Origin of the sequence: Paraburkholderia sp. BL18I3N2 (genome assembly GCF_003001875.1) — a bacterium.
Classification (GTDB): domain Bacteria; phylum Pseudomonadota; class Gammaproteobacteria; order Burkholderiales; family Burkholderiaceae; genus Paraburkholderia; species Paraburkholderia phytofirmans.
Map to the genome: position 1 here is coordinate 1 of NZ_PVNC01000023.1, position 57,671 is coordinate 57,671.

The 57,671-nt window shown below is 57.7% G+C and carries 49 protein-coding genes and 4 pseudogenes (1 of these 53 running past the window's edge); 27 read left to right on the plus strand and 26 right to left on the minus strand.

The features are described from left to right. Window positions 1–227 precede the first annotated feature (227 nt). A complete protein-coding gene (locus tag B0G75_RS34735; RefSeq protein WP_146142569.1) occupies window positions 228–998 on the plus strand; it encodes a hypothetical protein in 771 nt (256 codons plus the stop codon). A 218-nt stretch (window positions 999–1,216) separates the two neighbouring features. On the opposite strand, the gene B0G75_RS34740 is transcribed toward B0G75_RS34735, so the two are convergent. The 4 genes from B0G75_RS34740 to B0G75_RS34760 form a co-directional block, all read right to left on the minus strand. Next, window positions 1,217–2,191 carry a hypothetical protein gene (locus tag B0G75_RS34740; RefSeq protein WP_146142570.1) on the minus strand — a complete coding sequence of 325 codons (975 nt, stop codon included), beginning with the start codon at window positions 2,189–2,191 and terminating at the stop codon, window positions 1,217–1,219. 438 nt (window positions 2,192–2,629) lie between these two features. Continuing rightward, entirely contained in the window at window positions 2,630–4,381 is a 1,752-nt protein-coding gene (locus B0G75_RS34745; RefSeq protein ID WP_146142571.1) for a hypothetical protein, read from the minus strand. Next, window positions 4,378–4,857, minus strand: coding sequence for a hypothetical protein (locus B0G75_RS34755; protein WP_106314350.1), 480 nt, complete (start codon window positions 4,855–4,857; stop codon window positions 4,378–4,380). Before B0G75_RS34755 ends, B0G75_RS34745 begins: the two co-directional genes overlap by 4 nt. Next, a complete protein-coding gene (locus B0G75_RS34760) occupies window positions 4,854–6,026 on the minus strand; it encodes a dsDNA nuclease domain-containing protein (RefSeq protein WP_106314351.1) in 1,173 nt (390 codons plus the stop codon). The genes B0G75_RS34755 and B0G75_RS34760 overlap by 4 nt, the downstream gene beginning before the upstream one ends. A 207-nt stretch (window positions 6,027–6,233) precedes the next feature. On the opposite strand from B0G75_RS34760, the pseudogene B0G75_RS41620 reads away from it, so the two are divergent. Beyond that, a pseudogene (locus B0G75_RS41620) lies at window positions 6,234–6,320 on the plus strand (ABC transporter ATP-binding protein); the annotation flags it as partial. Window positions 6,321–6,651: 331 nt separating this feature from the next. Then, window positions 6,652–7,887 (plus strand): annotated as a pseudogene (locus B0G75_RS34770) (tyrosine-type recombinase/integrase). 654 nt (window positions 7,888–8,541) lie between these two features. Here B0G75_RS34770 and B0G75_RS34775 read toward each other — a convergent pair. The 4 genes from B0G75_RS34775 to B0G75_RS34790 all read right to left on the minus strand — a co-directional run bounded on the left by B0G75_RS34775 (window position 8,542) and on the right by B0G75_RS34790 (window position 11,705). Then, the gene (locus B0G75_RS34775; RefSeq protein ID WP_258194840.1) at window positions 8,542–8,955 is read right to left on the minus strand and encodes a VOC family protein; all 414 of its coding nucleotides are present in this window, start codon (window positions 8,953–8,955) and stop codon (window positions 8,542–8,544) included. A gap of 109 nt (window positions 8,956–9,064) precedes the next feature. Continuing rightward, window positions 9,065–9,889, minus strand: a complete 825-nt coding sequence (locus B0G75_RS34780) for a TetR/AcrR family transcriptional regulator (protein ID WP_106314353.1) — start codon at window positions 9,887–9,889, stop codon at window positions 9,065–9,067. Window positions 9,890–9,977: 88 nt separating this feature from the next. Next, on the minus strand, window positions 9,978–10,889 hold the full coding sequence (locus tag B0G75_RS34785; protein ID WP_106314354.1) for an SMP-30/gluconolactonase/LRE family protein: 912 nt from the start codon (window positions 10,887–10,889) through the stop codon (window positions 9,978–9,980). Window positions 10,890–10,940: 51 nt separating this feature from the next. Then, the gene (locus tag B0G75_RS34790; RefSeq protein WP_006047399.1) at window positions 10,941–11,705 is read right to left on the minus strand and encodes an enoyl-CoA hydratase/isomerase family protein; all 765 of its coding nucleotides are present in this window, start codon (window positions 11,703–11,705) and stop codon (window positions 10,941–10,943) included. A gap of 363 nt (window positions 11,706–12,068) precedes the next feature. On the opposite strand from B0G75_RS34790, the gene B0G75_RS34795 reads away from it, so the two are divergent. The 8 genes from B0G75_RS34795 (at window position 12,069) to B0G75_RS34830 (ending at window position 21,292) form a co-directional block, all read left to right on the plus strand. Then, on the plus strand, window positions 12,069–13,406 hold the full coding sequence (locus B0G75_RS34795; protein ID WP_106314355.1) for an MFS transporter: 1,338 nt from the start codon (window positions 12,069–12,071) through the stop codon (window positions 13,404–13,406). After that, on the plus strand, window positions 13,403–15,844 hold the full coding sequence (locus B0G75_RS34800) for a xanthine dehydrogenase family protein molybdopterin-binding subunit (protein WP_258194842.1): 2,442 nt from the start codon (window positions 13,403–13,405) through the stop codon (window positions 15,842–15,844). Before B0G75_RS34795 ends, B0G75_RS34800 begins: the two co-directional genes overlap by 4 nt. After that, complete coding sequence (locus B0G75_RS34805) at window positions 15,841–16,701, plus strand: xanthine dehydrogenase family protein subunit M (protein WP_106314356.1); 861 nt, start codon at window positions 15,841–15,843, stop codon at window positions 16,699–16,701. Before B0G75_RS34800 ends, B0G75_RS34805 begins: the two co-directional genes overlap by 4 nt. Further along, a complete protein-coding gene (locus tag B0G75_RS34810) occupies window positions 16,698–17,189 on the plus strand; it encodes a (2Fe-2S)-binding protein (protein ID WP_106314357.1) in 492 nt (163 codons plus the stop codon). The genes B0G75_RS34805 and B0G75_RS34810 overlap by 4 nt, the downstream gene beginning before the upstream one ends. Before the next feature lie 162 nt (window positions 17,190–17,351). Continuing rightward, the gene (locus B0G75_RS34815; protein WP_106314358.1) at window positions 17,352–17,666 is read left to right on the plus strand and encodes an EthD family reductase; all 315 of its coding nucleotides are present in this window, start codon (window positions 17,352–17,354) and stop codon (window positions 17,664–17,666) included. 127 nt (window positions 17,667–17,793) lie between these two features. Beyond that, window positions 17,794–18,675 (plus strand): NAD(P)-dependent oxidoreductase, encoded by an 882-nt coding sequence (locus B0G75_RS34820; RefSeq protein WP_106314359.1) that lies wholly within the window; start codon window positions 17,794–17,796, stop codon window positions 18,673–18,675. 489 nt (window positions 18,676–19,164) lie between these two features. Continuing rightward, window positions 19,165–19,761 carry a TetR/AcrR family transcriptional regulator gene (locus tag B0G75_RS34825; protein ID WP_106314360.1) on the plus strand — a complete coding sequence of 199 codons (597 nt, stop codon included), beginning with the start codon at window positions 19,165–19,167 and terminating at the stop codon, window positions 19,759–19,761. Between the two features lie 49 nt (window positions 19,762–19,810). Then, complete coding sequence (locus B0G75_RS34830) at window positions 19,811–21,292, plus strand: MFS transporter (protein ID WP_106314361.1); 1,482 nt, start codon at window positions 19,811–19,813, stop codon at window positions 21,290–21,292. A gap of 113 nt (window positions 21,293–21,405) precedes the next feature. Here B0G75_RS34830 and B0G75_RS34835 read toward each other — a convergent pair whose 3' ends face one another. Beyond that, window positions 21,406–21,816 (minus strand): RidA family protein, encoded by a 411-nt coding sequence (locus B0G75_RS34835; RefSeq protein ID WP_258194843.1) that lies wholly within the window; start codon window positions 21,814–21,816, stop codon window positions 21,406–21,408. Window positions 21,817–22,193: 377 nt separating this feature from the next. On the opposite strand from B0G75_RS34835, the pseudogene B0G75_RS34840 reads away from it, so the two are divergent. Then, window positions 22,194–22,810: pseudogene (locus tag B0G75_RS34840) on the plus strand (tyrosine-type recombinase/integrase). 115 nt (window positions 22,811–22,925) lie between these two features. Here B0G75_RS34840 and B0G75_RS34845 read toward each other — a convergent pair. From B0G75_RS34845 to B0G75_RS34855, 3 genes are read right to left on the minus strand one after another with little or no spacing between them, the layout of a single operon-like run. Next, complete coding sequence (locus tag B0G75_RS34845; RefSeq protein WP_106314363.1) at window positions 22,926–23,357, minus strand: YeeE/YedE family protein; 432 nt, start codon at window positions 23,355–23,357, stop codon at window positions 22,926–22,928. Window position 23,358: 1 nt separating this feature from the next. Beyond that, entirely contained in the window at window positions 23,359–23,793 is a 435-nt protein-coding gene (locus B0G75_RS34850; RefSeq protein ID WP_106314364.1) for a YeeE/YedE family protein, read from the minus strand. Continuing rightward, window positions 23,790–24,125 carry a helix-turn-helix transcriptional regulator gene (locus B0G75_RS34855; protein WP_106314365.1) on the minus strand — a complete coding sequence of 112 codons (336 nt, stop codon included), beginning with the start codon at window positions 24,123–24,125 and terminating at the stop codon, window positions 23,790–23,792. The genes B0G75_RS34850 and B0G75_RS34855 overlap by 4 nt, the downstream gene beginning before the upstream one ends. Before the next feature lie 88 nt (window positions 24,126–24,213). On the opposite strand from B0G75_RS34855, the gene B0G75_RS34860 reads away from it, so the two are divergent. Next, a complete protein-coding gene (locus tag B0G75_RS34860) occupies window positions 24,214–25,074 on the plus strand; it encodes an MBL fold metallo-hydrolase (protein WP_106314366.1) in 861 nt (286 codons plus the stop codon). 245 nt (window positions 25,075–25,319) lie between these two features. Here B0G75_RS34860 and B0G75_RS34865 read toward each other — a convergent pair whose 3' ends face one another. Then, window positions 25,320–25,670 (minus strand): BON domain-containing protein, encoded by a 351-nt coding sequence (locus B0G75_RS34865; protein WP_106314413.1) that lies wholly within the window; start codon window positions 25,668–25,670, stop codon window positions 25,320–25,322. A gap of 291 nt (window positions 25,671–25,961) precedes the next feature. Beyond that, a complete protein-coding gene (locus B0G75_RS34870; RefSeq protein WP_106314367.1) occupies window positions 25,962–26,873 on the minus strand; it encodes a LysR family transcriptional regulator in 912 nt (303 codons plus the stop codon). A 165-nt stretch (window positions 26,874–27,038) separates the two neighbouring features. Here B0G75_RS34870 and B0G75_RS34875 point away from each other — a divergent pair, with 165 nt between their 5' ends. Genes B0G75_RS34875 through B0G75_RS34885 form a run of 3 tightly spaced genes read left to right on the plus strand, consistent with a single transcriptional unit; the run spans window position 27,039 to window position 32,921 of the window. After that, window positions 27,039–30,485 (plus strand): molybdopterin-dependent oxidoreductase, encoded by a 3,447-nt coding sequence (locus B0G75_RS34875; protein WP_106314414.1) that lies wholly within the window; start codon window positions 27,039–27,041, stop codon window positions 30,483–30,485. 24 nt (window positions 30,486–30,509) lie between these two features. Beyond that, window positions 30,510–31,445 (plus strand): ornithine cyclodeaminase family protein, encoded by a 936-nt coding sequence (locus B0G75_RS34880; RefSeq protein ID WP_106314368.1) that lies wholly within the window; start codon window positions 30,510–30,512, stop codon window positions 31,443–31,445. A gap of 24 nt (window positions 31,446–31,469) precedes the next feature. Then, entirely contained in the window at window positions 31,470–32,921 is a 1,452-nt protein-coding gene (locus B0G75_RS34885) for a short-chain fatty acid transporter (RefSeq protein ID WP_106314369.1), read from the plus strand. A 509-nt stretch (window positions 32,922–33,430) separates the two neighbouring features. Here B0G75_RS34885 and B0G75_RS34890 read toward each other — a convergent pair. Continuing rightward, entirely contained in the window at window positions 33,431–34,447 is a 1,017-nt protein-coding gene (locus B0G75_RS34890) for a serine protease (protein WP_146142572.1), read from the minus strand. Between the two features lie 827 nt (window positions 34,448–35,274). On the opposite strand from B0G75_RS34890, the gene B0G75_RS34900 reads away from it, so the two are divergent. Further along, window positions 35,275–36,714 carry an MDR family MFS transporter gene (locus tag B0G75_RS34900; RefSeq protein WP_106314371.1) on the plus strand — a complete coding sequence of 480 codons (1,440 nt, stop codon included), beginning with the start codon at window positions 35,275–35,277 and terminating at the stop codon, window positions 36,712–36,714. A 77-nt stretch (window positions 36,715–36,791) separates the two neighbouring features. After that, window positions 36,792–37,262 (plus strand): cupin domain-containing protein, encoded by a 471-nt coding sequence (locus tag B0G75_RS34905; RefSeq protein WP_106314372.1) that lies wholly within the window; start codon window positions 36,792–36,794, stop codon window positions 37,260–37,262. Here the strand turns inward: B0G75_RS34905 and B0G75_RS34910 are convergent. Both B0G75_RS34910 and B0G75_RS34915 read right to left on the minus strand, forming a co-directional pair. Continuing rightward, window positions 37,225–37,980 carry a glutathione S-transferase family protein gene (locus tag B0G75_RS34910; protein ID WP_308705944.1) on the minus strand — a complete coding sequence of 252 codons (756 nt, stop codon included), beginning with the start codon at window positions 37,978–37,980 and terminating at the stop codon, window positions 37,225–37,227. The two genes, B0G75_RS34905 and B0G75_RS34910, sit on opposite strands and share 38 nt — an antisense overlap. A 98-nt stretch (window positions 37,981–38,078) precedes the next feature. Then, window positions 38,079–38,828 (minus strand): SDR family NAD(P)-dependent oxidoreductase, encoded by a 750-nt coding sequence (locus B0G75_RS34915; RefSeq protein ID WP_106314373.1) that lies wholly within the window; start codon window positions 38,826–38,828, stop codon window positions 38,079–38,081. 136 nt (window positions 38,829–38,964) lie between these two features. On the opposite strand from B0G75_RS34915, the gene B0G75_RS34920 reads away from it, so the two are divergent. Further along, window positions 38,965–39,300, plus strand: a complete 336-nt coding sequence (locus B0G75_RS34920) for a helix-turn-helix domain-containing protein (protein ID WP_106314374.1) — start codon at window positions 38,965–38,967, stop codon at window positions 39,298–39,300. A 64-nt stretch (window positions 39,301–39,364) separates the two neighbouring features. On the opposite strand, the gene B0G75_RS42090 is transcribed toward B0G75_RS34920, so the two are convergent. Next, the gene (locus B0G75_RS42090) at window positions 39,365–40,099 is read right to left on the minus strand and encodes a DUF3331 domain-containing protein (protein WP_374956940.1); all 735 of its coding nucleotides are present in this window, start codon (window positions 40,097–40,099) and stop codon (window positions 39,365–39,367) included. A gap of 277 nt (window positions 40,100–40,376) precedes the next feature. On the opposite strand from B0G75_RS42090, the gene B0G75_RS34930 reads away from it, so the two are divergent. Next, window positions 40,377–41,333, plus strand: coding sequence for a helix-turn-helix transcriptional regulator (locus B0G75_RS34930; protein ID WP_181309416.1), 957 nt, complete (start codon window positions 40,377–40,379; stop codon window positions 41,331–41,333). Window positions 41,334–41,381: 48 nt separating this feature from the next. Here B0G75_RS34930 and B0G75_RS34935 read toward each other — a convergent pair whose 3' ends face one another. Next, window positions 41,382–42,209, minus strand: coding sequence for an alpha/beta fold hydrolase (locus B0G75_RS34935; protein WP_258194851.1), 828 nt, complete (start codon window positions 42,207–42,209; stop codon window positions 41,382–41,384). Between the two features lie 687 nt (window positions 42,210–42,896). On the opposite strand from B0G75_RS34935, the gene B0G75_RS34940 reads away from it, so the two are divergent. After that, window positions 42,897–43,409 (plus strand): DinB family protein, encoded by a 513-nt coding sequence (locus B0G75_RS34940; RefSeq protein WP_106314378.1) that lies wholly within the window; start codon window positions 42,897–42,899, stop codon window positions 43,407–43,409. Between the two features lie 123 nt (window positions 43,410–43,532). Here B0G75_RS34940 and B0G75_RS34945 read toward each other — a convergent pair whose 3' ends face one another. Then, a complete protein-coding gene (locus B0G75_RS34945; protein ID WP_106314379.1) occupies window positions 43,533–44,435 on the minus strand; it encodes an AraC family transcriptional regulator in 903 nt (300 codons plus the stop codon). Window positions 44,436–45,654: 1,219 nt separating this feature from the next. On the opposite strand from B0G75_RS34945, the gene B0G75_RS42095 reads away from it, so the two are divergent. The 4 genes from B0G75_RS42095 (at window position 45,655) to B0G75_RS42100 (ending at window position 49,445) form a co-directional block, all read left to right on the plus strand. Continuing rightward, window positions 45,655–46,074 (plus strand): helix-turn-helix domain-containing protein, encoded by a 420-nt coding sequence (locus B0G75_RS42095; RefSeq protein WP_374956941.1) that lies wholly within the window; start codon window positions 45,655–45,657, stop codon window positions 46,072–46,074. Window positions 46,075–46,348: 274 nt separating this feature from the next. Beyond that, on the plus strand, window positions 46,349–47,965 hold the full coding sequence (locus B0G75_RS34955; RefSeq protein WP_106314381.1) for an FAD-dependent oxidoreductase: 1,617 nt from the start codon (window positions 46,349–46,351) through the stop codon (window positions 47,963–47,965). A gap of 277 nt (window positions 47,966–48,242) precedes the next feature. Then, window positions 48,243–48,899, plus strand: coding sequence for an isochorismatase family protein (locus B0G75_RS34960; RefSeq protein WP_106314415.1), 657 nt, complete (start codon window positions 48,243–48,245; stop codon window positions 48,897–48,899). Window positions 48,900–49,214: 315 nt separating this feature from the next. Beyond that, entirely contained in the window at window positions 49,215–49,445 is a 231-nt protein-coding gene (locus tag B0G75_RS42100; protein WP_106314383.1) for a YcaO-like family protein, read from the plus strand. Here the strand turns inward: B0G75_RS42100 and B0G75_RS34975 are convergent. Both B0G75_RS34975 and B0G75_RS34980 read right to left on the minus strand, forming a co-directional pair. Next, window positions 49,431–49,730 (minus strand): annotated as a pseudogene (locus B0G75_RS34975) (hypothetical protein); the annotation flags it as partial. The gene B0G75_RS42100 and the pseudogene B0G75_RS34975 overlap by 15 nt on opposite strands. A 222-nt stretch (window positions 49,731–49,952) precedes the next feature. Further along, entirely contained in the window at window positions 49,953–50,759 is an 807-nt protein-coding gene (locus B0G75_RS34980; RefSeq protein ID WP_106314384.1) for a phytanoyl-CoA dioxygenase family protein, read from the minus strand. A gap of 32 nt (window positions 50,760–50,791) precedes the next feature. Between B0G75_RS34980 and B0G75_RS34985 the strand changes: the two genes are divergently transcribed. Beyond that, window positions 50,792–51,772 (plus strand): LysR family transcriptional regulator, encoded by a 981-nt coding sequence (locus B0G75_RS34985; protein WP_258194845.1) that lies wholly within the window; start codon window positions 50,792–50,794, stop codon window positions 51,770–51,772. A 467-nt stretch (window positions 51,773–52,239) separates the two neighbouring features. Then, window positions 52,240–53,007 (plus strand): hypothetical protein, encoded by a 768-nt coding sequence (locus tag B0G75_RS34990; RefSeq protein WP_106314386.1) that lies wholly within the window; start codon window positions 52,240–52,242, stop codon window positions 53,005–53,007. A 699-nt stretch (window positions 53,008–53,706) separates the two neighbouring features. On the opposite strand, the gene B0G75_RS34995 is transcribed toward B0G75_RS34990, so the two are convergent. The 4 genes from B0G75_RS34995 to B0G75_RS35005 form a co-directional block, all read right to left on the minus strand. Next, window positions 53,707–55,218 (minus strand): transglycosylase SLT domain-containing protein, encoded by a 1,512-nt coding sequence (locus tag B0G75_RS34995; RefSeq protein WP_106314387.1) that lies wholly within the window; start codon window positions 55,216–55,218, stop codon window positions 53,707–53,709. Window positions 55,219–55,935: 717 nt separating this feature from the next. Beyond that, complete coding sequence (locus B0G75_RS35000; RefSeq protein WP_106314388.1) at window positions 55,936–56,292, minus strand: BON domain-containing protein; 357 nt, start codon at window positions 56,290–56,292, stop codon at window positions 55,936–55,938. 702 nt (window positions 56,293–56,994) lie between these two features. Beyond that, window positions 56,995–57,315, minus strand: a complete 321-nt coding sequence (locus B0G75_RS40360) for a hypothetical protein (protein ID WP_146142574.1) — start codon at window positions 57,313–57,315, stop codon at window positions 56,995–56,997. A 77-nt stretch (window positions 57,316–57,392) separates the two neighbouring features. Then, on the minus strand, window positions 57,393–57,671 hold the final stretch of the coding sequence (locus B0G75_RS35005; RefSeq protein WP_106314389.1) for a low temperature requirement protein A. Its footprint extends 876 nt past the window's final position; only the last 279 of its 1,155 coding nucleotides appear in the window; the start codon falls outside the window, past its right edge; the stop codon is at window positions 57,393–57,395.

Below are 57,671 nucleotides of genomic sequence, written 5' to 3' on the forward strand. Positions count from 1 at the left end.
GGTTCTTGCTCTTCTTGGTCACTGTTGTTTCGGTCATTGGACGTTATTTCCGTTATCGTCTCATGACCTCGACACACTAAAAATCTGACAGGCTCCAAAGTTTAGGGCTGCAAAAGCCTGACGACAATCGAAGACCTAATTGTCTACTACTACGGGAAGAAACGTTGATACACCTTAAGCGTGCTCGGGACCCGGCCAGCTTAAACGCTGGCTTCACAGGCGCCGGCTTGGTCACTAGGCTGGTAGCACTCGCCAAGGCGCGCCATTCCAACCCTGCCAAGATCGAGTGGGAAGGCATCCTCGGCGACTGGAAGAAGATGAAGCCGTTCTTGGAGCGAGACAGCTTCAACAAGTGTGCCTACTGCGAGGCGCCCACCTCAGCTGTCGCTTGGGGAGACGTCGAGCATTTCCGTCCGAAGTCCATATACTGGTGGCTGGCGGTATGCGTCGACAATTACGTGTTTTCTTGCCAGTTGTGCAATCAGAAATACAAGGACGATCATTTCCCTATTGCGGGCACGCAACTGCCTGCGCCAATACTTCCGGCCGCGCTCCCAACGACCCAAACGGCGCTTAAGCTCCTTGTGAGCAACTTCTGCCCGGATCCCGCGACCGCTATTGAGGCCGCTCTCTTGGCCGCCTGGCAAACGGAAGACCCAGATCTGCCTCATCCGTATCTTGAAGACCCTGAGCCACTATTTGCCTGGGCTGCCGTCGAGACGAATGAGGAAGTGCACGTCTTGCCTCCGGACAATGCCTCGCCTCGCGCAAAGCGCGCCGTCCAGGCCGCAGTTGACTACCTAGGAATGAACCGCGAAACGCTCGCCCGCCAGCGCTACATTGTCTATCGGTCTTTGGTTTTGGCGGTCCACGCGTGGAAACAACTGGACGATGCTCTTAGCTTGAAGCAGATCCAGTTCATGTGCCAGGCAAATCATCCGTTTGCCGGCATGTGTCGCTACTACGCCCATCTCGCCGGTGCTCCCTTCTCGCGCTGAACGTCCAAATGGCGCGCCGTAGGTCTACCGTGGGGCGGGCGTCGAATTGACAGATTAGCGATACTAGTAAAATGCCATCTGAGCGCAGGCATTGATTACTCGCTTTGGATCGCAACGGCCTTACGCTGTCGACGTAGTCTTCAAGAGGAGACTACAAGCGTCGCGTTGAGGCAAAGAGAGCAAACGAAAGGTTGCTCGAGGTGTTCGTCGTAGATGCCTCAGTCTCCATCTTTCCAGGACGACCAGAACTGGGTGGAGGCTTGTGAAAAATCACTGGTGCTTAACTCTGTTGCGAGCGAAGAAAAGTTCTCATGGCCGGTCTCGATGCAGGCAATGAGCGTCAAGACGAGAGTCAGATGCGATATGGTTTGCTTCTTGGAAACAGTCACGGCCTTCGATCCGTGAGCGATCGCGTTTCTGAATCCACTGAGCAGATCGAATTCGTTGACAATGGAAGTGTATATCAGATGCTTTGAGATTTCGATGCTAGGAAAGACATCGACAACGAGTCTTTTCAATTTCTCTGAGAGTCGCTCTTTATCCGATTGACACTCAAGTTTGAAATTTATGTAAGCCTCCAAGGCGCAGTAAAACATGAATGACGCAATTTTGTAGTCGCCCCTGAGCATCATTGCTAGCCCCTCCGCGAGGACGCCGAGATGGGTGTTGTCGTCCACCGTCCGCTTGCTTATCCCCAGCACGTCACAGATCGCATAGAGGCTCCACTCGTCAGGCTGAATACCTGCGTAAGAGGCTCTGTATCCACCGACAAACGTAATAGACTTATTTGTGTTGTCTACGAGTGGTTGCCGGATTCCGTGCAATTCAAACTCGTCAACGCAATCAACCGCCATTGCGATCTCACCGTTTTTAGCCAGAACTTCTGAGAGTACATCTTCGGAATCGTCAATGTAATCGTCGATATCCCACTCCACACGATAGTCGTTAAGCTCACAGTCGGCAACAATGGTTTCACCCTCCTTTTCCGCATGAAGGACGAAGCTAACATTTTCGGGGAAACTGTGCGAATCAGCAAAGAAGTATGTCTCCATCCGGTGGCGATCATAATTTGAGATGCTGTAGTCGGGGCTGTTACTAATTTTAAATACAAGTCGTTCTTCAGTAAGCATCTGGATTGAAGAAAGTAGCTGTAGTTCTACGCTAGGTTGTTTGATGAATTTTTTGTAGTTCATTGTGGAAGATAAATTAAAAATACAACATAAGGAATGTTAGTGATTTCTATCTCTTGGAAAGAAGAGATATTCGGTTGAGCTGGCTTATTCCAGAGGGTATTCGACCGATTTTCAGAGCTTGAGTGTATCAACGCTTGCAAAATTGTGGTGCGATGGCTCGCGTTTTTGAAACAGGACATCCGGCTGGTTGGGGCGGAACCGGTGTAGGTGCCGGAGCCGGTTGAGCCCAAAGAAACGACGTATCACGCGCGTGCGTGGCTTATTCATTGCGCGCTGCGCGCGACAAAGTAACGCCACTACCCGGTAAACACAACGTTCCGCTGATCTATCGGTTGCCATCCAGCGACTGAAGTGCGCTGGATGGCATTTTCCCTAGAAAGAAATGGGACGTCCTCGTCGGACAAGTGAAGTATGAATTGACTCCATGGAAAACGACGGCTAACCAAGGAACATCTCGTGCTTCTCACCAGTAAATGACGCGGGCCATTCCCTGTCTTTATTGTTCCCTCTATGGCGATATTCCGTAGCCGAGAAAACAATTTGAACGCTATGCTTATGTCCAAATACCTTGAGTTCATCAATGTATCGTCCAATGTCGACATTATGCATCTCGTGTTGCTTTGGTGTGTCCATAATGATGAATTGGAAAGGGAGCCTCTTGCCTGTTGAAAGCAATGCTTCGAGCAGAGCCGCATGGTATGCAAGTACTGCACGTACTCGCGTACTGCCCTTTAATTGGGCGAGAGCTTCGGTTCCAAATGTTGGGATGAAATCATCGACGAAACGGATCTCTGCTGAAACGTTACTGATCTGCAGGACATCGAGCCAACGTACCAAGGCGGTTTTGAGTGCCGTGCGGAAACTTGCCACGCTGGGGGTTAGCGTCGAAGAGTTTGCCAGCGTTTGCACTCTATCTACGGCAGCTTCGCGCTGCTCTGTAGCCTGCGCTAGGCGTTCGAGCAATAGCTCACGGCGTTTCACGTCGCGCTTTTGTATCTCCAGGTCAAGAACTTGATTAGTGAGTGCGTCAAGAGCTGTACGAGTTGCTACGGTAACAGTATCTGTCGCGGATCGCACTCGTTGTCCTTCGAGATCTTGGATGTGCGTGCGCAATTGCTCGGTTTGCTGAAGCAGAGCATCTCGCCGAGCCCCCTCGGTTACAGAAATCCGTTCAAGATCTTTGATTTGATCCCGAAGATAGAGAAGGTTCTTCGCATATGAATCCGTGCTAAATGCGAAGAGCCCACAACCGGTTACGCCGCATATTTCATTGAACAACGAAAATACGCGCTTTGCTTCTTCATTTAAGTTGAGCGTGGTGATCTCAGATTCGATTTCCGTGACAATTTGCGACATGTTATCCGCGCGCTTGTCGATCTCAGCAATCTCAAGCTGCTTCTCCCGCAGTTCCTTACGGCGGTCCCCGATCAGTTGCTCCAGCGCAGCAATCGCGGCTGTATTGGTAAGTCCGCTTTGTTGAAGTTGATCAAGTTCCTCGCGCATTCTCTCAAGGCGATCGGACAATACATCGGAAGAGAGAGGTAGTTCTGTTGCTCCTGCAGAATCAACCGCCTGACGCCTTTCGAGGACCAATCTGTCAAGTCTGTCGCGCTCCTTCGTGGCCTGAATAAGATCTTTCTTTGCGTCGAACGAGTTGCGGCAAGGCATCCGGCCGAGAATTCGCACCATCTCTGCCAGCTGATCCTTGATGAACATCTTTGGTGGCTTGTAGAACGTGCCATACCCATCGTCTTGATCCAGGTAAAAGAATGGCAAGACCGTTGCCATATATGGGGTGGTGGGTTCGTTAGACGTGGTGACAAGCGTCGGAAAATCTAGACCAAGAAGATCAAATAGATATGCGGAATAATCTTTCTCATTGGAGAAGCGCTGAGCAGGACCTGCCGGTTCCCGTACTTCGATGTCGAGTCCAGATGCGGTGATGTAGCGCTTGAGCGTATATCGGACTCCCTTGATATCAATGACAAGCGATGCACTTTCACATCGGCTAATAATATCTGCACGAAAGCTGACCGGAAATCCAAGGCAGTAAACAATAGTCTGGACGACAGGGGTTTTACCAGATCCGTTCGGCCCATAAAGTTGGGTGACTTCGTCAGCAAATAGCTGTTGCGGAAGAGAAAGACCATTCGATCCGCGCGGATCAATCTCGAGAGAAATCAATCTCATAAAAGTCCCAAAGACAGTTGGCGTTCAACCATAAGATTGCGATATGCACGCTGGACTTGAACGAGCTTAATGGCTAAAGTGTCGTTTCCTTCCGTCGCGAGGCTGATGACTTTAACTCCGAGTTCGGTGATTTGTAGCTTTGATTTTCGATTGTCAACTTTAACAAGATTGGCGACTTCCAGGAAACTCAAAGCCTTTACCGTCCGTACACGGAGATTGGCTGACCAACCAAGCTCGTGAGCGCTGCCCTTAAAACCATCCGCCGTTGCCGCAAGACATTCCCCTACCAGTTGGCCTAATTCGGCAACCAACGGTTTGCGTCGATCCTTTGCGAGGATCAGTAGCACCATTGCAATAAGTGGAAGGTGAAATAAGGCTTCGTTGCTGAGCGTGTACGGCTTGAGGACTCGCCCGTGTCGTACGGACACGGCGATATCCTGTCTCTCGACGCTCTCCAAAAATTGAGTAAGATTCATGACTTGATCCTTACAAGGATCGAAAGTAGGGCTCCAAGGAGCTGTTCATCCTGGAGGTCAAAGATCAACTTGTTGGCAACTAGTCTGCTCCGAAGCACATTGAGGTGTTCACGTAGTTTCGATACGCGAAACGCACCGGTGACAGCAACCATCGAATAAAATACGTCTTCGATTTCTGAATTTAGCGCGACAATGTTGATCTCGTTAATTGAGTTGCGATTTTCTCTCAACCAGACGTCCCAGTCTGTCTTGCAGCGAGCACATAATTCGACCTCTGCCTTCCCGGCACCAGCCGATTCCATGATGCGTTGGAGTACGGACGCGGTCTTCACGGCCTTTAAATCACCGCCTCGGCGGAGCAGCTCGTATGCATCAGCCGATATTGTTAATATTTCCAATAATTCAGTTATTCCAATGCTGGCTTGCTGATCGATATTTCCTTCGCTAAAATCAGAAATTACTCCGGATGATTTCCTTTCGACGAGCGAGAGAAGGTCTTTGATAATTTTTCTTGCTTCTGAATGGGAAAGATCAATCTCGCTATAATCAAAGATTTTTTGGCCGGCAAATGGAAAAAAACCTTCATCCTTTTCCTTCACGTATTCTACATCTGCTTCGAAGGTGAGCTTTTTTAGAAGTTTATATATCTCTTCCTGACCTAGCGTCGCAGTGGAGCAAGGAAAGCATGCATTAAATCGTTTGACCAACTCGATTGCATACGGATCAGAGAAGGCCGACGATTGAATGTCTAGAAACAGTTCTTCAACCCGATCGTCGAAGTTGATGTTAGTAAGAAAAACAACCTCTTCGCAGGAGGAGAGGAAATTTACTGTGTGTAATAGAAGCTTGCCGGCGAAGCTATCCCGAATTGCATTCGAGTCTTGTTTGTCGTGATTTTTTATGTTGGTCTTCAGACCGAAAATTTCATTTATCGTCCAGTTGGCGTTTTGTTTCTTTTTTGTCTTAACTTGGACAAACTTATAACGGAATCCAGATTTCGAAATCATCCGTACGACAAAGTCGTCGTGGTAGTCGCAATAAACCCTGTCGATAGAGGACGCCTCGAGTATGGCAAGTGCTGCAATTGCGGCCGCCCGCGTTTGTGCCTTGTAACGTGCGAGCGTATCCCTGCCGACTTGTTCTCGCGGTTTTATTTCGTGCAGCTTCACCTTGGCCCCTCGGTCTGGATTCTGCTTATCTTCTTCCTGGGGATTTTAACCGACTAGCTGATCTTGTGGATGTTAGCCCGGCTGTGAATCGAGAGTATGCTGGATAGATATCTAGCTGTCCTCCTAAAACGCCTTGATGTCCATCTGCACCGCAGAGGGTGATCGCAAGCTCACACTGGTGCTCAACCGAGGGGATGGGCGTGATGCGGCGGTGACCTGCAGAATGATGGTGTCCGGGGCGACGACGTCCCGCCCGCAAAGCGGGGCATCGCGATGGTCTTCCAGCGCTACGCGCGCTCAAGTGGACAGTCGCGACGCCAACCTGTCGAACCGCTGCGACGAAGGAAGATTTATGGTTGAAAGCTGTCGATTTCGGAAGTTATTTGGGTAACAGATCATAGGGACGAGACCGGTTGGGACCTTTTAACATGGCTAAAGTGGAAGCTATTTGGCTAATTTTTTGGAAGCCAATCGAGTTCCTCTACATTCTTCCGTTGATGTCCTGTAGGTCGCTGATTTTAAAGCGGTTTATGGGTAACGACGTGCTTGCGACTACCGTTGACGTCCGCACAATTTCCTCACGAAGTATGGGTAGCGATGTGGGTTTGTGGGTAGGGAGGGCAACATGGCTGGACGACCGTTGCATCGACTCAGCGCTCTGCGGGTCGCGAAAGAGGTGACGCCGGGTCATTACGCCGATGGCGGTGGCCTCTATATGCAGATCGCGGACAGCGGTGCACGCTCATGGGTGTTCCGGTTCAAACTGAACGGCCGTATGCGGGAGATGGGGCTTGGTCCGCTCTCGCGTGTTTCTCTGGGCGAGGCGCGAAAACTCGCCGCCGGGTACCGCGATATGGTGAGGGACCTGATCGATCCCATCCTTGCGCGGCGCGAACAGCAGCGCAGACAGTTGCTCGATATATCGCCGGACGCCAACGTGACGTTTCGGGAAGCAACTGAAGCGTTTATCCGTGCGCATGAACCCCAGTGGCGAAATCGCAAGCACGTCCAGCAGTGGGGGAACACGCTCAAGACCTACGCGTATCCAGTAATCGGTGACGTCCGGGTGCGCGACATTGACACCGCGACGATCGTGCGGATTCTTCAGCCCATCTGGACCAAGAAGGCGGAGACTGCGCGCAGCGTGCGCGGCCGCATCAAGGCGATTCTCGACGCTGAGACGGTGTTGGGTCATCGCGTCGGCAGCAACCCGGCACGATACGTCGATCATCTGTAACTCGTGTTGCCGCGGTCGAAGAAGCGTTCGCAGGTGAACCATCACCCGGCACTACCTTGGGAGGACTTGCCTGCGTTTGTCCACGAGCTTGAACAACGTCCGCGGCGTGCTGCACGGGTGTTGCATCTGCTGATCCTCACGGCGACCCGCACGAACGAGGTGCGTTTTGCGCGGCACGAGGAGTTTGACCTCGCCGCCCGCGCATGGTCAATTCCTGGCGACCGTACCAAGAGCGGTCGGCCGCTTCGCGTACCGCTTTGTGACCGCGCTGTCGAGATCGTGCGCAGCGCATTGCCCAAAGCAATGTACGGTTATCTGTTCCCGGGTTGCAAGGAAGGGCGTCCGTTGTCGAACATGGCAATGCTGACGCTTCTGAGACGTATGTCGCGACACGGAATCACCGTACACGGTTTCCGGTCGACGTTCCGCGACTGGGTTGCCGAATGTACGGACTATCCCGATTCGCTCGCAGAGGAAGCCTTGGCACACGTCATCGTATCGCAGACAGTGGCGGCCTACCGGCGTCGCGACCAGCTTGAGCGTCGGCGTCTGATGATGGAGGACTGGGGAAGGTACTGCGCCGAAAAGAAAGAGGGCACTGCGATGATGGCGTCGGCTGCATAACAAGCGTTCCTGCACAGTTGTCGTTCAGAACCGACTCGCGATCGTGGAACGCTATGTGGTACGGGGCGCGAAGGCTCATTGCAGAGTCAGATGGTTGATTTTTACCCGTAATTTACCCGCACACTGCCATCGATGTTTCGGGACATGGTTTGGTCCGACGGTCCGGTCGAGGTTCGCGGGGTTGTCGACACGTCAGAACCATCACGCCGACAAATCGAACTTGCGCCGCGTGAAAGATCGAGCGAGCATTTTGCGGGTTTTCTCAGGGGCATCGTCGGCTACAGTCTGACACGCGACATGCAGCCCTGTAGCGCACGCGGGCAGGACGACGGGCAAGTGTCGGCCGAGGCCGTGTGAAAACGCGCACTGAATGTGGCCTCCTGAAAAATCGACCGTTCAGATCGCGCTGTATTGGCTTGGTGGCCACTTGGGAAGGGTAACGCGACACCCGAAAACCGAGTACTTTCGCGTTTTCACACGGCCTCGGCCAGCAGCGGTCGTCCGACCGTCACATGAGACTGCCGCTCAAATGGCCGATCAGCGGTGGACTACGGCCGCAGGGCTGGCCGTCGAGTGTTTTGCGCATCCGACGACGCAGCGCCGACGCTTCAGGCGCGGCTCGTCGGGTTGGGCCAATGGGCTCGTAGGTGAATACTAAGGGTACTGCAGGATATTGATGATCGTACCGTCGGGGTCTCGAACCATCGTCGACCGCAAGCCGTCCGCAGAGAGAGGCTTGAGTTTCCATTCGAAGACTGCGCCTTCATTCTCGAGGTGCGATGTGACGGCTTCGAGGCTCGATGTACGAAAAACGATCGCCTTCGCCCCGGTCCGGTCGATGTGCGGCCCCGGCACAATATTCGCGTCGGGATTGCGAACGGTCGTTGCACGCGAAAGAAGTTCGATCCGCATGTCGTCTCTTTCGAGAATCTGGAAATCGGCCTCGAGTGGTTCGATGTAGGTCGAGTATCCTCGACGAAACCCGAAGAGGCGCCCGTACCAGTCTGCGGATCGATTGATGTCAGTCACCGAGACAGCGACGTTATCGAATTCAATCAATTGCTGCATCGGCAAGCCGGATGTGCTTAGGTCAGTCATTCATATTCCTCCACAGGTGGCGCCGCGAGCGCGCCTCTTAGGCGAGTCAACCCTCCGGCGGCTGAATCGCCAGGTCGCGTCACTCGCGACCGCGCACGCTACGAGTCGGTGTGTTCGCGATGGTGCTGGCTTGCGACTTCTTCGTTCGACCACTCGAGGGCTTGGCGACGCGGCCTTCGGGCTCCTTCGAACTTACGTTCGTGCCTGTTTCGTTGCGCACCAACTCACGTATGCCTGCCGCCGCGAAGCGGACGAGGTCGGAATAGTGTGCCGTCGACTTCCTCGCGCGGTCCCGTGCGCCCAGTCGCATCGCCCGGCCATTGAGTGCATGGGCCTGCTGCCGGGCTCCCACGGAAAACAGATACGCCCACACCGCCTGCTCGCGTGCAATGCCAGGCACGACGGTATGCAGCGCGTCGATGAATCGCTCCGCGATCGGGTCATAGTAGGTCTCGCGAATGCGCCGTGAACGCTCGTCGCTGCCTAGACTGACGGACGCAACGAGTTGCACGTAAAGCGCGAGATTCACAGCATCCTCGCCATGAAAAATTTCCGATAGCGGGGTGAAGGCAATCGTCAGCACGTCTTCGACGGTCGCGGTGCGTTCGCTCGCGAACAGGGCGTCGAGCAACTTGCCACGGTGTTGATTGATCGCCGACGACCGTCGCTCGAACACGGCCTCGTAGAGCTTGTCCTTGGTCGCATAGTGATAATGCACGAGCGCCTGCGCGACTCCCGCTTCCTCTGCGATGTTTCGCATGCTCGCGCCGGCGTAGCCGTGCTCGCCGAACACCCTTTCGGCCGCATTCAGGATCGCGGACAGGCGGGTACCGGGCGCTTGGTCTGGTTCCTGAGCACCGTTGCCCGTGCGTGCCGACGCCTTCTTTTCGCGTTCTGTCTTCATCTAAGCGACTCCATCACCGTACTATTTGATCGATCAATCAGTATATCGCGATCCTCATGCGACGCGATATACCGTGCAGCGCACGCCGTTACCCAAGAAATTCCGGCTCGGGCAGTCCTTTCACTCCAGGACGTATCGCGAGCACATTGCCCGCGAGCGGTTGCTGCGTGAGTTCCTTCTCGCTCATGCGCCGGCGCGCCGTAGTGATAAAGAGGGTGTCGAGATCGGGGCCGCCGAAGCACAGGCTGCTCACGCGCCGCACCGGGAGATTGATGACCATGTCAATTCGTCCGCGTGGGTCGTAGCGCGTGACGCACCAGCCGTCCATGTTCGCGCTCCAGAAGCACCCGTCGGCATCGACGGTCGAGCCGTCGCAGATGCCACGTCCGAGCGGAACTTCGGCGAACTTGCGGCGGTTATAGATGGCGCCGTCGACGGAGTCGTAGTCGAACACGTCGATCTGGCAACTGAACGAGTCGGTCATGTACATAAGGCGGTTATCCGGGCTAAAGCTGAGCCCGTTGATGCACGTGATGCCTTCCATGATGAGTTTCGGCTTCAGATCGGGATCCAGCCGGAACAAACGTCCGCGTGGGGTGTAGGCGGCCGCTTCAACGGTGCCGGACCAGTAGCGGCCGTGCCTGTCGCACTTGCCGTCATTGAAACGGTTCTTCGGACGCTCGGCATCGGGACGCGCAACTTCGGTCAGCTCACCGGTTTCGGGCGAGAAGAAGTAGAAGCCCGAGCGCATGCCTACGATCAGGCCGCCTTTGGCGCGCAGGCCGATGCTGCCGATCTCTTCCTGCATCGGCCAGCGCTTCTTGGCGCCGCTTGAAATGTCGAGGCGATGGATCGATTGACCGATCCCGTCCACCCACCACAGAAGTTGCGTTTTCTCATCCCAGATGATCGACTCGCCGAGCACGTCGGGCGTTGAATCGACCACATCGATGACCGAACCTACCATATCGATCGGTCTGGTAATACTGCTGACAGTCATGCTGCCTCCTTGATTTGTGAAGTGATACAGATAAGAAGAGTCGGGTCCCGCTCAGGCGGCTACTTCTCTCATGCGGGCGATGCCTTCCAGCGCGAGTCCGTATCCGAGCACGTCGTGCAGTCGTGCTTTCAGTTCCTGGTTCAGGCAGGTGCGTGTATAGCGTCGCACGAGACGCGGCTGCTTGAGCATCAGCCTGGCTAGTTCGCGGGCGCGCGGCAAAAGCTCGGCCGACGGCAGCACTTCGTTCACCAATCCCATTTCAAGCGCCGCGCTTGCGGGAATGCTCTGACCTGTCAGAAGAAAGTAATGGCCGCGCGCGCGACCCATCAGCAGCGGCATGATCAGATGCATGCCGTCGCCCGGCACCATACCTCCCTGGAAGTGTGCGGTGTCCTGGATCGTCGCGGTGTCCGATGCGAGCACGATGTCGCCGAGCAGCGGGATCTCTGCATGCCGCACGGCCGGGCCGTTGATGACGCTGATCACCGGCGCCTCGATGTTGAGCAGGTTGATGAGCAGATGCTTCGCTTCCCAGTAGATCGGATCGTAGACCGTGGGCGTCATCGAATTACGGTTCTGATGCATGCCGGGCGCAATGGCCGGTCCGCTGAAGGCGTCGCCTGTGCCGGTCATGATCACGACTTCGTTGTCCCGATCGCGTCCTACATCGAGAAAAGCCTGTTCGAACTCGCGATGGGCTGTCAGATTCCATACTAGTGGCTCGCCGTGCGTGTGGAAGTGCATCTCCAGTACGCCATCGGTGCGGGTCATGCGGATGGTCTCGAATTTGTCTGAGTACTCGTTGAAGGTGCTCACGGCTCTTTCCTCTGATGAAGGTTGAAAAGTCACTCTGACGCCTGTCGCAAACGTGCGGCTCTTCGCCAGGCGATGCGTTCAACTGTCAATACTAGTCCTGACTGATCGATCAGTCAACAAGGGAAAATCCCCGGCAAAATGCGCCGTGTTTCGGGTTGACCGGACGTTGGCTCCTCGGCTACTGTGCTGACTGTTCGATCGATCAGTTTTTCGTGCGAACGTTCTGCCGCCTTCGGGCGAACCGCTCAGAAAGAGCAGACGCCGCCGGACCATCTGCGCGTCGACAGGCTCAAGGAGACAGCCTCATGAAACGCTTTCCGTCATTCACGTGCCGTTCCGTTCAACTTCATTGAGAGGGTCATCATGTCGCGCAAAATCGCTCTCGATGTACACGCCCCCGCTCAGGTAACGGCCCCGGAAGACACGCAGCGCGCGCTTTATCTCAAGGTCGCGATGCGGCTTGTGCCGCTTCTGATCGTGTGCTACGTGATCGCGTATCTGGACCGCATCAACGTCGGCTTCGCCAAGCTGCAGATGCAGGACGCGCTCGGCTTCAGCGATGCCGTGTACGGACTAGGCGCGGGAATATTCTTCATCGGCTACTTTCTGTTCGAGGTGCCGAGTAATCTGCTTCTGCAACGCATCGGCGCACGTAAGACCATCACGCGCATCATGGTTCTATGGGGCTTCACCGGCTGCGCAATGGCGACCGTATCGAGCCCGACCGCGTTCTACGTACTGCGCTTTCTGCTCGGCGTGTTCGAGGCGGGCTTTTTCCCCGGCGTCGTCTACTTCCTGAGTCAATGGTTCCCGCGCAACCGGCGCGGGCACATTCTCGGTCTCTTCATGACCGGTTTCCCGATCGCCGGGATGATCGGCGGCCCGGTGTCGGGCTGGGCGATGTCGCGGCTCGCAGGGGTTGCGGGTCTGGCGGGCTGGCAGTGGCTCTATATCGTGGAAGCGGCGCCGGCGGTGCTGCTCGGCATCGTGACCTGGTTCACCCTTTCGGACGACATCGAGCGAGCAAAATGGCTCACCGAACCGGAGCGTGACAACTTGCGCCACGCATTGCGCGACGACGGCCACGAGGCCGGTGTGGAACACGCCGGGCAGTTGCGGCAGGTCATCGTCGATCCGAAGGTGTACGTGATCAGCTTCGCCTATTTCACCTTTATTTGCGGCACCTATGCGCTGAGCTTCTGGGTGCCGACGGTACTGAAGAGCGCAGGCGCGACGAGCGTGGAACGCATTGGCTGGCTCTCGGCCATTCCGTACGGCATCGCCGCGATCGGCATGGTGCTGATCTGCCGAAACTCGGACCGGCTTCTCGAACGTCGCTGGCACGGCGCACTGGCGGCCTTGGCAGGCGCGACCGCACTTTCACTGCTGCCGCTTCTGGCGCATGATCTGACTGCGACCATCGTGCTCCTGACGATCGCATCGACCACGGTGTTCGTCACGCTTCCGCTGCTGTGGTCGCTGGCGTCCGACTATTTCGCCGGGTCGCCCGCCGCTGCTCCGGCGATCGCATTCGTCAACAGCCTCGGTCTGCTCGGCGGTTTCGCCAGTCCGTTCGCGATGGGCTGGCTCAAGACGCTGAGCGGCACACTCAACAGCGGGCTTTATCTGATGACGACACTGCTGGCGCTCGGTGCATGCGCAATGCTCTGCGTGCGCGTGGGACGCCAGGCGAGCCGATGAACAACGAACGAACGGCGGGGTCCGCGCAATCGGGCCGTCGCGCGACAAACATGGAACAGACTTTCAAGGATGCGTCGCCGGGCAGCCTGCTCGGGGAGAGCGTGGCGCGTCTGGACGCAGCGCGCTTCGTCTCGGGGCGCGTCGATTACAGTGCCGATCTCATTCCCGAAGGCGCGCTCCATCTTGCCGTCCTGCGCAGCGCTCACGCGTGTGCGACGATCGTCTCGATCGACCTGTCGAATGCGCTCGCCATGCCGGGTGTCGTCGCTGGCCTCACGGGAGAAGACGCAGCGCGCATGAGCGATGCAATGCCGCCGGCCATGGATCTCCCCGCACATGGCGCACGCGGGCCTTTACAAAGTCGTTGCCTTGCACTTGAGCACGCCACGTACTTCGGCCAACCGGTCGCGGCGCTCGTGGCGACGTCGGTGCACGACGCGCAAGCCGCGCTCGCGAAGATTCGCGTCGAATACGAGGTGCAACCGGCAACCGCCGACGCCCGCGACGCCCTGCGCGAAGGTGCGCCAGTGGTTCAGCCCGGCTGGGATACGAACCTATTCGTGCGCGACCGCATTCGTTCGGGGAACGCCGATGCTGCATTCGAGCGCGCGGCGCACATTGCACGAGGGGAACTGACGGTCGGCCCATCGACCAGTGCACCAATGGAAACGCTGTGCTACGTCGCCCAGTGGGACGCGCGCGGCGAGCGCTACACGTTGACGGGCACGTTCCAGAACCCTCATACGAGCCGCTGGCTGATTGCAGCAGCCTTGCGCGTGAAGGAGTCACAGGTCCGCGTGATCGCCCCGCGCATCGGCGGGACGTTCGGGCTCAAGATGGCTGGGCATCCCGAAGAAGTGCTGGTCGCGCTGTTTAGCCGGATCACGAAACGCCCGGTCGCCTGGGTCGAGGAACGGCGCGAGACAATGCTCGCCGGTGCACGTTCGCAGCATCACAGCTTTGAGATCGCGGCGGATGAGCAAGGCAGGCTCATCGGCTGGCGTGACCGCATCATGGTGGATGTCGGCATCATCGGCGCCGGTCACAGTTGGGCGATGGCGCTCGTCACGCCGGCCGTGTTTCCGACCGTCTACACGATTGAGCACTGCGACGTCGAGTGCTCCCTCGCGATCACCAATCGACCGCCCTGGCAAGCCATACGCGGTTACGGCAAAGAGATCGGCAACCTCGTGCTGGAACATGCAATCGATCTGCTGGCACGGCAAACTGGCATGGATCCAGTTGAATTGCGCCGTCGCAATCTGGTCGCACGGGACGCCTTGCCGCGTTTGCTGCCGTCCGGGCTGAACGTGGATAGCGGCGACTATCCGGGCGGCCTCGAGCAGTTGCTGACGATGTTCGATTATGAGCAATGGCAGGAGCGGGCAAGCGCGGCGCGTACCAGCGAGCGTCGCATCGGTATTGGCATTGCGTTCGAACTGACGCCGGAAGGCGGCGCGCGGCCCGGTAACTTCCCCAATGGTTACGAGACGTCCACCGTTCGCATGATGCCGTCGGGCGACGTGCAGGTGCTTACTGGCGTGACGTCTCCGGGCAGCGGCAGCGATACCGGCATTGCGCAGATGGTCGCCGGTGAGCTCGGCCTGCGCGCGGACCAGGTAAGCGTGATCGAAGGGGACACGGACGTGACGCCGCTCGGCACCGGCAACGCTAGCAGCCGTGCGCTGATGTACGGGGGGACCGCAGCGTATCTCGCCGCGCAGGAGTTGCGGGCACGGCTCTCGCAGTGCGCCGCCAACATGCTCGGCGGTGCGCCCGACGACATTTCACTGCGCGACGGCCATGCGTGGCGCGAGTCGAACGGCGCGAGGATCGAAGTGGCCGAACTCGCCCTCGGGGCGCATCTGCGGCCATTCACCGTGGCAGCCGGTGTGACGCTGCCGCTCGAAGTGACGCGCAGCTTCGCGCCACAGAACGTGCGCGTGGAGCCGGATGCGCAAGGCCGCATCGCCACGTACCCGACATTCTCGTATTCCGTGCATGCCGTGGCGCTCGAACTCGACATGGCGACCGGCAACAGCAGGCTGCACGACTATGCCGTGGTGCACGACTGCGGCGCAATGATCAATCCGGCGCTCGTCGAAGCGCAGCTCAGGGGCGCGGTCGTGATGGGCATCGGTGTGGCGCTTTGGGAACTCATCAGGTTCGACGAACATCAGCGCATGATCACCGATCGCTTCAAGAGTTATCTATTGCCCCGTGCTAACGATCTTCCGCCTATTCGCGTCGGGCATCGCGTGACGCTAAATCCGTTTCATCCGCTCGGCATGAAGGGCGCGGGAGAATCAGGCCTCGGCGGTGCGCTCTCGGCTGTGAGCAACGCCGTGGCGAATGCACTTGGTGACGACGCGCGCCTGACGCACGTGCCAGCGACGCCGGCGCGCGTGATGGCGTCCCTCAAGGAGCGACGCACGTGATCGGCCATTACTTCGATTTTCACCAACCGACGGAACTCGACGAAGTGGGTGCCTTGCTGGCCGCCTTTCGAGAGGATGCGTCGGTGCTCGGCGGCGGCACGATGCTGGTGCCGTCGATGTCCGCAAATCTCGTGTGTCCCGGACATGTCATCAGTCTGAGTGCGCTCCGTCTGGACGAGATCGTGCTCGGCGATACGCATCTGCACATCGGCGCGATGACGACCTATGCGCAATTGCTCGCTTCACGGTTCGTGGCACGCCATGCTCCGCTGCTTGCGGCGATGGCCGCGCAGGTCACGGGCGGCGCGTCAATCCGCAATCAGGGTACGCTCGGCGGGGCGGCGAGCTTTGCGAATCCTTCGTCCGACGCACCGGGATGTCTCGCGGCGCTCGAGGCAGAGTTCGAATTGCGCTCGTCGCAGGGCGTGCGTCATGTCGCTGCGCAAGAGTTTTTTATCGACGCCTTTTGCACCGCGCGGCGCGCAGACGAGTTCCTCGTTGGCATACGCGTGCCACGTGACGCGACGCTCGTAGCATGTGAATATCAGAAGTACAAGGCGAGTGCGAGTTCATGGCCTATCGTGACCGTCGCGTGCTCCCTGCATCGGGGCGAGCAGATCAGTGTGCGGCTTGCCGTCGGCGCGGCCGGCCGACGGCCGGCGTATCGCCGCTTCGAGAGCGACGAACAGGTGTTGCTTGCGCCCGATGAGTTCATCGAGCATGCGGCGATGAGTGCGCGGGATCTTGTCGGCGAAGGCTGGAGCGATGAACTCGCAGACGCGGATTATCGTCGCGCTGTCGTGCCGGGCGTCGTGAAACGGCATTTGCGCATCCTGCTCACGGGAACGAAGACATGAAAGGAACGACCGAGGTGCGGCTGACGCTCAACGGCGAGCCGCGTTCTGAACGAGTGGACACGCGACTGTTGCTCGTCGAACTCATCCGCGATGCACTCGATGCGAAAGGCACGCGCATCGGATGCCTGACCGGCGATTGCGGCGCGTGCACGGTGTTGATCGACGGCGAGGTAAGGAAGTCCTGTCTTGTGCTTGCGGCGTCGATATCCGGAAACGACGTGCGGACGATCGAAGGCCTCGGCGGAATCGAGGCGCTGCAGGAGGCGTTCATTGCGGAGAACGGGTTTCAATGCGGATTCTGCACGAGCGGCATGCTGATCGCGGCGGCGGACCTCCTGAGGCATAACTCGTTGCCGAGTCACGAAGAGATACGTCACGCGATCAGCGGCAATCTGTGCCGGTGCACCGGCTACGAGAGCATCGTCAATGCGATCCATCGCGCGGCGCACGGCGAGAACACGTGCGCGCCGGCCGACGACCCAGGCTAGCAGCGTTCTCGCGTTCCTTATCGCAATGCCGATCGGTCCGCCGCGATAAACGGTGAAGCCGCGAGACCCGCCTGAATCTGGCATCGGCGCCCGCGCGCGGCATCACCGGTGCGATGCATCCGATCGATGCCGACTTTCACGCCTTAGTCGCTGGAGAACAGCATGTCAAGAGATGCGAACGTCACGATCTACGTCGCCTACGAAGGAGAGACCGGTGCGCGCTTCGATCGCGCGTATTACGTCGACCGTCATTTGCCCCTTGTGATGCATCACTGGTCACGCTACGGCCTTGTCGGGGTCGCGGCCTTTTTCCCGGCAGAGAAGCAGGCCGGGACGCTTGCGATCTGCGAATGCAGGTTTCGTGACGAAGCATCGGTCAATGCAGCCTTTACGTCACCTGAAGCGCCCGCCGTGATGGCCGACGTGACACGCTTCACCGATATTGCGCCGCGCCGCCTGCGTGCGTCGGCGCTATAAAGAGGCACCTGCGAAGAGCTCGGACGCAACGCTCACTTCTTTCTTCGAATGGATCATCGGCCAGTCTAGGCGACGCCGGACACGCGCATTGGCTAACACGGTTCATCTGAAATGCAGGAGAAACCACATGGAAATTGGCATCATCGGACTCGGCGTGATGGGACGCGCGATGGCCCGCAACCTGGCGCGCGCAGGACATGAGGTGAAAGCGTGGAATCGTTCAGGCGGATCGGTGGAAGGTGTCACGATGGTCGCATCGCCGGTCGAGGCGGTCCAGGGCGATGCCGTGCTCACGATGCTGTCCGATGACGACGCAATCCGCTCGACGCTCGTCGCGTCCGGCGTGCTCGCACGGGCGCGGCGCGGACTCGTGCATGTCGTCACGTCGACGATTTCGGTTGCGTTCGCTCGTGAACTGGTTGCCGTGCACCAGAAGGCGGGCATCGGTTATGTTTCTGCGCCCGTGCTCGGACGCCCCGACGTGGCGGCGAAGGGCGAACTCAATGTGCTCGCGGCCGGCGCCCCTGAAGCCGTGGCAACGATACGTCCTTTGCTCGAAGTGATTGGCGGACGCATCTGGCATATGGGCGATGAGGCGCCGACTGCAAATGCCGCCAAAATCGCGTGCAACATGATGATCACGATGGCAATCGAGGCGATGGCGGAAGCCGTCGTACTGACCGAAGCGAATGGCTTGCAACGCGAGCGCTTTTTCGACGTAATCCTGAACACGCTGTTCGGCAGTCGTTCGTATCAGGTTTATTCGGCGAACATCTCGGGCGAAAACTACGAGCCCGGCTTCAAGGCGACGCTCGGTCTAAAGGACTTGCGCCTGGCATCGGAAGCCGCCCGCGAAGCCGGGCGAACGTTGCCGATGCTCGCTGCGGTCCACGGCCGGATGGCCGATACGGTTGCGGCTGGGTTGGGGGACCGCGACTGGTCGGCGATGGCGAAGTACACAATCCAGGAGGGGACAGGACGAGGTGGATCGTCTATTGGCAAGGAATAACGCCGGCCCACTGCAAATGACCGTTGTCCTTCTGTAAGCGGCCTTTAGAAAGCCGTGGAAACAGATGACCGAGAAGGGTCGCACCGGGACTTTGGAGGGGCTAAACACCGGGCATTCCACGGGCGCGAGTCGCCGCAGATGATGCGCGAATCTCATCTTAACGCCGACATTCCTAGGCTAAAGTCCTTCTACATTAAGCGTGCTCACTCTGTCGTTCGCTACCTCGACGAACATCCCTTGCTATCGCAGAGCCGAATTTCGAGCCCTTAAATTGCCCCGGATCGACCCAGCAACTAGCCGCCATACCGGCGCAAACGCCGAACGCCATCCGAACTGCGGTTCGCAAAATCATTGCGTTCCTTGTGCTTCAGATGTGAAACGGGATGGCCATCGCCGCGTCCTGCCGATACGCGCGCGTTGACATCGGAACCGATCGGTCCATATAATCGACCCCACTTTCAAGCACTGCATCGTTTGCGAACCTGATCGATGGCAAATCCGGCTGGCGTGGGGCGCCCCCGCGAATTCGAACTTGGCGATGCCGCGCGCAACGCCATGGACGTTTTTTGGGACCGCGGATATGAAGGCGCGTCCCTGCCCGACCTGATGGCCGGCACCGGTTTGTCGCGCGGCAGTCTCTACAAGGCTTTCGGCGACAAGAAGGCGCTGTTGCTGGCGGCGCTCGACCTGTACATGGCCGACGGCCTCAAGGCGACCGCGGACATCCTGTCGCAACCCGGCCCCGTGAAGGATGCGATTCGCGACTCGCTGCTGCGCTATGGTCACCTGTCTGTCGGCGAGGCTGGCCGGCGGGGGTGCCTCGCGATCGCGATGACCACCGAACTGGCCGCGCGCGACGCGGATGTTGCCGAGCGCACGGGGCGCATGTTCCGGCGCCTGCAGCAGCTCTATGCGGGCGCAATCGTCCGCGGCCAGGCGAGCGGCGAAATCGCCGAGCAGGACGAACAGGTGCTGGCGCGTTTGCTCGTCTGCCAGATCGAGGGCATGCGCGTGCTGGGGAAAACCGGTGTGCCCGAGCGCGACATGCTCGCGCTGGTCGACCGCACGATGCGTCTCCTCGACTGAGTTTTTTTATTCAATTTGGAACCGATTAGTTCCGTATGGAGAGCCGTCCATGTCACGAAATGATCCCGTCTCGCCCGACCCGCGTCGCTGGGCCATGTTTTCGGTCCTGCTCGTCGGTGCGTTCCTGCCGCCGCTGGACTTCTTCATCATCAATGTTGCGCTGCCGTCGATCCGCGCGGAACTGGGCGCCTCGTCATCGGCCGAGCAACTGGTCATTTCGTCATATGCCGGCCTGTACGCGGTGACGCTGATCACCGGCGGGCGGTTGGGCGACCTGTTCGGCCGCGGCCGCATGTTCTTTCTCGGGTTGATCGGCTTTGCGACGGCCTCGACGCTGTGCGGCCTCGCGAGCTCGCCGTGGACACTCATCGTCGGTCGCGCGTTGCAGGGCGTGACGGCCGCGATCATGGCGCCGCAGGCGCTCGCTTCGATCCAGGCGATCTTCCCGGAAACGGAAAAGCCGCTCGCGCTCAGCTTGTATGGCGCGGTGTTCGGCCTCGCCGCCGTGGTCGGTCAGGCGCTTGGGGGGATCCTGATCTCGCTGAACCTGTTGAACCCGGGTTGGCGCACGATCTTCCTCGTCAACCTGCCGCTGGCAATTCTGGTGGTGCTGTTCGGCGTTCCGCTCTTGAAGGAAACGCGTGCGCAGCATGCGCGCAAGCTCGACCTCGGCGGCACCGCGCTGTCGATGCTGACGCTGGGCGCGCTGATCGTGCCGCTGATCGAGGGGCGCGAAGCAGGCTGGCCCCTATGGGCATGGGTCTCGCTGATCGCGGCGCCGGCCCTCGCCGGGTTCTTCTGGCGGTATGAGCGCAGGCTGGGCAGCCGCGGCGGCGCGCCGCTGCTCGATCCGGCCGCGCTGCGCGCGCCGGGGCTGGGACGGGCGTTGCTGATCGCGCTGCTGCTGTACGCGATCGGCGCGTTCTTCCTGCTGTTCTCGGTGTATCTGCAGAATGCATTGCATGTCGACGCGCTGAGCGCGGGCCTCGTGTTCTTGCCGTTCGGCGTCGGGTTTTTGCTCGGCCCGTTGTCGACCCCGTTCTGCGCACGTCTCATCGGCGCTTACGTCAATCCGTTTGGCATGGGGCTGGAGGTCGTCGGGCTCGTCGGCCTCGCGTGGTTGATCGATGCCACGCCGACCGGGATGCCGCTCGCGTCAGTGCCGCTCGCCGCCGCCCTGTTCGTCATCGGTTTCGGACAGGGGCTCGCGCTGCCCACGCTGATGCGCATGGTGACCGGGCGCGTCGCACCGGCGCTTTCCGGCATGATCGCGGGCATCGCCAGTTCGACGCTGCAGGTCAGCACCTCGCTCAGCGTCGCGATCATCGGCGGAATTTTCTATATGGTCCTCGGCGCGCGCCAGGATCCGGCCGCCATGGCGCACGCGTTCATCGTCGCGCTGCTCTCGATTTCATTGTTCCTCGCCGTCGGCGCCGCGCTGGGCATCTCGCTCGCACGCACGCCCGCCGCGCCGACGTCGGTGCGGGCGGCCGCCCGGGCGGGCTTTGGCTCTGAATGCAATCGGCCGTAGTCGTCCATCTGTCGTTTTCTGACGTCGCTGGCGCGCTCCACTTTCGGGCCCTTCCGGCGACTCGCGGTACATGTCTAACGCGTGTCGTCACGTGGCGCACTAGCGACTGATCTTCAGCTGTTACCACGCTCTTCCGTTGCGGCGGCATCTCGCTTCACTGCCACGCACTTGACTTCGACCAGCAAGCCGGGATGCGCGAGTTCGGACACGCCTATCGAAGTCCAAGCGCATGTGCCGCGTGGAAAAACCCGGTTCTTCACCTCACGGAATGTAGGCATATGCGTGCTCATCTGCACGTGGTATGTCGTCATATCGACGACATCTTCAAAAGTGCATCCAGCCGCTTCCAGAACCACGCGCAAATTATCCCAGCACGCGAGGAATTGCGCCTCGGGATCGGCGATGACTTCGAGGTCAACGGTACGCCCGACCTGCCCCGCGCAGAAAACTATGGAACCAGCCTTCACGGCCGGTACATAACCGGCGCGCTCTACGATACGTTGCATCGTCGGCGGGATGATCAATTCACGGACTGTCATGTGTCTTACCCGTTACAGGATTGGAGCGGTCATTCACCGCAGCCCAGATTATGACCGTGTGTGTCCGGATCGAGGCAGCGTTACGCGTCATTCGCTCGCCGGAAGGCGGTCGTGGGCAAGGACCTATTGCCCCCCGGACATAGAAGTTGCGCGACGATCCTAAGTGGCCGTTCATGGCCGAATGTGTGAGGTCGCCATCGGCCGCTTTAAGGTAATTCGGCTCACAAAACCCGGATTCGACAGATTCGACTGACTGACCGCTCTGGAGGGAGTCGTCTGACCGTAGTGGGTCGGACATCACCCATCGGGATTTGGCGCAGACTGACTCTCCCTTCATCTGAAAGGAGTTTGTCACGGAAGCGATCATCAGCGCGAGCCTGCCTCATGTCCCGTGGAACAAGGGCAAGCTGACCGGGCAAAAATCACCGCTGAAGCTCAAGGAAATTTGGGCCATTCGAGTCCGTCTTCAGCTGGGCGGAAAGACCCGTGATCTGGCGATGTTCAATCTGGCAATAGACAGCAAGCTGCGAGCGTGCGACCTGACGAAGCTGCGGGTACGCGATGTCTGCATGGGCACTCGTGTAGCGCACCGCGCGACTGTCATGCAGCAGAAGGCGCAGCGGCCGGTGCAATTCGAGATCACCGAGCAAACGCGGGAAAGCGTGGAAAACTGGATCAGGGTAGCTGGGCTGTCTCCCTCAGATTTTCTGTTCCCTGGCCGGATTCACGCGTCACCTCATCTTCAACTCGTCAGTACGCGAGGATCGTGCATCGTTGGATAAAAGCGATCGGGCTCGATGACACGGCCTACGGCACGCATACGATGCGCCGAACGAAAGCATCGCTGATTTACCGACGCACAAAGAATCTTCGGGCGGTACAGCTCCTGCTCGGCCATACGAAGCTGGAAAGTACGGTCCGGTATCTCGGCATTGAGGTCGACGATGCGCTTGAGATGGCTGAACAAACCGAAGTGTGAGCATCCCAGCCGGGCGGCAAGCGGACGCTGTCCGGATTTGGGCTGATACGAGACGGCCGCCATAACGTTTCGCGTTCAATTCATCGGGCGCCCGTACACGCGAATGTGTGCGAGATTACCGCCAGTTGGTTTGGGTAACGTGTTGTTCGACCAACGCGAAAATCTTCATGCCAACGAGCATGGCGATGACGAACAGCATCGCTTTAAACTCACCGCTTCCGGCGCTCAAGAGGGCCGGTCCCGGGCAGAATCCTGCCAGGCCCCAGCCGGCACCGAACATGGCGCTACCAGCAAGCAGGCGGCGGTCAATGTGCGTCGCGGTCGGCAGCGACATGGGTGCGTTGAACAGGCTTCGCTTGAGCCTGCGTGCAATCGCGAAGCCGACACTGCCAACGGCGATCGCGCCGGCCATGACGAACGCCAGTGAAGGGTCCCAGTTGCCCCCGATATCGAGAAAACCCAGCACCTTCGCAGGGTTGGCCATGCCGGAAACGATCAGTCCCGTGGCGAATATCAGACCGGCCAGCAGCGCGTTGAGAATCAGCATGTCAAAGCCCCAGCAGATGGCGGGTAACGAAAACGGTGAAAAAGCCCATTGCCATGAACGTCGCGGTGGCCGCAAGCGAGCGGACCGAACCGCGTGAAAGGCCGCATACGCCATGACCACTGGTGCAGCCGGACGCATAGCGGGTGCCGATGCCAACGAGCAGACCGGCCACGACGAGCACAGGCGGCGATGACGTAATCGCGACGGCCGGCAGTGCCGTGAAAAGCTTGAATATCCAGGGCGCGGCAAATAGTCCGAGCACGAACGCAGCGCGCCAGCCACGATCACCGGATGTCGTGTCGAGCAGGCCGCCAAGAATCCCACTGATGCCGGCGATACGGCCGTTCCCGAGCACAAGCAGCGTTGCCGCGAGACCGATCAGCAAGCCGCCGGCGAGTGCGGGAAGCGGCGTGAAGTGAGCAAGGTCGATGCTCATTTCAGGCGTCCTTTGACTTTGCCGCAATAGAGGTTCGACAACGTCTCCATGATGCTTAAGACTTCGGCGCTCGCGAGACTGTAGTACATGTACTTTCCCTCGCGCCGCGTACTGACAAGACCTTCGTCGCGCAGCACGGCGAGATGCTGCGAAAGACTCGGTTGATGAAGACCGACAGCCGCTTCCAGTTCTCCAACGTTATGTTCGCCTTCGATCAGTTGGCACAACAGCAGCAGACGGTCCTCCTGCGCCATGGCTTTGAGAAGGGCGCAGCATTTCGTCGCGGATTGCCGCAGCGCGTCGAGCGCGGCAGGAGATAACGGTGTGCTCATCGATCGGCGTCCTCTGACCTGACAATCATGTTGACCTTCATTATATGAAAATATATATTGTTTTTCAATGTATTGACTGGAGCATCTGATGAAGCCACGGGTAGAAGCGTTCTTTGATCGAACCACTTGTACCGTAACCTATGTCGTTCACGCCGGAGATGGCACAGCGTGTGCCGTGATCGATTCGGTGCTTGGCTACGACCCGAAGGCTGGCCGTATCTCGACTCAATCGGCGGACAGGGTCGTGAAATTTGTGCAGGCTCACGGGCTGCGTATTGAATGGCTGCTGGAAACGCATGCCCATGCGGACCACCTGTCGGCCGCGCAATATCTGAAGACACGACTGGGAGGAAGGATCGCCATCGGCGAGAGCATTCGTGCAGTGCAGGGTGTATTCAAGCGCGTTTTTAACCTGGTTGCGCACGCGCTGGACGACGGCCAGCAGTTCGATCATCTGTTCACTGACGGCGAGACGTTCCAGATCGGCGGACTGAGTGCGCACGCCATGCACGTGCCCGGACATACGCCGGCTGACGTGGCGTATCAGATCGGAGATGCGGTTTTTGTCGGCGACACGATGTTCATGCCGGACGTAGGTAGCGCACGGTGCGATTTCCCGGGCGGCGATGCGCGTGCGCTTTATCGCTCAGCACGCAAACTGCTGTCGCTACCTGACGAAACCCGGCTTTATATGTGTCACGACTACCCGCCGCAGTCGCGTCAACCACAATGGCAAACCACCATTGCGGAACAGCGCAAGCGCAATATTCATCTGCATGACGGCAACACGGAAGATGCGTTCGTCGCGATGCGCACCGAACGTGACCGGGCGCTTGATATGCCCACGCTCATTCTTCCCGCTGTCCAGGTCAACATTCGTGCAGGCTCATTACCTGAGCCTGAAGACAACGGCACTCGTTATCTGAAAATCCCGCTCGGCGCGTTGTAGAGCGCGCATTTACGCAGAACAGCGCGAATTTTCTGACCGTTCAGGAGAACATTGCCGAGTGGCGATTGAAGTCTGAACGGCAAGTATCTGACGACCGATTGAGGACGTTCACGGCCTCGCCCGAGAAGGTCGGCTCAGGGTCGACCATGGCCGGCCCCGAATACCGGTGGCCGTGATAGAGCATTGAGGAACGATCATCAGCGCACAGATGCGCCTTGCCGTTCGCGGAACCGCCCGATCGTGCGTCATTTCGGCCTGATGTGCAGATCGTTGCTCACGGTATGCACCCCCGCCACGCCACCCGTTACGGCTAGCGCTTCTTGAATCTGTACATCTGAATCCAGGTAGCCTGACAACTGCACGACGCCTCGGTACGTCGCAATGCTCATTGGCAACGATCTCAGTCCCGGGTCCGCAGCGAGTGCCTGCTTCACCCGGGCGGCGAGCGCGGCGTCATCAGTGACGATCGCCCCCGGAGCGGTCGCGGTCGCGGACGCCGTCGCCGTCGACTTACAGCCGTTGATCGACACTAACGCGGGGAACACGAATGCTGCGACGATCAGCAACCGGCTTTTAATGTATTGCGCGTATCGCATGTCGGTCAGGACATCCCTGATTCGCACACAACCAGCGTCCGTCGGGTTGACTTCGCTGGCACATGCGCGCCCTCCTTGAGTCCAACATGTTAGTACAGGATGGCCGAAGCGGGACCGAGCCGGCCCGGCTAGGTCTGTGCATGCCGAGCCGGATGTCGGCTTCACATCAGCTATCGGTCGCTCGCGGAACGATGATGCACCTCGCGTCTTTTTTTCGCCGGAGCGATCGTTCAGCAGCCAAGGCTTCAAAGGTGATCACGAACGTCCGCCATGCCTATCAGCCAAGCTCGCCTATTGGACTGTCTTCTTCCAGGACCGGAAGAGATCTAAAAGCACTCTCGCGGGCGCCGACAGAATTCCCTTTCGGTTCCAGACCGCGCCGACATCCATGGTCGGGATGGAAATGCCCAGATCACGCCTCATAATCCGATTCCCTTCGAGCGACCACGGACGATAGACGAGGTCCGAGAGAATCGTGACACCTAACCCGAGCGCGACCATGCTTCGCACGGCTTCGATCGACTTACTCTGGATGCGCACGTGCGGTTCGAGGCCATATTTTCCCCAATACTTGCGAACAGTGCGGACATGCTCGTCCATGTCGAGTAAGAGATAGTCCTCCCGCGCAATATCCTCTAGCGTGACCTGTTGTGCATCTTGCAACGGGTGGTTCGGATGAGTCCAAAGCCGGCGCGCGGAGCGCAGAATCGTTTCGTACTTCAGTTCGTCCACGTCGGCGGTATTGGACACAAGCATCAGACCTATATCAAGCTGATTGTCGACGAGGCGTTGCTCAATATCTTCGCGCGCGTCTTCGATGACCTCGACAGTCAGGTGCTCGAAGCGCTGCGCGGTCGTAGCAAGCATGGACGGCATCAGGTAAGCCGACACGGTTTCCGTGACGCCGACCCGAACGTTGCCCGAAATCTGTTCAGGTTCCTCCAGGGCCGCGACCATGGCGCGATCTATCGACAAGCTCGCGTTTTGCACATACCGGAGAAACCGCTCGCCGGCTCGGGTGAGCCGCACGCCCCTCGCGTGGCGCTGCAGAAGCGGCGTCCCAACGGTGTCTTCGAGATTCTTCAGCGCGATCGTCATCGATGACTGCGAAACAGCGCAGAGGTGGGCAGATCTGGAGATCTGCCCCGTATCAGCCACCGAGATGAAGTATTCGATCTGGCGAAGCGTGATGTGCGTGGCCACCTTGAGGTACTCCGCTGGGTCGCGGCGCCGCGCACGCCGACATGGCGAACGGACGGGTTGCCCGAGATATTGAAAAATTATATATCACGACGCATGAAATATGAATTAGGCAAGGTATTTTCGGCTGCATAGGATCCCGTCATGAACATCAACAGTGGAACCATGATGGAGACGCGGGAGAAGAAGGGCTACTGCACGCTTTGCCGATCGAGATGCGGCACGATCAACACGGTCAGCGCCGACATGTTGCTGACGGTGCGTCCCGACAATACGCATCCCACCGGCAACGCGATGTGCATGAAGGGCAAGGCTGCGCCGGAACTCGTGCACAGCCCCGACCGCGTGTTGTACCCGATGCGTCGAACTACCCCGAAAGGGGCGGCTGATCCGAAGTGGAAACGGATTAGCTGGGACGACGCGCTCGACGAGATCGCGACCACGCTCGGGCACATCAAACGGGAAAACGGCGCTGAAGCCGTGGTGTTTGGCGTGACCACGCCGAGCGGTACGCCGATGAGCGACAGTATCGACTGGGTTGAGCGATTCGTCTGGTCTTTTGGAAGTCCGAACGTTTGCTACGCGACTGAGATCTGCAACTGGCATAAGGACTTCGCGCATATGTTCACGTTCGGCTGCGGCATGCCAACGGCCGATTACCGGAATTCCGATGTGATCGTGCTTTGGGGTACGAATCCAGCCAACACGTGGCTGGCCCAAGCGGACAGTATTGCAACAGGTCGGCGCAACGGCGCAAAGCTGATTGTCGTGGACCCGCGACCCACGGCGCTGGCGCGCGAGGCGGACGTATGGCTGCGCGTGCAACCAGGCACGGACGGCGCGCTCGCAATGGGCATCGCCCGGCAAATGATCGAGACGGGAAATATCGACGACGCATTTGTCCGTGAGTGGACGAACGGCGCGTTCCTCGTTCGTCGCGATAGTGGGCATTTTTTGCGTGAGCGCGACCTCGACCCCGAGTCGCCGAGTAATCGATATGCGGTCTGGAACGGCACGCTCAATCGCCTCGAACTCGTCGGTGAAGAAGCGCTCACGGTACCTGCCGATCTTTCGATGGCGGGCTCGCAGCAGATTTCCCTATTCGACGCGACAGGTCGGGTGAAAGAGGTCACGTGCACGCCCGCCTTCGAGTTGTACCGCGATGCGCTGTCTGACTATACCCCCCAACATGTGAGCAAAATCACCGGCGTCGACGCCGCTGCGATCGAAATCGCGGCGGCGATGCTCAAGCCACGTCAACGTATCGCCTATCACGCCTGGTCAGGCGTGGGGCAACACACGAACGCGACGCAAACAGAGCGGGCGATCGCTACGCTGTATGCACTGACAGGCGCCTTCGACACGCGCGGCTCAAACCGCGAATGGTTGAAGCAGCCCGCAAATCCTTTGAGCAGCTACGCGCTGCTGAGTCCCCAGCAGCGAGCCAAGGCGCTAGGACTTGATGAGCGACCGCTCGGTCCGCCGTCCCAGGGATGGGTGACTGCGCGTGACGTTTATCGCGCCATCCTCGAGGCCAAGCCTTATCGGGTGCGTGCGCTTGTCGCGTTCGGCACGAACGTGGTGATGTCGCAGGCCGATAGCGCAATGGCGCACGACGCGCTCTGTGCGCTGGATTTCCATGTTCATTGCGACCTGTTCGAAACGCCATCCGCCCGGTATGCGGATATCTTCCTGCCGGTTAATACGCCGTGGGAACGGGAAGGGCTGCGCCTCGGCTTCGAGATCAACGAGCGGGCTGTCGAACTGATCCAGTTGCGCCAACGGATGGTGACGCCACGCGGAGAGAGCACTGCGGACTACAACATCGTTCTGGATCTGGCGGTGAGGCTCGGCATGGGGGATCAATTCTTCGGTGGCGACGTCGAAAAAGGATGGAACCATGTTCTCGAACCGTTGGGTCTCGACGTCGCGGCGCTGCGTGCCCATCCTGAGGGCATCTACCGGCCGCTTGAACAGCGGGAGAAGCAGTACGCCCGCGCCACGGCGAATGGTCTGCGAGGCTTCGCAACCGAAACCAGGCGCGCCGAGCTCTATTCAGAAAAGTTGCATCGGAACGGGTATCCGGCCGTACCACAGTATGTTCCGCCGGGCCACGCAAATGGCACACGCGCAGTCGACCGCCGACGCTTTCCGTACACGCTCACCTCCATCAAGAACGGCTATTACTGCCACAGTCAGCATCGTGGCCTACCAAGCCTTCGCCGCCGCGCGCCGTATCCCGTCGCCGAACTGGGAGTGGATCTTGCGGCTGCAAAAGGCATCGTCGACGGCGACTGGATACGCGTCGCCAGTGCAAACGGTAGCGCACGATTTCGTGCGCGAGTCGTACCCGAACTCGCGCCGGATGTCGTAGTCGCGGAGTATGGCTGGTGGCAGGCGTGCGACGAGATCGGCATGGAATCGTCTGCGGCCCTGGGAAGCACAACCAGCAACTACAACAGCATTGTGTCCGGTGCCGTCGGCGATCCGCTGAGCGGTTCGACGTCGCTACGTGCCGTGCCCTGCGACGTCAAGCTCGACCCGTCGGTCGATCACGCGCGGCGGGCATGGCGAGGTTTCCGGGGCTTTGTCGTGTCGGCCGTACATGGAGAAGCCGAAGGCGTTCGCACGGTTACGTTCAGCGCGGCCGACGGCGGACCGCTTCCCGACTATCTGCCCGGACAGCATGTGACGATCCATATTCCGGAATTGGGCGAAGGAGGAACGACGCGTGCCTATTCGCTCACTGGCCATGCAATTGAAAACGATCGCCGGACATACTCGATCTCGGTGCGCCATCAGCGAGGACGAAGTGCGGATGGTGAACAGTTCGAGGGCGTCATGTCCTCGTATATTCATCGTAAGCTGGCAGTTGGGCACAGGGTCTTGCTTCAAGCCCCCAGCGGCACCTTCATCATACCGCCGGCTTCGAAGCGACCGGTCGTCATATTCGCGGGCGGCATTGGAATAACGCCCTTCATTTCGTGGCTGCAAACGATCGGACATCTGGGCACGCAAGCGCCCGAATCCTGGCTGTTCTACGCGAATCTGAACTGCTCAACTCATGCGTTCCGGGACCGGATTGCGCAGTTGCAGCATACGTTGCCAACCCTCAAGCTCGTGAACTGCTATAACCGCCCGCGCGACGAAGTACTCGGACGCGACTTCGAGATGCAGGGATACCTCACTGCGGACGTAGTGGACGACGCATTGATACAGCGCCGCGCGCGGTTCTATTTATGCGGCCCGGAGCCCATGATGAACGCAATCACGGCGGCCCTCGTCGAGCGTGGCGTACCGCCGTTCGATATCTTCAGCGAAGCCTTTCGCTCTCCGTCGAAGCCGGTCCTCGATCCATCACAGCGCTTTGCCGTCGAATTCCGGCGTTCCCAGATCAAGGCCGAATGGGCTCCTGAACGGGGAAGCCTGCTTAGCTTCGGCGAGAGCCTCGGCGTCAGCATGCCGAGCGGCTGCCGGGTCGGGCAATGCGAGAGCTGTGCCGTCAAGGTCCTGGCGGGCAGGGTGTCGCATATGGCAGGGCATGGGCCGGATGAACCCGATATGTGCCTCGCCTGCCAGGCTATCCCGGCCACTGATATTTCCATTGAAGCGTGAGCGACTCACAAGGAGCAATCGAGCATGAGATTTTTTGACGCGGCAGCGACACGCGAGGCGCTGGCCTTCGCCACGTTGATTCCGTCACTGAAGAAGGCATTCATCAAGGGGTGTGAGGTTCCACTCAGACACTCGCACACGATCGATGTCGGCGACGACAAGACCGGCACCGTTTTGATTATGCCGGCGTGGGAGGCTGACCGATATCTCGGCATCAAGACCGTCAACATTTACCCAGGTAACCACGCTCGCGGGATGCCTGGTTTGCACTCCACCTACGTGCTGTTCGACGCCCGCACGGGTGAGCCGCTCGCGCAAATGGACGGCAATGAAATCACGTCACGCCGGACCGCCGCCGCATCGGCACTCGCTGCCACTTTTCTGGCACGCGACGACTCGTCGCGCATGGTGCTGTTGGGCGCCGGACGCGTGGGAAGCCTGGTGCCGGCAGCGTATCGAAGCCAGTTGCCGATCACGCATGTCGAGGTCTGGGACATTAATCCGGAGTCAGCCGCGCGACTCGTACAGCAACTGCAAGGCGAAGGTTTCGATGCGGCAGTTGTCGCCAGTCTGCCGGACAGCGTGGCGCGCGCGGATGTCGTGGGCTGCGCGACGCTCGCTACCGAGTCGATCGTACACGGCTCGTGGTTGAAACCGGGAACCCACCTTGATCTGATCGGAAGCTTCACGCCGCAGATGCGCGAGGCCGACGACGATTGCTTCCGAAACGCACGCGTGTTTATCGACACGGACGAGGCACCGCAGAAGTCCGGCGACCTGATTGGGCCATTGTCGCGCAACGTGATGTCGCCGGCGGACCTGAGCGGTACGCTTGCCGCCCTGTGCCGGGGCGCCGTCCGCGGCCGACTCCACGGCAGCGAGCGGACGGTATTCAAGGCGGTCGGAACCGCACTCGAAGATCTGGCTGCGGCAGCGCAGGTTTATGAAAAGCATGTTTAATCACTCGACGCGTCGGAGACCATGATGAAGGAATTGAACCGTCAGCAAGACCTGCCAGCCTCGACACCCGACGATGCAGTCGGGCTCGAGCGCATGGCCGCAGCCGTGACCCGCTGGTCGGAGAAGTGGTTTCCAGACGCATACATATTCGCGGCGATCGCGGTTGTCGTCGTCGCTAACGGTGCCCTGGCGACGGGCGCGCCGGCACAGCGTGTAGGCATTGCCTTCGGAGATGGATTCTGGAGCCTGATTCCATTTACGATGCAGATGGCGATCGTGGCTATCTCGGGCTACGTTGTCGCGGTGTCACCGCCTGCCGCGAGATTGATCGCATGGCTTGCCTGCTTGCCGTCGAGCGGCAAGGCCGCGGTGGCATTTGTCGCGCTGGTCAGTATTTCGGCGTCGCTTTTCAACTGGGCGATCAGTCTGATCTTCAGCGGTCTGCTGGTTCGTGCGCTTGCGCGTCGCACCGAGCTCCGCATGGACTACCGTGCTGCGGGTGCCGCCGCCTATCTCGGCATGGGCGCAACCTGGGCACTGGGATTGAGTTCGTCGGCAGCGCAACTGCAGGCGAATCCGGACAGTTTGCCGAAAACGCTGCTGGCTATCACCGGGGTCATTCCGTTCTCCGAGACGATTTTTCTTCCACAGTCGTTGCTGATAGTCGCCGCTCTGACCGTCGTATCTCTTTTGATCGCGTATCTCTCTGCGCCCGGCGCGGAGCGCGCCAAAACCGCGCAAGACCTGGGCGTCTCGCTGACCGAGGCGGAACTCGAAGTAGCAGCGCCTTCGCGTCCCGGTGACTGGCTCGAGCACAGTCCGCTGATCACAATCCTGATCGTCGCACTCGGCTCGGTTTGGGCCTGGCACGAATTCACCATGAAAAATCCGGTGCTGGCTATTTCGAATCTCAATACCTACAACTTCGTGTTCCTGTTAGCCGGGATGCTGTTGAACTGGCGGCCTCGCCGCTTCCTGAACGCGGTTGCGAAATCAGTGCCGTCCGTGGCTGGCGTGTTGATTCAGTTTCCTCTCTATGGGGGCATTGCGTACATACTGACGAAAGCCTCCGCGCCATCGGGACTACCGCTAGCCGATCATCTTTCGCATTTCTTCGTCACAGTGTCGTCGCATGCATCGTTTCCGGCGCTGATGGGCATCTACTCTGCCGTCCTTGGATTCTTCGTGCCGTCGGGTGGTGGAAAATGGATCATTGAAGCACCGTATGTGATCGCGGCGGCCAAGGAACTACAGGTTCATCTGGGCTGGGCGGTAACCGTCTACAACGCGGCGGAGGCGCTGCCGAATCTGATCAACCCTTTCTGGATGCTGCCGTTGCTCGGCGTGTTGGGATTGCGGGCTCGTGACGTGGTGGGCTTCACGTTTACCCAGTTCGTCGTGCATCTCCCGCTTGTGATCTTCATGCTGTGGATTTTTGCGGGGACGCTGGCTTTCCATCCCCCCGTCATGCCTTGATCCGTCCGTGACGCCAATCCGAGGCCGCAGGTTGCCCGCTTCGTCGGACCGTGGTCGCTCGAACCAAGACAACCAGCCGGTCGTTGACTGGCGATTTCGCTCAATGGCTTAAATGGATGCAACGGCTGTAATACTTTAAAAGCGGCCGCCGCGCTTCCACTGATCGACTGGCCGCACCGGGTCGAGTTGAGTCGGACACACACCGATCGACGGCGGGTTATTTATCTATTCGGCATCGGATCGTGCTCGACTCAGAAGACGACATATGCAGTTTTCCTCGACAATGATGGTTCAAGAACGGCTGGGTAAGAGGTTAAGACTGGACGCGGATCTCGCACAGTGCGTGCAACAGGGACAGCGTCAGCACGCAAGCAGTGGTCGCTGCGCTGAATGAACCCGCTGGCTTGCCGCGGCAAGTACCTACAAAGGCCAGTTCGCCCGTGCCCAGTCCACCAGATTTACCAGATTGTCGCCGCCGCTTACCGAATTGTCGGCGTCGCCGTTGAAACTCACCTCGCTCGATACAACGCCACACGCACGAACTTGACTTCCATTTTCAAACCAGGCGAAAAATGGTCCGCCAGAGTTTCCATGATTGAGGCTCGCCTCCGTTTCCAAGGTTTGACCGTCGTCGTCTTCATAATCGTCTTCGAAGGACTGCCAGCTCTGCACCGCCGGTCGCTCCCCGCTTGCGACATGAATGGATAACCGACGTTCTCCCACACAGTGAGCCCCCTCCATCCATCGTCAAAGCTCGTCGTGCCGATGTAGCCCAGCCGGTTGCCCATCGGATCAAACAACCGCAAGACCGCATAGTCATGAGACAGATTGAAGTCTGAGTCGTCTGTCCCGTAGTGGCGGGCGTCACTCACATAGGAAGAGCCGAACGGTTCGGTGCCGTCAAAGTAGTAGGGAGTGAACTTCATCCACCAGTTACCGGTTGCGATGCTATTCCAGGGCATGACGTGACGAGCGGTCAAAACGAGGCGGTCGCCTATTAGCACGCCCGATCCGGACGTGCCGTCGCTGGTAACAATCTTTCCGGTGAGTAGCCATGGCCAACTTGTGTCGAACAGGACCTGGCGGGCATCTCCGGGAAATACCGTAAGCGGCTTCACCTTGCGCCCCTTCCCGTCTCGCATCTGCGGCGGCGTTCGCTGAATGCCGGTCTTCGGGATGAATCGGACGCCCATCCATTCAGGCCTGAACGACGGATGGCCGGAGATCTTGCCCATCGTATCAGTCTGCTCGTGTCTCTGGACCGTGCCGCCCATCGGCAGCGCCTGGATCGATCCGACACTCTTCTCAATGGTGATTTTCCACAGGCTTTGATCGTCGGGGCGTACGTCGATTCGCTGACATCTCACTTTCGGCGAAAGCTCCACGCCGGATGGAACAGTTACGTAGATCGCCGGTCCGATAGATTTTGAGGGTAGATGAGGGTTTTCTTTGGTGGCGGAGAGCGGAGTGAGGGACTCGACCTCTTCCCTTGTCATTGGGCGCGGGCGGTTTGCGTGAGAAGGCATCTCGATTCTCCCGAAGCGGTTGATGGATTTGACGCGAGCAGGCAATTGAAAACTTTTCTCTGCACTTAAAACGAACTTTGCGCTTCCGTTTTAAGAGCAGTGCCGACTGCCAGGAAGTACCAAGGTAGCCACTCGGGCTAGGGAACGCTTGCAGTGGAAGTTCAATCCACCCTTGAAGCAGGTGAACGGCGGAGACGGGTCGACAAACGTTAGCGGCCGTCGGGCGGCGGACGGCCGGGCCCGGCTCTTCGCAGGAATCAATGATCAGACGTTCAGATATCGGCTCTACCTGACGACCGGCCGTTGGCTTTTCGCAGTCCACTTCGGCATTTATCGAGGCGACGAATAACCTATGCGAAGATCCACGGCGGCGCGTGCCCCCGGAAAGTCATCTGCGCCGAGCATGGCCTCCAGTGTCCGGCCCCGTCCCATCGCGCTCGGTAGTTGAGCCATCGGACCACCGCCCGGAACAGCGCCGATTCAGCCACAATCAAGAGCAAACTCATCGCTCTATCTGCTTGCCTATCGTCCGTGTCTTCTTTGAGGAGCCCGTGCGAAAGTGTTAGACACGCCAGAATGTGGAAGCGATAGTAGCTGAACGATCTGCTTCACTCTCCTCGTTTAAGCGATAACAACTGTGGCATGAGTTGTGGACTCTCTTGCGAGATAAAGGTCCAGAGGTGGTCGGGTCAACGACCCAATGCAATAGACCTGTCCAAGGTTGGCTGGCAGACGACACGAAAGTGCGAATTTTTACAGCGGATCAGGCAGCCACAATCGTGAAACCTGTCAGAAACACATCTCGTCCGCTCGTCATCGCCGCTGTCATGTCGTCGATGTCGATGGTTGCGATCGAAGCAACCATCGTCTCGACTGCGATGCCTCAGATCGCTACCCAGCTTGGCGGTCTCAATCTCTATAGCTGGGTCTTTTCATCTTTCCTTCTCACGCAGACGGCGTTGACCGTTGTGTTCGGAAAGCTGGCGGATATTTATGGACGCAAGCCCGCGGCGCTGGCGGGCATTGGAATTTTTCTCGCTGGCTCGATCCTGGCCGGATTCGCCACATCAATGCCCATGATGATCGGCTTTCGTCTGCTGCAAGGCGTCGGCGCTGGCGCAATCTTGCCCGTCTCACTGACCATAGTGGGCGACCTGTTCCCTGCGCATGAGCGTGGGAAGGTACAAGGCTATCTTGCAAGTGTCTGGGCGGTGTCTGCGGTGCTGGGACCCATGATAGGCGGGCTGCTGATACGGAACTTGTCATGGGCATGGATTTTCTGGGTCAACGTACCCGTCGGCCTTCTGGCATGTGCACTACTGGTAATGTTTTTGCACGAGGAAAGGCCGCGAGGCAAACCTTCAATAGATGTAGCGGGGGCATTGCTTTTCACTATCTCGGTGGCGTCGTTGATGATGGCACTTACTGATCTGGACAAGCGGAATGGCAGTCGTTTGACGCTCGAACTCGCAGTACTAGGCATCTCCGGATTGCTCTTCGTTTGGCAGGAGCGACGTGCGGCTGATCCGATGATCAACTTTGAGCTATGGACGCACCGACCGATTGCCGCGGGCAATACCGCGACGCTTCTCGCTGGCATGACTATGATGTGTCTGACCACCTTCCTGCCGATGTACGTACAGGGTGTTTCGCGGCGCTCGCCCATCGAAGCGGGTTTCGCACTCACGATGGTGATGGTCGGCTGGCCGACCGGCGCTACGGTTGCCTCGAGATCGTTATTGCGCGTGGGCTTGCGGCCCCTCCTTTTGGCCGGTACGTGTTTTATACCCGTAGGCGCTTTACCTTTTTTGTTTTTACGACCGGAGACGAGTCCTGTATGGGCGGGAGCAGGTTCTCTGGTGATGGGATTCGGCATGGGTATGACGAGCGTATCGTGTCTTGTCCTCATACAGGAAATCGTTTCACCGCAAGAGCGCGGCAGCGCCACGGCTTCTAATCTGTTCGCGCGTAATCTTGGAAATACACTTGGTGCAGCGGTGTTCGGCGCAGTGCAGAACTTCGGGCTCGCACACGTCGACGGGATGCCTGTTATTCACGCGGACCAGCTCAAGCGCTTGCTAACGAACAATGCTCAAGGCGATCCTGCTTCCATCGAACGCTTAAGATTGGCGCTTCACCACGCGCTTCATTTAACTTTTACTGCAATGTTTCTAGTGGCGGTAGGAGTAGTTGTTTCCATGCTGTTCATGCCCGCTGTTAAGGTAGTGCAAAAGCAGGAAGCGGTCTTCAGCTCCGCACCTGAATGATGCAGCCATTCCCTGTGGATTAGCTCGCCGGTCGTAGTCTCAGCGGGAAACCCTGTATCACGTTAGATGGAGGACGTATGTATACGGACGCACGGCTGAACCGGCGGAGGGGAGGGCTTCTTTTTCTTCTCATCCTGACAGGCAGCGCTACAAGCTGGCAAGCGAAGGGACAAGATCAGGGCACCGGCGCAGGACATGTTGGGACTGATCAGCGTACGAGTAATTGGACGGCCGGACTGCGAAGGACCGACCTCGTTGCGCACGATCTGACGGGAGACGAGGAGGTCATACAGGTTCAGGTCGATTTTGGTGCTGGAGTCGCGTCACCCAAACATTCTCATCCTGGAGTGGAGATAGCTCACGTGTTAAAGGGGACCTTTGACTACATCCTCGATGGTCAGGCGCCAGTGTCGTTAAAAGCTGGTGATTCCTTATACATTCCTCCAGGCGTTCCGCACGTCGCGATTAATACGAGTTCCGAGGTTGGATCCGAACTGGCGACTTATATCGTCAAGAAGAATGTACCGCTTGTGAAGCTTGAAAAATAATAGTACGAGATGACGCGCGCCGACCGGATCGAGAAACGCAAAGCGATGTGGAGACGGGAACCGGCGTGGAGTTTTCGCTTCTGCTGCTTGTGTCAGGCAAGCGCGTAAGGTCCGCCCGCGGCCAACGCGGCGCGATACGCCGGCCTGCATGCACGCGTTCCAGGAACAGATTCAGTTTTTCGTATCTGCTGTCGAGCCCACCGCGCTGACGAGCCGCTTCAAGAGGAAAGCTCATCATCACGTCGGCTGCCGTAAAAGAATCGGCAGCGAACCATACGCGGGTTTCGAGTTCGGCGTTCATCCACGTCAGGTGTTCAGCAAATGACTGCTTTAATTCGGAAATCGCCGCCCGCGCTGCGTCGCCCATACGATTCAATACCAGAAGTGCAAAGAGGGGAGGCATAAGCGACCCCTCGGCGTAGTGCATGAAAAGCTGATATCGCTGGCGGATGATTGGATCGATGGGTTGGCCAATATCGACCGGAGACTTCCCGAGAAGATGCTCAAAAATCAAGCCCGATTCTGCCAAAGTGAGCGAGCCGTCCTGTAGCAATGACAACTTTCCTAACGGGTGTATGTCTGCGACTGCTTTCGGTGCTCGACCGGTTGTTGACTCTCGCCCGTACCTAACTACTTCATAAGGTAATTGAAGTTCCTCGAGCAACCATAAGACGCGCTGAGAACGCGAATTTTCGAGGTGGTGCACAATGATGCCCATGAAATTTCCCTAAAAAGAAACGGGAAACGCCTGTGTGCGAATAGAATCCCTGCGAGCTGACACGATCCGAGTCATTCGGCTCAACCCACTTGCTCGACCTAGATCTGCGCGGATCCACCATCGACAAAGAGTTCGCTTCCGTTGACGAAACTGCTGTCGTCAGACGCGAGAAATAGCGCCGCTGCGGCGGTTTCATCGGGGTCGGCCATGCGTCCGAGTGGTGTCACCTGTGCTGCTCCGCTCAACATCGCAGCATGGACATCCTCCGACGGAGCGAGATTGTGCCAGCCGGGTGTCGAGGTGTTGCCAGGCGCGAGCACGTTGACGCGGATCTTCCGTGGCGCGAGGTCGAGAATCCACCCTCGGGAAAAATTGCGGATAGCAGCCTTGCTCGCGCTGTATACGCTGAATGCCGGTATACCGGTGACGGCTGCCGTTGAACCGGTGAGGATGATCGAGGCACCATCCTTGAGAAGCGGAAGAGCCTTCTGTACGGTAAAAAGGGTGCCCTTGACGTTCGTTGCGAATGTTCTATCGAAATGTTCCTCAGTGATCTCACCGAGCGCAGCGAACTCGCCACCACCGGCATTCGCGACGAGTACGTCGATGGTGCCTGCTTCGTCCTTGACAATGGCGTAGAGCCGATCGAGATCCTTGAGGTTGGATACATCGCCTTGTATCCCGCGAGCGTTCGGGCCGACCAGCGACACAGCGCGATCAAGTTCCTCCTGCCGACGGCCAGTCATAAAAACACGTGCACCTTCTGCAGTAAATCGCTTTGCAATGGCTAGGCCGATGCCGCTGTTAGCGCCGGTGACCACGATTGTTTTCGATGAAAGTCTGCCCATTTGAATACTCCTTTTGCTCAAGACGCCGCATTATGAGGCGGAGCTTTCTGTTAGCATAGTACCTACCAAAAGGTAAGTGGGGTTCATAGTGTCAGGTCTGGTAAGCGGCTGCGGTCTTGAAGTTGCGCTGTCGGTAATGGGTTGGAAATGGAAGCCTCTTATCTTGTTTCATCTACGCCAGGGCCCTAGTCGATTTGGGCAGTTGAAGAGGCTGGTGCACGGTATCAGCGAGAAGGTTCTGATACAGCAGTTGCGCGAATTGACCGAAGCCGGCGTGCTAATTCGACGCGATTTCCGCGAAGTACCGCCGAAAGTTGAGTACGAGGTCACGGAATTCGGCTCGTCACTCGCAGCGGCCTTGAAGCCGTTATGTGTTTGGGGAGAGCAAAACAGATCGACAATTGCCGAGATGCAAATACGTGATGCGGGTGCTGCCAGCCAGACTAATTCGGCTTCCCGGGAAGATGCATAGTCGCACTCAACCACGTCGGTTTTCTTACAGACATGAGGGTGAGATGGGCGAAACTATTCATGAGCTACGCTTCGACCCGTCGTGCCGATCCGCATGCCAGCTGACGATACGGCGGCAGGTCATGGCAGATCGCATCCGCTCTAATCATTGCATCGCGGTTACCTGGGGTAGACCTGCCTCGGCAATGCGGCCGGAAGATTGGATCTCCGATGAGTATCGGGGTACCGGTCAGAACGCAAACCGCAGTTACTTGTGAGCGCCCCAGTCTCCACATCTGATCCGAGTAGTGACCGCTCAGTGCGTCGCTCCAGAATACTGTGACCGTCGTTCGCGAGGGGCGATCAACGATCTCGAGCCGCGCAGGCTGCAATACGCGTAAAGGAACTCGCGCCCTATTGTCGACATGCCTCGATTTTCGAAACGTTCCCAATGGCTTTGGTAGTACTGGCGAATCGGGTATCGAGTGAATGCTGAGAATGGTCTGCAGAATTTGGCCGATTGCACCCTGATGATCCTCACCTGAGGCAGTGCAGCAAGGGGATCCGCGTTCCATTGATAAAAGGTCCGTATCCATATCTTGTCTCCTTGCCAGACGAACGTCCAGGCCGGCTTTCGCTGCGGCGCGGGCCTCGATAAACCGCACAGTCAGAATCAAACGTCTTTGCAGCGTCGATCGCGCTTTTCGAACTTTCGCGTCGAGAAATACGCTTCTGCACGTCGCTGCGACTGATTCCAGCATATCTGGCAGCCGTGACCCGATACTCCAAATTTGCACGCAATATCGCGTCGGACCACACATTTGCACGCTAAGGTCAAGCACGATATGGCTCTCGCGCGGGTCGAGCGCGCAGCGGGCTGCTCAGAGCGACGTACTTACCGCCGATCGAGCAGCGCTGCTGCTGAAGACGTCATAAAGATTCTGTCAACAGCAAAATTCTTCAATCTGTAACGCATCCGCATCCCTACACTCGCTGGTGTGCAAATCATATCGCCATCTCGCCGGCGCTCATTCATCAGACTTTTTCGCCAATGACGCGATGTCGCACTGCAAAAATCAGTTCGATCGGGTGGCCACAATGGATGATTTTAGTGACGAAACGCATGTCCGCTTCTTCGCAGACTCGTTAGACGCTCAGTTGCCGGCATGTCGACTCGAGCGATCATGGAGGTCGCCTAACGAACAGTTGCTAGCTCGCGCTGATGAACGGGGAACAGTATTTATTTCTCGATGGCGGGACGATGGCGACGGCGTGCCTCATGCGATGAGGGAGGGCAAGCAGACGCACCATATAGTCGCGATCAATCTGACGTTCACGTCCGTCAAGTTTGTGCATGCAGGACGTGTACTCGTCGACGGTCCGGTGGTTCCTGGAGCCATCCATGTCACCGCACCCGGTGTGGCAGTGGAAGCCTCGTATCGCCTTCCGTGCGATGTGCTGCACATCTTCGTGGCACAGGGCGTTCTTTGCCAGTGTTACGAGGACTCTTTCGGAAAAGCTGCTCGCGGGCCGATTGAGTTGGATGATCCCAGCCTCAGGCGTGACGCCACCATTGAACGGTTGGGCCAGTTGCTCGCGGGAGCGGAGTTTTGGGATCGGAGTGACCGTTATATCTTTAGCGATAGCATTGGACGCGCTATCGTGTCAAAACTGGTTGAGCAATGGTTTTCGTGTCCTGCGACGACTCCTCAGCGCTCCTTTGGCCTGCCGAAATGGAGACTCAATCGGGCGATGGCGTACATAGACAAGCACCTCGTTGAGCGAATCAAGTTAAATGACATTGCCGAGAGTGCTGGCCTGTCGCGTATGCATTTCGCCGCGCAATTCCGGCTGGCGCTCGGCGTCAGTCCGCACGAATATGTGTTACGTCGAAGACTTGAACTTGCTCAAAGCATGTTGCTCGAGCCCGGACGCAATACTCTGGATATCGCTCTGAACTGTGGATTCAATTCACAGACGCATTTCATCTCCGTTTTCTCCCGGTACCTGGGCGACACCCCCTATCGTTGGAGAAGAAACAACCGTAGAGGGTAGGATGCCGCAAGGAAGCGTCGATCTAATAGCTAGCCCGGCGCGTTGCGCTCATGACTTCACGAAATCAAGCAGGTCCTTGTTGACTCGATCGGCTAAGGTTGTGCACATGCCGTGCGGCGCTCCTTGATAAACCTTGAGCGTCGATTGCTTCACCAGCTTCGAAGAAAGCATTGCAGAATCGGCAATTGGCACGATCTGGTCGTCGTCTCCGTGCAAGATCAACGTGGGAACATCAATCTTCTTGAGATCATCCGTAAAGTCGGTCTCCGAGAATTGCTTGACGCAATCGTATTGGCCTTTAATACCACCAAGCATTCCTTGCAACCAGAACGTGTCAACGACACCCTGCTTGGCAGATACGCCGGGACGGTTGTAACCGTAAAACGGCAGCGCCAGGTCACGATAAAACTGCGATCTGTCCAATACTCCATCGCGTATCTTGTCGAAGACCTCAATAGGCAAACCGCCCGGATTAGAAGAGGTCTTGAGCATCGTAGGCGGAACAGCTCCGATCAGCACGACTCGCGAGACCCGTTTTGTTCCGTGACGTCCAATGTAGCGAGTGACTTCACCACCGCCAGTCGAATGTCCTACGAGCATCGCATCATGCACATCGAGCACATTCAGCAAGCCGGCGAGGTCATCGGCGTATGTATTCATGTCGTTGCCATTCCACGGCTGGCTTGAGCGTCCATGGGCGCGCCTGTCATGGGCGATTACCCGGAAACCCTGTGATCCCAGAAAGAGCATCTGCGCGTCCCATGCATCGGCGTCCAGTGGCCACCCGTGCGAAAAAATGACTGGCTTACCGTTTCCCCAATCCTTGTAAAAGATTTGGGTCCCGTCAACGCTGGTGTGGAATCCCGTCCCGCTCATCTTATGAGAGCCTTTTTTTTCTGACGTGGATGCTGCCATGGCGGTCCCCGAAAAAGAGGCTGCCATGCCGCCGATTGCGCCGACACCAACTCGAAGCACGTTGCGGCGAAGTGAAGAGGGTACAGCGTTGTCGCCAGTGATATTCATCATCGATCTCCTGGATAGTCATTGAGAAGAGGCAATTGCGCGCTGTAATAGCGCAAGGCCGCGGAGCATCCTCATTTCTGGAGGGCATTGACGTTAAAGCCTTATCCTCTATGTCACTCGCCGCAGCGATCGCCGCGACGCTCCGCACGGGTAGGCCCAATATAGTGGTCGACCGGATCGGAGGTCCTATCGTTTTGCACGATAGGCTATGCGAATGGAACGGGCACGTCGGCGCCAGGATAATCACATGCGCGATTCCGGTTCATCGTCGAGAAAGCTCGAACGTGCCACTCAGGATTCGAATCGATGCCGAATCCGAACGGCCTATTTTTCTGGAAGATAACTAATGCTGGCGTAGATTTGCCACGGGTCTAGAAGTTAGCGCTGAGAGGACAAGGTACTTGATCGCCATGTACCGCTAACTGCAACGCAGAAAACCGTGCGAAATTCAGATATTTGCGTTGAAGGATAGCCTATGGTTGTACTCGTACGACTGGGTTTGCAAACGTACGCCGGGCCGGCCGTCATCTGGAACGCAAAATGATCAATGCAAAGACCGCATGCGTACTCGCACGATATAAGCATTGGGCGGACGAACGTCTTTTCGAAGGTGTCGCCCAGCTTCCCCCTACGGAAGTCGTCAAACCTCGTCAGACGCTGTTCAGATCAATTATCAGCACACTGAACCACAACTATCTCGTCGACCTGATATGGAAGGCGAATTTAATGCAAAAAAGGCAGGGATTTACCTCGCATGACACAGTGCTGCACTCGGATCTGGGAAAATTGCGTCAGGCGCAGCAGCGAGAAAATGACTGGTTCGTGCAGTGGGCAGAACGACAAACGGAAACGACGCTAGCCGAGGTTTTGGCTTTCAGCTTCGTATCCGGTCAGCAATTCGCGATGTCTCGCGGCGCAATGTTTATGCATATCGTGAACCATTCTTCTTATCATAGAGGCTGGATCTGCGAAATGTTCTCCGAAATTCCAGCGAAGTTTCCCGTCTCTGATTTGCCCTTTTTCTTCGAAATGTATCCTTTGCTCGACGCATGAGCACAAGCACCACAACGCAACGACGTTCTTCGCCGGTACGATTGCCACGCAGCCTCGTTTGGGTAGCGTGGACTATTTCTACAGTACCCAGTCAACGTGTCTAGGGGCTGGAACATCACGGCGCTAACGCGATCGGCTGTCGTTCCACGCCTTTGGTGTCAAGCCGACGATCCGCGAAAAAACCCGAATGAGATGACTCTGATCCGCAAACCCAGTCGCGGCGGCGACCTCCCGCATGCTCAACTCCCCGCGCTCCATCAAACTCATGGCCACCTCAACCCTGCGAAGCAACAACCATCTATGTGGCGGAACACCGGATGACTGTTTGAAGGCGCGAGAGAAATGGTTTGGAGACATGCCGCATTCTCTCGCCAGCGTTTCTACGCTCAGCGCACCGGATAGGTTTGCGTCGATCAACTCCTTCGCGCGTGCCAATTGGCGTGCAGATAACCCTCCCTTGAAAGTACGCAATCCGAATGACGCATCTCCATAGCGCATCGAGAGATGTCCATAAAAAGCTTCCATCAACCCTGAAACGAACAGCAGGCTTGCCTGCTCAGGACGCTCGAGCGCAGGGCGCAAGATCAGACTCAACTGGTACGCTACGGGATCAACCGTTCCTGGAGGGATTCTCAGTTCACGGACCACTCGACTATCTTCGTCGTCAGCCATCGCGTCGAGACTGTGATTGGGAATATAGATCTGCAACGATTCAAGCCGTCCGCCGTAGTATGCGGTTGGCTCGTCCTCAAGGCTTACGGATGAAACGGTACCGATAGGCAAGTGCCCAACGGGTATAGGCTTTGAGCCCAACCACAACTCATGCACGAGAGGGCGGTACAAGACGCACACGATATACGCGGGCTGCCTTGGAATCGGCAAGGTTTTGCCCAAACCCTCCTCGCCACACTGCATCAGTGTGGCGGCGAAAAAAGCGCCCGGACGGACTGTCGTGGAAATCGATGGAGCTTTTTGCAAGCGGAACGCGCCTGCTATTTCATCTCCGTACGCGGGGATTGCATCCATGTCGCCTCCTTTGAAGTTTTAAGCTAGTAGCTAAAACTAACTGAGCGAAACCACGAAAGTGGTGGGATAGACCGTGCTACCGAGGATTGTATGTTTCTGCAAGGCTGCCATACAACCGCGTCCGAGGAGGAGAAATGATGTTTTGGACCGCAAGATCGCCTTGCATAAACGCCGTCATGTAAGCGTCACTGGGTCGCGAGCGCTGGCCCAACGCAGAGCGCTCGCGTCGGCTTAAATGAACCCTCCTAATGGACTCTTTGAGTTAAGTTATTCAAAAAGTTCGCTAACGACGCGCAGCACTTGGTCGAGCTCGCGGGCGCTGACGTTTTCACGCAGAGGCGGCGGCAATCATCGTGGCGCGACAACGAAATAAGATCCCGCCGGGCCGATAGTCTTTGCTTTCAAATTACTATCGTCGATGATCGCAATGCGTAGCGTCCTGCGGCTAACCGAGCTTGAACCAGCTCACATATTGTCTTAAGTTGTTTCGAGGACGTCGACGCGCGGTAAGCTTGGCTCGTATCAGCGACCGTGCGGCATGTGTCATGCCAGGTAGCAAAACAGAAGGATTGCTACACTGACGCGGCTGCGGATATGTTGTCGAAAAAATCGGGATCGGCGGCAAGCGTCTGGGCAGATTTCGAGTGCTAAAAGAGAGAGGGTCTACATCGTCCACGGCAACGTGAACGCCTTTTTTTACTTTTTTGGATCGACAATGCACCGCGTTGGTACTTTCGGCGATTCGATGGCTGAGCGATTCAGACTAAAGCGAGCACGTGCATGCAGCGTGGTACGCTTGAACTGTGGAGCTTCATTCGCCGTCACACGGCTGACCAGCGATGCAAGCTTGGGAAAAACTCTGCCTATTCCCACTGAGCCCGCATTCGTTATGGTTTTGATGTTGCAACCTATGCTTCGACACGAGCTGTGGATTGACGGGAAGCCACAGGCAGTGCGGCCCTGGCAACAGGGAAGCATAACAGTCGTCGACCTCGAGCAATCTCCCTCGGCATTTATCGATTGCCCGTCTGACGTTCTGCATTTTTACCTTCCCAAGACGGGTCTCAGCGCCTTGGCGGACCAGGATGGAACAGCCAGGCTTGCCGAGCTTGATCTCCTCCGCGGGTCCGCAGACCCTGTCATCCACGCACTTGGACGATTATTGCTGCCCGCCCTTGAGCGCCCGGAACAGTCGAACCAACTGTTCCTCTCTGGCCTGATGACCGCGTTGCATGGGCATTTGGCGAGTACTTACGGAGAGTCACGATCGAGTGGCTTACACGTTCGCGGAGGCTTGTCTGCAAATCAGTTGGCTCGCGCAAAAGAAATAATTGCCACTAATTTATCGGGCGACCTGTCTCTGGTCGAGGTAGCAGCGGCATGCGAGCTTTCGCCTGCACATTTCGCCCGGGCGTTCAAACGCTCAACAGGTTTCGCGCCTCATAGGTGGCTGCTTATGCGCAGGGTGGAAGTGGCAAAGCGTATGCTGCTCGCCGACGAACTCCGTGGCGCTGAAGTAGCGTGCTTATGTGGCTTCGCGGATCAGAGCCATTTGATTAGGGTGTTCTCCTCAATCGTTGGCGTGACCCCAAGGGAGTGGCAAAGACAGAAAGGTCGCCGAGAAACCGTGGTTAACTGAGCGGCGTAAAAATGGCTCCGAGATGCGGTTTCGGGGAAGCATTCGAGCGCACAAATTTTAAACCTTGCGTGCAAAAGCGGCAGATACGGTGAGCGCCTCGGAGCAGACTTGCGCGGGAGTTTAGGGTCGAAAATATTGGATTGGTAGTGCCTGGTACCGACTTTTTCAGAACTGAACCGGCTTTTGCAGGTGGGTTGCGTAGGGTCAACAAAGCTGCTCTGCATCCTGACGCATAAAGTCCCGATTTTATCAACTTGGTTACGCAGGCGACGACATGTTGTCTATCGATGATGTGCAGTCTGTCCCACTGTTTTCGCGTCTTCCCGATGATCAGCTTGATCTGCTTGCCAGAACGTCTGCGGACCTGCGGCTGCGCGCGGGCGAGTTTGCGGTACATGAAGGCTGCGAGGGCGCGTTGTTTGCGGTATTGAGTGGCAAGGTCGAAGCAGTAAAAATATTCGACGGCGTCGAACGCAACCTGGGTTGGCGCCTGCCGGGAAGTATTTTTGGAGAGCTGCCCTTGACGCTGTGTTCTCCATTTCTGATTTCTTATCGCGCATCAGAATTATCCAGAGTGATGCGGGTGGACGTACAGCACTATCACGCGATTGCGGCAGTTGCGCCCGAAGTGGCGTCCAAAGTAGGTGCGCTCGCACGCGAGCGAGTCGGTGGACTGCAAGAAATCACCGCTGAGCCATATCTACCTCGGGTAGCGATTGTGGGCGGCCACCTCGATAATGAATGTGCTGCATTAAAACATTTCCTTACTCGTAATCAGATCAGTTTCGAATGTGTCGATCCAGACGAACCGGCGAGCCAAAGCCCTCGTGTGAGATTTGAGGACGGCACTCTGCTGACGGTGACGTCGACGCGTCAACTGGCAGAAGTGCTCGGGCTAACAACCCGGCCGGGCAGGCCTGAATACGACACGATGATCATCGGCGGGGGGCCTGCCGGCCTCGCCGCCGCGGTATATGGTGCTTCCGAGGGATTACGAACACTCGTGCTGGAACGCGAGGCTCCGGGAGGGCAGGCGGGCACATCGTCGCGCATCGAAAACTATCTTGGGTTTCCGAACGGAGTGTCTGGAGATGAACTGGCCAGCCGGGCGCTGCAACAAGCTCGGCGATTGGGCGCCGAAGTAGTTGTCACGCGTTCTGTCATCCGTATTGATGCAGCCACGCGCAGCGTCCATCTGGATGGAGGGGACATTGTTCACGCTAGAACGATAATCCTGGCGACGGGCGTGGCGTGGCGTCGTCTTGCAATAAAAAATTGCGAGAAGTTCATTGGGAAGGGTGTCCACTATGGCGCATCGCGCGCGGAAGCGAATGCTACTCACGGCCGCAACGTGGTTGTGGTTGGCGGCGGAAACTCGGCTGGCCAGGCGGCCTTGTTTTTTTCTAATCATGCGAAGACAGTGACGCTGCTTGTCAGAGGTTCGTCATTCGAAAAGAGCATGTCCCGCTATCTGATCGACCAGATAGCCGCGAAGTCCAACATCTTTACGCGGCCAGAGTCGGAGGTTGTCGATCTGCGAGGCGGTACGACACTCGCTCAGATCAGGATCTTTGATAGAAGGGATGGGACAGAGTGCTGGTGTGCCTGTGAGGGGTTGTTCATCTTCATCGGCGCCGATGCTGAAACTGATTGGCTACCACCCGAAATTTTGCGCGACCAACGTGGATACGTCCTGACTGGCGAAGAGGTGCTAAAAGCTGGACGTTGGACGGAAGATCGCGATCCTTACCTGTTGGAGTCAAGCCTGGCTGGAGTGTTTGCGTGTGGGGACGTGCGGCTCAGCCCCGTGAAACGCGTGGCATCAGCTGTAGGCGAAGGCAGTATGGCAATTGCTTTTGTACACAAATACCTGCAGGACGGGTGCGTATAGCGAGTCCGGAAAACGCGTGCGAGCCGCGCGTTGCCATCACAGTGGTTCGCATATCTGCTATGGAGAAGATTTGCGAACGTGTTCAATGGCGCTCGTCAGTTTCATCCTCGATCACCGCACTCCGCTTCCTTTATTCCGTGCCATTTCTATATTCTCCGTGCAAACGAGGCAGACGCTCCCACGCAACGATCGATAATGTCAATTGAAAATGACAGGAAAGTTCATCGAAAAAATTGATGAATTTTCGCGTGTTTCACCAATGCTCAAGGAGCGTGACATGCTATTGAACAAGAATGACACTGCAGTCGTGTTTATTGACCCGCAAATCGATGTGCTCAGCGCACGAGGTGTTAATTGGGGTGTGTTGAGAGAGAGCGTTACCGAGAATAAAACTGTGGAGAATATGGTTCGTATTTTTGAGGCTGCGAAGGCGGGCGGGTTTGAGGTCTTCATTTCTCCGCACTTTGTCTATCCAACCGACAAGAGATGGAAGTATAACGGGCCAGCCGAAGAAATGGAGTTTGGAAACGAAAGTTTTGCACGTCGTGGCGTGTTGAATCTCGACGGATTCAGGGGGTCCGGAGCGGATTGGCTGGACGAATTCAAGCCCTTTATCGACGACGGGAAAACGATCATTGTCAGCCCCCACAAAGTCTTCGGCTCGCAAACAAATGACCTCACTCTTCAATTGCGAAAGTACCGGATTACCAAAGTTGTGCTTGGTGGCATGCTTGCGAACATGTGCGTCGAATCGCACCTGCGAGATCTTATCGAACAGGGTTTTGAAGTGGCCGTGGTAACCGACGCTACGGCCGGTCCCCGTCATCCGGTCTGTGGCGACGGATATAAAGCGGCAATGGTGAATTTTCAATTCCTTGCGCATGCAGTTCTGTCGACCAAAGACGCCGTGCTAGCAATGTCGACAGCCACCTAGTTGGCGGCGGTTTCCTTCAATTCATCTGCAAGACCAAGCCAGATGATGGGTGCGTTCCGTAGCCAAGTTGATTCGCTGACGTTCACGCAAATCCGGGCCCGCGTCGACAGTTTGTCTACGGTGCCCGGATTACTGACGACGCACCTTTCGAGCACTATTATCTCGTCATTGAGACTTACAAACAGGCTCCAGTGTTGCCTTTGGATCTTGATCACACCGACAAAATTTTGAATGAGGCAAGCTTTGACTTCAGAAAGATATGTGGAACTGAAGCTATTCAGCTTACCCGAATCCAGTTTCAAGCGTTTGATTTGAATGATCCGCCTGCACTCGTGCCTGCATTTTTTGACGAACCCATTTTTTGTCCCGGAACTTGAATCTGAACGAAGGCAACTTGACGCGCTACGCCTGACACGATATGGCACAAATTCAGGGACGGCAGCGGGCACCAGTGTAGAAGACGCGGTATTGCATGCCTTGTTAGAGGTGGCCGAGCGAGATTCGATTGGTGTTCAACTCTTGAGGTCGGTCACCGTCGGTCAATGACTGGCCGTTGGTGCCGGTGCCACCGCCTCGGGGCGATACCACGACGCTTCGAAATCGCTCCTCGGCGAGCAGCCGCGCGATGCGCTCAACGTCAGCGGCGTTGCGAGGGAAAATCGTAGCCGTGGGTCTGCGCTGATAGATCGAATTGTCCGTTGCGAGTACCGTGCGCGTCGCATGGCTGACGTCGATCTCGCCCTCCAGTCCCGCGACCCCCAGAGCTTCGAGAAACGCTGCTTCGGAAGTAATGTCTCGTGCTTCTTCTAGGTTTATCTTTATGACCTTCATGTCGCTTACCTTTCAGGCGTCCTTGCGCGGCACTCTGCGTACGTATTGCTTCACCTGCGTCCATCAGAGCAACAGGCCTGACGCGTCGTCGTGATGGCCGCATTCGGAGAAAAACGCGAGGTCACGCGTCGACGACATTCAGGAGATAAGGCTTACCCTGTTGATGTGACTTGCCGCTGCTCGCCAGGTACATGCGTCCCTGCGAGCGACGCGCGCGCAAGTTCAGCCGATCTGAACTCTGTCGAGAATCTCGTCTGAGCCAACCTCGAGAGGAACGAAATTGGTCGAGCGCACATAAGCCGGTCGCGGCTGCTCGACCTGTTCAGGCTTATTCTTCACCTGGTTGTAGACGACATAGGCCTGCCATCGATCGTCACCGGACAGGTTGTGACCCGACGAATGCACGATGTTGGCGTCGAAGAACACGACTGTTCCCGGGCGGCCGATGATAGGCACGGCCTTGGGATGACTGGACAAAATATTGAGCATCGTCGGCTTGGGTACAACGTAGAAGCGGTAACCGGTTGCCTCATCGAACGTCGGATCGAGTGAACCAAGCTTGTGGCTTCCCGGGATGAAGTAGAGACATCCGCCCATTTCGGTCGGCTCGTCGAGCATGACCAACGCGGTTGTCATCTGCGGTTCTTTCACGCCGTCGATATGCCAGGTGCCGAAGTCCTGATGCCATTGCCAGACGGAGCCGTCGATAGCCGTCTTCAGATTGCACTTCGTGTGATAGACGTAGAGTTCGGGATCGTCGATCAGTTGTTGCGCCGGCTCGAGCAATCTGGGGGAGCGCACTGCGGAGTGAAAGACCGCCGATGCCGTCGGACTTTCTGTTTCGTGAACTTTGTAGATCGTCTTCGCGATGCCGCCCGTTTTTTCCCGGACGAGATGGTCGGTGTCGATCTTCTGGATCCGGCGCAACTCGCTCTTCATATGCTCGACTTCTTCTTCCGAGAAAAGCTCCGGCAGAACAACGAATCCATCGCGCTCGTACGCTTCCAATTGTGACGCGGTAAGTTTCATGAGGGCATCTCCTGACTTGTTGGTGTGATGTCATGATCCTAAGACCCGTGGCGTCCAATGTAAAAGATATAATTAGTTGCGTATCGATACCTAAAAGGTTTCAAATGGAGCTGCGTCATCTTCGCTACTTTCTAACGGTGGCACGCACACTCAACTTCACGAAGGCGGCGGAGGAACTGCACATGGCCCAGCCGCCGTTGAGCCGGCAGATACGGGAACTGGAAGAGGAACTCGGCGTGGCGCTTTTCGAGCGCCGGGGCAAACGCGTTTTCCTTTCATCGGCGGGCCAGGTTTTCGAAGAACGGGCCAGGCGAATTCTGGCGGACACGAACTCCGCGATCGTGGATTCGCAACGCGCAGCAAGAGGGGAAATCGGCCGGGTGGCAGTCGGGTTCTTTGAGCACATCGCGTACACGCTGCTGCCGCCGCTCTTGCGTGAATTCCAGCAGCGTTACCCCGCGGTGACAGTCGAACTTCGATGGTTTTCCTCTGCGGAACAGATCAATGCGCTGGATCGAGGGGACGTCGATCTGGCCTTCGTTCGCTCTTTGCCGCCGGATACCCAACTAAACAGCGTCTTGTTGCTTCAGGAGCCGTTTTACGTTGCCATCGCGAAGGACAACCCTCTCGCAGCGAAACGGCAGATTTCCATCAAGGACTGTATGCACCTGCGCGTCATCAATTACCGGAAAGATGTCGCGCCGGACTATCACGCCACCATCAACCAGTTGTGCGCACTGGCAGGCTTCTCTCCTTCCACGAGCTTCGAAATGGGACAGATCTACGCGTCCCTTGGCCTCGTAAGCGCCGGGTTTGGTGTGACGCTCGTACCTGCGTCGGTTGAACGAACGCACATGGAAAACGTCGTTTATCGTCCGCTACGCGAACAGCACGCGCAAAGCGAACTCTACCTCGCGTGGAAGGAACCCAACCCGCCCGCCGCGCTAGGCTCTTTTGTTCAACTCGCGTGCGAAATAGCCGCGCGCGCACCGGGCAAAGCCAAGGTCGAGTAAGGCAAGCGGTACGACCTCAATTGCGATGAACAGGTTAGTTTTCCGGTTGAACTGTCAGCACAACTGCTTTGATTTGTGGCCGCCGTATGTAGCGTTGATTTGACTGCTTGTCCGGTCGCGTTAGAAGGCAGTGTGAAGCCGCTGAAGCAGCTCATCTAACGTCATGTCTCGCTTTGGCACGATCCGCATCAGCTAGGACATCCTGCTTAGCGTGCAGTGTCGTCACGATGGTCCGTTTAATTCCGGGCCAATCCAAAGCGGCGCCCGATCTTCGGCAAAACGCCACGTAGGTTTGTTTAGCGATGCATTCTTCGAGAAGCGCGCGTCCTTGACCTTCTAGAATGCATTTGGTGCACGGGCAATTGTCGTACATACAAGCTCGCGGTTCGCACTGAAGCCGAATTCGTCGTCCGATGCGCAAGCGATCAACTTCTCGAAAGCGAACTACATATCCAAAGGAGCGATCCATGCAGCAACTGGTGAGACACCCATTTGTCCTCTTTGTCATCTCTTTCGCGCTGATGTCAGTTGCGGCCCGGCTGGGTAGCCGCACTCTGCGTTCGCGGATACAAATCGACGAAGACACGCGTGATGACTTCAAGATCGTTCAGTCCGCAACGCTGACTCTGCTCGCGCTGGTAATTGGATTTAGTCTGTCCATGGCGGTGGGCCGGTATGACCAGCGAAAAAACCTCGAAGAGGAAGAAGCCAATGCGATCGGAACTGAGTTCGTCCGCGCTGACCTGCTGACCGACGGCGAGGCGGCCGTGGTCCGCTCGCTCCTCGTGCAGTATCTCGCATTGCGCGTCGAGTTTTACCAGACCCGCGACCTTCAACGTGTCCAGCAAATCGATGCCGCGACCACGGACCTGCAGGCCAAACTGTGGACCGCAGCCAAGGCCGGCGCCGTTAAACAGCCGAGCCCGCTTAGCGCGCTAGTCATCGCGGGCATGAACGATGTGATCAACACACAAGGCTACACGCAGGCGGCATGGTGGAATCGAATTCCTGTAGCCGCATGGATATTAATGATCGTCATTGGCCTGTTCAGCAATCTGCTAGTGGGCTATGGCGTTAAAAATGCAAACGCCAAAAACCGCTTCCTCGTGATCATGCCTTTGACAGTGTCTCTCTCGTTTCTGTTGATCGCAGATATCGATAGTCCGCGGAACGGCATCATTCGGATTGTGCCGCAAAACCTCATTAGCACCGCGCAATCACTCCCGAAACCGTAGTGCCCAAAAACAGGACTATTGGACCCGAACGCATGTCAATTAGCTGCAACGTCAAGTCGGATACCAGACCGTCCGAGCGCCCAACAACAGCGGGTTATGAGCGTAGATGACCAGGATCTTAATTCCGACTGTCGGTTCTTCGGCAACGAGCGCCGACAGGAGACACTTGCGTCTGCCGCTCCAGGCGGACCCTGGCGCCGCTCGCGGCATCGTCACATCGTCTCGGGCGACACCTTCCAAACCGCCTTTGACACCATCCCGACCCAGGTTCGCTTCAGCATCCGGTGAAGGCTGACGGTGAGCTCGATTGATTCCCCATAGCCGCTCAAGGTTCCGGCCGCGTCGGTTCACTCCGCAGTTTCCTCCCTCGAGCCTTGTTCAACGCCTGCCCGCATGCGTCGTCGTGCACTCACGGGCAGCGGACAAGAGCAGGCATCGAACCACGCTTGACGCTGATGGCCGGTTTTTTCTGCCTGACGGCGATTGGCCGCACGCGACCCGTATAGGACGGTCGCGGCGAAGGTCTATGAACGGCAGGTTCCGGGTGAACAACGGGCGTTGGCCGCGCCCAACGCCCTTTCGTCAACAGCCACTTACGAGGTACAACTGCCATAGGCCGCAGCGGAGGGTCAACGCGATAAAAAACAAGCGTCGATTAACCAGGAAATCGCATAGTGGAGTCATTCCGGCAACCCGTCTTCAGGAAGGCTTCTGCACGCTTTCCACCGCCTTCTGACGCGCCGCCTGGGCATCGACGATCAGCCTGTACGCCGCATAGTATTTGAAGATGTTACGCACATAGGTCGTCGTTTCGATTCCGATTTTCTCCGCTACGACAATCTCGACATTGTTGAACCACTTGTCTGGATCAAGGCCTCGCTCCGCCGCGATCTTGCGCATCTTCGCGATGTTGGCTGGGCCCGCGTTGTAGCTCGCGAATGCGAAGAGCGATCGGTCGCTTGCGCTGAAGTGGGCGTCGGAGAAGTACTTGGTCATGAGCGTGTCCATGTATTTGGCGCCTGCATGAACATTGGACTCGGCCATGGAAATGCTGCCCACGTCCATCTCTTTGCCCGTGGCCGGCATCAGTTGCATGAGGCCGATCGCCCCGACGCGGCTGCGCGCGGACTGGTTCAGTTGCGACTCCTGGAAACCTTGCGCGGCAAGCATAAGTGGATCGAAGCCGTACTGCGTACCATATTTCTGGAAGAGCGCAAGCGTCTCACTGAAGCGCTTCTGTTCTGCATCGCCGCCATTGTTGCGGACCTGCTTGATCCTCTTCATGTATTGCGCGAGGAGGTATTCAGCCACACTCTGTTTCTTCAAATAGTTCAGATAGAAGTCGTTCAGGGCAGTCTGCAACTGTGGGCTGTTTTTGCGTATCGCCCAGCCTGTATAGCCCCCGCCGCTCACGGCGAGGTCGTCACGCACCTTCAGGTGTGGCAGCACCTGTGCCCAGAGACGCGCCTTCCAGTCGTCCACGATGATGATGCCCAGGAGGCCCGCGTTGACCATCTCCATTGCATCTTCGTCTTCCAGCGCGTCGGGCAACAGCGTGATGTTCACAGACGGCTTGCCGCTCTTGCGAAAGCGCTCATTCAGTGCGCTCAGGCTCTCGTAATAGCTCGACGATTTCCGCACATAAACTTGCTTTCCCGAAAGATCATCGAGTGTCGAGAGCGAGGGCGACTTTGGCCCGGTAACGACCAGTTCGCGCACGGGCTTGCGATCGCGCGGCGCGATGAAGTCAACGATCTTGAGCCGCTCGTCGGTCGCGGTCAGATTGCCCGCGGAGATGTCGCCGCCCCCCGCGACCAGGCCGGTCAGCAGCTTGTCACGCGTAGTGGGAATCAGGAAGACGGTGAGCGGCCGCTTGTTCAGCTGGGCCGCGTACTTTTTGTTGACATAGCGTTCGAAGTCGCGCGCCAACTCGGCCGCAATCCCGCGTTCGCGGCCCTTGTCGACAAAATAGAGCGTGCGGCTGTAGGGAACAAGGAATCGGATTGCGTGACGGTTGAGCATTGCGTCGAAGTCGCCGGTCCACGGCTTGTTCGCGAGGCTCAGTCTGCGGACGCCAGAAGCCGGAACAGGTGGGGCCTTCGCGGGCGCGCCCGCCGTGGGGTTGGACGCGGCAACGTTCGCTACAGGCTGCGCGGCGTGCGCGCCAACATGCTGCGCCCAGATGCACAGGCCAAGCGCCCAGCCGATCATAACGCGGACTGACACGTTCACGATGAGCCTCCCCGCGACAACGGTACAACGAGACAATGACCTGCGGATCGATCGTCCGCATCAATCAAACAACTGCGCATGACGATTTCGGAGCGGCTCGCCCTCTCAGAATCATCTGTTCCCCAGCCGCGGCGAGTTCGGCGGCGGACAGCAGCTGTGTCAATGAAGCTGCGGCAGTCTGCGGTGCGTTTGCTCCACGGATGATGCTCCGAAGGCAGCATATATGCAATTAGGGCAAGATGATTCGACATACACGGTCGTCCCCGGAAGAGGGAAGAGGCGTTTCAACGACTGATGCCTCGGATGAATGGGCGACCGAAACCGGCCGCGCGCACGCCTCATGCAATCGGCATAAACGACTTCAGACTCGCCGTGTTTCGATCGTCAGCACGCGACCCGTTGCCGTCCTTCCGTCCAGTAGCAATCGGCGGCAGCTTGCAAGACACCGCGGCCATTCGCTCGATCACACTTGCCTGCAGGTCGTCGGCCTGAGCAGTCGCTGGAAGGACCACGAGTCCGAGACGTGGCGTACGTCCGCCTCCAAGGAAGTCGAATGCTCCGTCTCGCCCCTCGTCATTAGCTTGACGCTCGTGGCCGTCCGTACGACTCGATTCGTAAATGCTACAGGTTGCCTGCTGCCGGTGTGCCAAAGGGCAGCGGCTCAGCTCTCCTGGCGACGGCCGCATCCACGGAGTGTTACTGTCCCGTTTCTTTAAATGTCAGCGCATTTTTCACGGACGTCACGCCGGGCACAGTCTTTGCAATTTCGGTCGCCTTGTCGATCTGACTGGCATCAGTGACGGATCCCGCGAGGGTGACTGCGCCGCCTTTTGCAACGATGTTGATTCTGGAAGTGGCGACACCGCCCTTCGAGAGGGCGCGAAGCACTTTTTTGCTTAGTGCGCGATTCGCCTGTCTGGTGGCTTTAGCACTTCCCTCGGCTGCCGGCGCTGTCGATGTGGCGGCTGATTCGCTGGTCTGGGGCCACGCATTGATCGATGCGATCACGATTAATGCGCCGCTAACGAACTTGAGTGTGTTGATGACCTTCATTTCTCGCTCCAGCTGTCAAAAGCCACGATAAACCCGGAAGGGACCGCGGGTCTGGCACGACGCGGCCGTAAGGCGCGGTGGGCGGGGGGCTTGCTACCGCTTCTCGCCCGTATGGACGGACCTCGACAGCGGTCCAGGTTACATCAGCGCGGGGCGCAGGCAGGCTATGCCTGTAGTAGCAGTCTGCTCCCATTTTTCTCGCGAAACTATGCGACCTTGGTCCGATAGAAATGATAGAAAGACGCAGGCATGGGTCTAACATCAGGCAGCGAGGAATTCCTGGGAGGCTCGGGGTTAGCGCGCAAACGGGCCAATTCCTATATTCGCCAAGCCCAATGGTCAGTTTTTTGAATGCGAGCCGCGCGAGCGGATTACCTCCTCGATATCAACCCAGTCGTCCTGGTTGATATCGCCTGTCCGGCGGGCACCTCACCGCCTGGGTCGCCAGGCGTCGTTCCGCGTAAATTGAATGGCCGCTTTCTGGGTGGAAACGACGTATGAATGTCCCAGCGACGGTGGGGGCGGATGACGGTTCTCGACCGGTTGTACGCATTCAGCTCCCTTCATCGGAAGCCGCCGTTCTCTACGGCAGCGGCAGCTTTGTGGCGCCGTAACTGAATGGATACAAGCGGCCATGAAGCGTCATTCGCCCGCACCGTCGCTGGGACATTCATACGTCGTCTCAACTCAGGAAGCGGCCATTCAATTCAAGATAGTGAACGTTGCCTGATCGGCCTTAGCTGACGTTTGTCTGACGCGGGCATAGCGGCCGCTGCAGGACGATGAGCGGGCGAACGATAGGACGACTGGTTGATGCCACCTCCGCCGCTTGCAATAGGCGGTCATCAACTCAAAACCCGATTCGGAGTCAACCGTTTCCAATGCGGAAGTCGGAGGGAAGCCGGCTATATGATTATCAGAGCCCCAGTGCGGCAGCAGTTCGTCCCAATCGCCGACTTCCGCACTACGCATCCCCATCAGGATGTCGTGCGGCCCAGGTGTCGGAAGCGGCAGATCGTCCATCAGCACCGTCTCTTCGCAACAGGCCCTGATGGCACAGCCGCGCGTCGTGGCTGGAGAACTTGCGGTGTTGCTCGTGGCTAGTCTCCTGTGATAGCGCTGTCGCGCGGACGGTCGTGACGCTGGGGCGGGACTTTCAGGTATCTGAGACTGAGGAAAGCATAACAAATCACCGCAGCGGTAAGGCCGAGCAGGATGTAAGAGGTTCTGGACAATAGCAGGGCAAACCCGGTCAACGCGAAGACGATCAGGGTGTTGACGACCAGTTGGCGCCGCAACTCGGGACGCTCCATGAAATAGCCGTACTGCTTGCCAATGAAAAAGCAGACCGCGCCGATGACCGACAGTACCCGGAAATC

Coding starts and splice junctions, on each gene's coding strand:
- B0G75_RS34920 (WP_106314374.1), top strand. CDS start 38,965: ATGGGTTGGAAATGGAAGCCTCTTATCTTGTTTCATCTACGCCAGGGC.
- B0G75_RS34910 (WP_308705944.1), bottom strand. CDS start 37,980: ATGGGCATCATTGTGCACCACCTCGAAAATTCGCGTTCTCAGCGCGTC.
- B0G75_RS34785 (WP_106314354.1), bottom strand. CDS start 10,889: ATGACTGTCAGCAGTATTACCAGACCGATCGATATGGTAGGTTCGGTC.
- B0G75_RS34940 (WP_106314378.1), top strand. CDS start 42,897: ATGATCAATGCAAAGACCGCATGCGTACTCGCACGATATAAGCATTGG.
- B0G75_RS34820 (WP_106314359.1), top strand. CDS start 17,794: ATGGAAATTGGCATCATCGGACTCGGCGTGATGGGACGCGCGATGGCC.
- B0G75_RS42090 (WP_374956940.1), bottom strand. CDS start 40,099: ATGTGTGGTCCGACGCGATATTGCGTGCAAATTTGGAGTATCGGGTCA.
- B0G75_RS40360 (WP_146142574.1), bottom strand. CDS start 57,315: ATGGACGATCTGCCGCTTCCGACACCTGGGCCGCACGACATCCTGATG.
- B0G75_RS34845 (WP_106314363.1), bottom strand. CDS start 23,357: ATGCTGATTCTCAACGCGCTGCTGGCCGGTCTGATATTCGCCACGGGA.
- B0G75_RS34990 (WP_106314386.1), top strand. CDS start 52,240: ATGCAGCAACTGGTGAGACACCCATTTGTCCTCTTTGTCATCTCTTTC.
- B0G75_RS34740 (WP_146142570.1), bottom strand. CDS start 2,191: ATGAACTACAAAAAATTCATCAAACAACCTAGCGTAGAACTACAGCTA.
- B0G75_RS34995 (WP_106314387.1), bottom strand. CDS start 55,218: ATGATCGGCTGGGCGCTTGGCCTGTGCATCTGGGCGCAGCATGTTGGC.
- B0G75_RS34980 (WP_106314384.1), bottom strand. CDS start 50,759: ATGAAACTTACCGCGTCACAATTGGAAGCGTACGAGCGCGATGGATTC.
- B0G75_RS34815 (WP_106314358.1), top strand. CDS start 17,352: ATGTCAAGAGATGCGAACGTCACGATCTACGTCGCCTACGAAGGAGAG.
- B0G75_RS34810 (WP_106314357.1), top strand. CDS start 16,698: ATGAAAGGAACGACCGAGGTGCGGCTGACGCTCAACGGCGAGCCGCGT.
- B0G75_RS34860 (WP_106314366.1), top strand. CDS start 24,214: ATGAAGCCACGGGTAGAAGCGTTCTTTGATCGAACCACTTGTACCGTA.
- B0G75_RS34905 (WP_106314372.1), top strand. CDS start 36,792: ATGTATACGGACGCACGGCTGAACCGGCGGAGGGGAGGGCTTCTTTTT.
- B0G75_RS34900 (WP_106314371.1), top strand. CDS start 35,275: ATGTCGTCGATGTCGATGGTTGCGATCGAAGCAACCATCGTCTCGACT.
- B0G75_RS34800 (WP_258194842.1), top strand. CDS start 13,403: ATGAACAACGAACGAACGGCGGGGTCCGCGCAATCGGGCCGTCGCGCG.
- B0G75_RS34775 (WP_258194840.1), bottom strand. CDS start 8,955: ATGCAGCAATTGATTGAATTCGATAACGTCGCTGTCTCGGTGACTGAC.
- B0G75_RS34865 (WP_106314413.1), bottom strand. CDS start 25,670: ATGCGATACGCGCAATACATTAAAAGCCGGTTGCTGATCGTCGCAGCA.
- B0G75_RS34830 (WP_106314361.1), top strand. CDS start 19,811: ATGTCACGAAATGATCCCGTCTCGCCCGACCCGCGTCGCTGGGCCATG.
- B0G75_RS34855 (WP_106314365.1), bottom strand. CDS start 24,125: ATGAGCACACCGTTATCTCCTGCCGCGCTCGACGCGCTGCGGCAATCC.
- B0G75_RS35000 (WP_106314388.1), bottom strand. CDS start 56,292: ATGAAGGTCATCAACACACTCAAGTTCGTTAGCGGCGCATTAATCGTG.
- B0G75_RS34955 (WP_106314381.1), top strand. CDS start 46,349: ATGTTGTCTATCGATGATGTGCAGTCTGTCCCACTGTTTTCGCGTCTT.
- B0G75_RS34780 (WP_106314353.1), bottom strand. CDS start 9,889: ATGAAGACAGAACGCGAAAAGAAGGCGTCGGCACGCACGGGCAACGGT.
- B0G75_RS34960 (WP_106314415.1), top strand. CDS start 48,243: ATGCTATTGAACAAGAATGACACTGCAGTCGTGTTTATTGACCCGCAA.
- B0G75_RS34945 (WP_106314379.1), bottom strand. CDS start 44,435: ATGGATGCAATCCCCGCGTACGGAGATGAAATAGCAGGCGCGTTCCGC.
- B0G75_RS34890 (WP_146142572.1), bottom strand. CDS start 34,447: ATGCCTTCTCACGCAAACCGCCCGCGCCCAATGACAAGGGAAGAGGTC.
- B0G75_RS34795 (WP_106314355.1), top strand. CDS start 12,069: ATGTCGCGCAAAATCGCTCTCGATGTACACGCCCCCGCTCAGGTAACG.
- B0G75_RS42095 (WP_374956941.1), top strand. CDS start 45,655: ATGACCGCGTTGCATGGGCATTTGGCGAGTACTTACGGAGAGTCACGA.
- B0G75_RS34875 (WP_106314414.1), top strand. CDS start 27,039: ATGGAGACGCGGGAGAAGAAGGGCTACTGCACGCTTTGCCGATCGAGA.
- B0G75_RS34745 (WP_146142571.1), bottom strand. CDS start 4,381: ATGAGATTGATTTCTCTCGAGATTGATCCGCGCGGATCGAATGGTCTT.
- B0G75_RS34985 (WP_258194845.1), top strand. CDS start 50,792: ATGATCCTAAGACCCGTGGCGTCCAATGTAAAAGATATAATTAGTTGC.
- B0G75_RS34850 (WP_106314364.1), bottom strand. CDS start 23,793: ATGAGCATCGACCTTGCTCACTTCACGCCGCTTCCCGCACTCGCCGGC.
- B0G75_RS34755 (WP_106314350.1), bottom strand. CDS start 4,857: ATGAATCTTACTCAATTTTTGGAGAGCGTCGAGAGACAGGATATCGCC.
- B0G75_RS34825 (WP_106314360.1), top strand. CDS start 19,165: ATGGCAAATCCGGCTGGCGTGGGGCGCCCCCGCGAATTCGAACTTGGC.
- B0G75_RS34930 (WP_181309416.1), top strand. CDS start 40,377: ATGGATGATTTTAGTGACGAAACGCATGTCCGCTTCTTCGCAGACTCG.
- B0G75_RS34915 (WP_106314373.1), bottom strand. CDS start 38,828: ATGGGCAGACTTTCATCGAAAACAATCGTGGTCACCGGCGCTAACAGC.
- B0G75_RS34885 (WP_106314369.1), top strand. CDS start 31,470: ATGAAGGAATTGAACCGTCAGCAAGACCTGCCAGCCTCGACACCCGAC.
- B0G75_RS42100 (WP_106314383.1), top strand. CDS start 49,215: ATGATCCGCCTGCACTCGTGCCTGCATTTTTTGACGAACCCATTTTTT.
- B0G75_RS34935 (WP_258194851.1), bottom strand. CDS start 42,209: ATGAGCGGGACGGGATTCCACACCAGCGTTGACGGGACCCAAATCTTT.
- B0G75_RS34880 (WP_106314368.1), top strand. CDS start 30,510: ATGAGATTTTTTGACGCGGCAGCGACACGCGAGGCGCTGGCCTTCGCC.